Annotated in this window: 53 protein-coding genes (2 of these 53 only partly in view); 16 read left to right on the top strand and 37 right to left on the bottom strand. The window is 40.1% G+C overall.

Annotated features, from left to right (window positions below; translation table 11 throughout):
* The 9 genes from ABWV72_RS02870 to ABWV72_RS02830 all read right to left on the bottom strand — a co-directional run.
* Window positions 1-268, bottom strand: partial view of a gamma carbonic anhydrase family protein gene (locus ABWV72_RS02870; protein ID WP_216046576.1) — the 5' portion only. Its footprint begins 251 nt before the window's first position; only the first 268 of its 519 coding nucleotides appear in the window; the start codon lies at window positions 266-268; its stop codon lies beyond the left edge, outside the window.
* A 28-nt stretch (window positions 269-296) separates the two neighbouring features.
* Window positions 297-1157, bottom strand: coding sequence for an acyl-CoA thioesterase (locus ABWV72_RS02865; protein ID WP_303499912.1), 861 nt, complete (start codon window positions 1155-1157; stop codon window positions 297-299).
* Between the two features lie 20 nt (window positions 1158-1177).
* On the bottom strand, window positions 1178-3010 hold the full coding sequence (locus tag ABWV72_RS02860) for a protein kinase domain-containing protein (RefSeq protein WP_342808185.1): 1833 nt from the start codon (window positions 3008-3010) through the stop codon (window positions 1178-1180).
* A 15-nt stretch (window positions 3011-3025) separates the two neighbouring features.
* A complete protein-coding gene (locus tag ABWV72_RS02855) occupies window positions 3026-3892 on the bottom strand; it encodes a 23S rRNA (adenine(2030)-N(6))-methyltransferase RlmJ (protein WP_353368594.1) in 867 nt (288 codons plus the stop codon).
* A gap of 110 nt (window positions 3893-4002) precedes the next feature.
* The gene (locus ABWV72_RS02850) at window positions 4003-5592 is read right to left on the bottom strand and encodes a dihydrolipoyllysine-residue acetyltransferase (protein ID WP_353368592.1); all 1590 of its coding nucleotides are present in this window, start codon (window positions 5590-5592) and stop codon (window positions 4003-4005) included.
* Between the two features lie 13 nt (window positions 5593-5605).
* Window positions 5606-6583 carry an alpha-ketoacid dehydrogenase subunit beta gene (locus ABWV72_RS02845; RefSeq protein WP_216046571.1) on the bottom strand — a complete coding sequence of 326 codons (978 nt, stop codon included), beginning with the start codon at window positions 6581-6583 and terminating at the stop codon, window positions 5606-5608.
* On the bottom strand, window positions 6576-7769 hold the full coding sequence (locus ABWV72_RS02840) for a thiamine pyrophosphate-dependent dehydrogenase E1 component subunit alpha (protein ID WP_353368590.1): 1194 nt from the start codon (window positions 7767-7769) through the stop codon (window positions 6576-6578). Before ABWV72_RS02840 ends, ABWV72_RS02845 begins: the two co-directional genes overlap by 8 nt.
* Window positions 7770-8102: 333 nt before the next feature.
* Window positions 8103-8897, bottom strand: coding sequence for a DUF2189 domain-containing protein (locus tag ABWV72_RS02835; protein ID WP_342808179.1), 795 nt, complete (start codon window positions 8895-8897; stop codon window positions 8103-8105).
* A gap of 222 nt (window positions 8898-9119) precedes the next feature.
* Window positions 9120-9647 (bottom strand): C40 family peptidase, encoded by a 528-nt coding sequence (locus ABWV72_RS02830; RefSeq protein ID WP_216046568.1) that lies wholly within the window; start codon window positions 9645-9647, stop codon window positions 9120-9122.
* 188 nt (window positions 9648-9835) lie between these two features.
* On the opposite strand from ABWV72_RS02830, the gene ABWV72_RS02825 reads away from it, so the two are divergent.
* From ABWV72_RS02825 to ABWV72_RS02775, 11 genes are all read left to right on the top strand, one after another.
* A complete protein-coding gene (locus tag ABWV72_RS02825; RefSeq protein WP_216046567.1) occupies window positions 9836-11053 on the top strand; it encodes a pyridoxal phosphate-dependent aminotransferase in 1218 nt (405 codons plus the stop codon).
* 214 nt (window positions 11054-11267) lie between these two features.
* The gene (gene yfbR, locus ABWV72_RS02820; RefSeq protein ID WP_303499903.1) at window positions 11268-11870 is read left to right on the top strand and encodes a 5'-deoxynucleotidase; all 603 of its coding nucleotides are present in this window, start codon (window positions 11268-11270) and stop codon (window positions 11868-11870) included.
* Window positions 11871-12150: 280 nt separating this feature from the next.
* Window positions 12151-14316 (top strand): TonB-dependent receptor family protein, encoded by a 2166-nt coding sequence (locus ABWV72_RS02815; protein WP_353368587.1) that lies wholly within the window; start codon window positions 12151-12153, stop codon window positions 14314-14316.
* Between the two features lie 371 nt (window positions 14317-14687).
* Window positions 14688-15998 carry an ATP-binding protein gene (locus ABWV72_RS02810; protein WP_353368585.1) on the top strand — a complete coding sequence of 437 codons (1311 nt, stop codon included), beginning with the start codon at window positions 14688-14690 and terminating at the stop codon, window positions 15996-15998.
* Complete coding sequence (locus ABWV72_RS02805) at window positions 15998-16645, top strand: response regulator transcription factor (protein WP_216046563.1); 648 nt, start codon at window positions 15998-16000, stop codon at window positions 16643-16645. The genes ABWV72_RS02810 and ABWV72_RS02805 overlap by 1 nt, the downstream gene beginning before the upstream one ends.
* 366 nt (window positions 16646-17011) lie before the next feature.
* Window positions 17012-18331 (top strand): anti-phage deoxyguanosine triphosphatase, encoded by a 1320-nt coding sequence (locus tag ABWV72_RS02800; protein ID WP_303499899.1) that lies wholly within the window; start codon window positions 17012-17014, stop codon window positions 18329-18331.
* A gap of 95 nt (window positions 18332-18426) precedes the next feature.
* Window positions 18427-19428 (top strand): protein-methionine-sulfoxide reductase catalytic subunit MsrP, encoded by a 1002-nt coding sequence (gene msrP, locus ABWV72_RS02795; RefSeq protein ID WP_353368582.1) that lies wholly within the window; start codon window positions 18427-18429, stop codon window positions 19426-19428.
* Between the two features lie 11 nt (window positions 19429-19439).
* Window positions 19440-20063 carry a protein-methionine-sulfoxide reductase heme-binding subunit MsrQ gene (msrQ, locus tag ABWV72_RS02790; protein WP_353368580.1) on the top strand — a complete coding sequence of 208 codons (624 nt, stop codon included), beginning with the start codon at window positions 19440-19442 and terminating at the stop codon, window positions 20061-20063.
* A 62-nt stretch (window positions 20064-20125) separates the two neighbouring features.
* Window positions 20126-20506, top strand: coding sequence for a hypothetical protein (locus ABWV72_RS02785; protein ID WP_216046559.1), 381 nt, complete (start codon window positions 20126-20128; stop codon window positions 20504-20506).
* Between the two features lie 170 nt (window positions 20507-20676).
* A complete protein-coding gene (locus tag ABWV72_RS02780) occupies window positions 20677-21147 on the top strand; it encodes a YchJ family protein (RefSeq protein WP_353368578.1) in 471 nt (156 codons plus the stop codon).
* Window positions 21148-21580: 433 nt separating this feature from the next.
* Window positions 21581-24115, top strand: coding sequence for a TonB-dependent receptor plug domain-containing protein (locus ABWV72_RS02775; RefSeq protein ID WP_353368576.1), 2535 nt, complete (start codon window positions 21581-21583; stop codon window positions 24113-24115).
* Window positions 24116-24505: 390 nt separating this feature from the next.
* On the opposite strand, the gene ABWV72_RS02770 is transcribed toward ABWV72_RS02775, so the two are convergent.
* The 18 genes from ABWV72_RS02770 to yceD form a co-directional block, all read right to left on the bottom strand.
* Window positions 24506-26389, bottom strand: a complete 1884-nt coding sequence (locus ABWV72_RS02770; RefSeq protein WP_353368574.1) for a DUF885 domain-containing protein — start codon at window positions 26387-26389, stop codon at window positions 24506-24508.
* Between the two features lie 86 nt (window positions 26390-26475).
* Window positions 26476-27927: an amidohydrolase gene (locus ABWV72_RS02765; RefSeq protein WP_303499891.1), complete on the bottom strand. Its 1452-nt coding sequence runs from the start codon at window positions 27925-27927 to the stop codon at window positions 26476-26478.
* 2 nt (window positions 27928-27929) lie between these two features.
* The gene (locus ABWV72_RS02760) at window positions 27930-29102 is read right to left on the bottom strand and encodes a M14 family metallopeptidase (protein ID WP_216046555.1); all 1173 of its coding nucleotides are present in this window, start codon (window positions 29100-29102) and stop codon (window positions 27930-27932) included.
* 220 nt (window positions 29103-29322) lie between these two features.
* Window positions 29323-30168 carry an HAD family acid phosphatase gene (locus ABWV72_RS02755; protein ID WP_216046554.1) on the bottom strand — a complete coding sequence of 282 codons (846 nt, stop codon included), beginning with the start codon at window positions 30166-30168 and terminating at the stop codon, window positions 29323-29325.
* Between the two features lie 47 nt (window positions 30169-30215).
* A complete protein-coding gene (locus ABWV72_RS02750; protein ID WP_303499887.1) occupies window positions 30216-30989 on the bottom strand; it encodes a glycoside hydrolase family 75 protein in 774 nt (257 codons plus the stop codon).
* Window positions 30990-31062: 73 nt separating this feature from the next.
* A complete protein-coding gene (locus ABWV72_RS02745) occupies window positions 31063-31836 on the bottom strand; it encodes a TatD family hydrolase (protein ID WP_216046552.1) in 774 nt (257 codons plus the stop codon).
* A gap of 22 nt (window positions 31837-31858) precedes the next feature.
* Entirely contained in the window at window positions 31859-32746 is an 888-nt protein-coding gene (gene holB / locus ABWV72_RS02740) for a DNA polymerase III subunit delta' (RefSeq protein ID WP_216046551.1), read from the bottom strand.
* The gene (gene tmk, locus ABWV72_RS02735) at window positions 32731-33369 is read right to left on the bottom strand and encodes a dTMP kinase (protein WP_303499886.1); all 639 of its coding nucleotides are present in this window, start codon (window positions 33367-33369) and stop codon (window positions 32731-32733) included. Before tmk ends, holB begins: the two co-directional genes overlap by 16 nt.
* A gap of 20 nt (window positions 33370-33389) precedes the next feature.
* Complete coding sequence (mltG, locus tag ABWV72_RS02730) at window positions 33390-34388, bottom strand: endolytic transglycosylase MltG (RefSeq protein ID WP_216046549.1); 999 nt, start codon at window positions 34386-34388, stop codon at window positions 33390-33392.
* Window positions 34381-35214, bottom strand: a complete 834-nt coding sequence (pabC, locus tag ABWV72_RS02725) for an aminodeoxychorismate lyase (RefSeq protein ID WP_353368569.1) — start codon at window positions 35212-35214, stop codon at window positions 34381-34383. Before pabC ends, mltG begins: the two co-directional genes overlap by 8 nt.
* A gap of 86 nt (window positions 35215-35300) precedes the next feature.
* Window positions 35301-36539 (bottom strand): beta-ketoacyl-ACP synthase II, encoded by a 1239-nt coding sequence (fabF, locus tag ABWV72_RS02720; protein ID WP_216046547.1) that lies wholly within the window; start codon window positions 36537-36539, stop codon window positions 35301-35303.
* A 77-nt stretch (window positions 36540-36616) separates the two neighbouring features.
* Window positions 36617-36856: an acyl carrier protein gene (gene acpP, locus ABWV72_RS02715; protein ID WP_008844663.1), complete on the bottom strand. Its 240-nt coding sequence runs from the start codon at window positions 36854-36856 to the stop codon at window positions 36617-36619.
* Window positions 36857-37034: 178 nt separating this feature from the next.
* Entirely contained in the window at window positions 37035-37775 is a 741-nt protein-coding gene (gene fabG, locus ABWV72_RS02710; protein ID WP_353368566.1) for a 3-oxoacyl-ACP reductase FabG, read from the bottom strand.
* Between the two features lie 12 nt (window positions 37776-37787).
* Window positions 37788-38717 (bottom strand): ACP S-malonyltransferase, encoded by a 930-nt coding sequence (gene fabD, locus ABWV72_RS02705; protein WP_353368563.1) that lies wholly within the window; start codon window positions 38715-38717, stop codon window positions 37788-37790.
* Window positions 38718-38751: 34 nt separating this feature from the next.
* Window positions 38752-39711 (bottom strand): beta-ketoacyl-ACP synthase III, encoded by a 960-nt coding sequence (locus ABWV72_RS02700; RefSeq protein WP_303499883.1) that lies wholly within the window; start codon window positions 39709-39711, stop codon window positions 38752-38754.
* A gap of 3 nt (window positions 39712-39714) precedes the next feature.
* Window positions 39715-40746, bottom strand: coding sequence for a phosphate acyltransferase PlsX (plsX, locus tag ABWV72_RS02695; RefSeq protein WP_216046543.1), 1032 nt, complete (start codon window positions 40744-40746; stop codon window positions 39715-39717).
* A gap of 2 nt (window positions 40747-40748) precedes the next feature.
* Entirely contained in the window at window positions 40749-40919 is a 171-nt protein-coding gene (rpmF, locus tag ABWV72_RS02690; protein WP_216046542.1) for a 50S ribosomal protein L32, read from the bottom strand.
* A 10-nt stretch (window positions 40920-40929) separates the two neighbouring features.
* A complete protein-coding gene (yceD, locus tag ABWV72_RS02685) occupies window positions 40930-41463 on the bottom strand; it encodes a 23S rRNA accumulation protein YceD (RefSeq protein WP_216046541.1) in 534 nt (177 codons plus the stop codon).
* A 108-nt stretch (window positions 41464-41571) separates the two neighbouring features.
* On the opposite strand from yceD, the gene ABWV72_RS02680 reads away from it, so the two are divergent.
* Entirely contained in the window at window positions 41572-42165 is a 594-nt protein-coding gene (locus tag ABWV72_RS02680; protein ID WP_353368560.1) for a Maf family protein, read from the top strand.
* Window positions 42166-42188: 23 nt separating this feature from the next.
* On the opposite strand, the gene rluC is transcribed toward ABWV72_RS02680, so the two are convergent.
* Window positions 42189-43148 (bottom strand): 23S rRNA pseudouridine(955/2504/2580) synthase RluC, encoded by a 960-nt coding sequence (gene rluC / locus ABWV72_RS02675; protein WP_342808153.1) that lies wholly within the window; start codon window positions 43146-43148, stop codon window positions 42189-42191.
* Window positions 43149-43871: 723 nt separating this feature from the next.
* Here rluC and rne point away from each other — a divergent pair.
* Entirely contained in the window at window positions 43872-46853 is a 2982-nt protein-coding gene (rne, locus tag ABWV72_RS02670) for a ribonuclease E (protein ID WP_353368664.1), read from the top strand.
* 105 nt (window positions 46854-46958) lie between these two features.
* Here the strand turns inward: rne and ABWV72_RS02665 are convergent, their stop codons facing one another.
* From ABWV72_RS02665 to ABWV72_RS02625, 9 genes are read right to left on the bottom strand one after another with little or no spacing between them, the layout of a single operon-like run.
* Window positions 46959-47420, bottom strand: coding sequence for an acyl-CoA thioesterase (locus tag ABWV72_RS02665; RefSeq protein ID WP_353368558.1), 462 nt, complete (start codon window positions 47418-47420; stop codon window positions 46959-46961).
* The gene (locus tag ABWV72_RS02660; RefSeq protein ID WP_353368556.1) at window positions 47421-48167 is read right to left on the bottom strand and encodes a rhomboid family intramembrane serine protease; all 747 of its coding nucleotides are present in this window, start codon (window positions 48165-48167) and stop codon (window positions 47421-47423) included.
* Between the two features lie 58 nt (window positions 48168-48225).
* Complete coding sequence (locus ABWV72_RS02655) at window positions 48226-50469, bottom strand: xanthine dehydrogenase family protein molybdopterin-binding subunit (protein WP_353368554.1); 2244 nt, start codon at window positions 50467-50469, stop codon at window positions 48226-48228.
* Window positions 50466-50948 (bottom strand): (2Fe-2S)-binding protein, encoded by a 483-nt coding sequence (locus ABWV72_RS02650; RefSeq protein WP_216046536.1) that lies wholly within the window; start codon window positions 50946-50948, stop codon window positions 50466-50468. The genes ABWV72_RS02655 and ABWV72_RS02650 overlap by 4 nt, the downstream gene beginning before the upstream one ends.
* 15 nt (window positions 50949-50963) lie before the next feature.
* Window positions 50964-51575 carry a nucleotidyltransferase family protein gene (locus tag ABWV72_RS02645; RefSeq protein ID WP_216046535.1) on the bottom strand — a complete coding sequence of 204 codons (612 nt, stop codon included), beginning with the start codon at window positions 51573-51575 and terminating at the stop codon, window positions 50964-50966.
* Entirely contained in the window at window positions 51572-52582 is a 1011-nt protein-coding gene (locus ABWV72_RS02640; RefSeq protein ID WP_353368551.1) for an XdhC family protein, read from the bottom strand. The genes ABWV72_RS02645 and ABWV72_RS02640 overlap by 4 nt, the downstream gene beginning before the upstream one ends.
* A 9-nt stretch (window positions 52583-52591) precedes the next feature.
* A complete protein-coding gene (locus ABWV72_RS02635; protein ID WP_353368549.1) occupies window positions 52592-53680 on the bottom strand; it encodes an RDD family protein in 1089 nt (362 codons plus the stop codon).
* 4 nt (window positions 53681-53684) lie between these two features.
* Window positions 53685-54863 (bottom strand): vWA domain-containing protein, encoded by a 1179-nt coding sequence (locus ABWV72_RS02630; protein ID WP_216046532.1) that lies wholly within the window; start codon window positions 54861-54863, stop codon window positions 53685-53687.
* The gene (locus tag ABWV72_RS02625) at window positions 54863-55699 is read right to left on the bottom strand and encodes an AAA family ATPase (protein WP_216046531.1); all 837 of its coding nucleotides are present in this window, start codon (window positions 55697-55699) and stop codon (window positions 54863-54865) included. Before ABWV72_RS02625 ends, ABWV72_RS02630 begins: the two co-directional genes overlap by 1 nt.
* Window positions 55700-55945: 246 nt before the next feature.
* Here ABWV72_RS02625 and cysK point away from each other — a divergent pair, with 246 nt between their 5' ends.
* The 3 genes from cysK to ABWV72_RS02610 all read left to right on the top strand — a co-directional run.
* A complete protein-coding gene (cysK, locus tag ABWV72_RS02620) occupies window positions 55946-56914 on the top strand; it encodes a cysteine synthase A (protein WP_216046530.1) in 969 nt (322 codons plus the stop codon).
* Between the two features lie 213 nt (window positions 56915-57127).
* Window positions 57128-57490 carry a hypothetical protein gene (locus ABWV72_RS02615; RefSeq protein WP_252728701.1) on the top strand — a complete coding sequence of 121 codons (363 nt, stop codon included), beginning with the start codon at window positions 57128-57130 and terminating at the stop codon, window positions 57488-57490.
* Window positions 57491-57503: 13 nt separating this feature from the next.
* Window positions 57504-57671 carry the start of an NUDIX hydrolase gene (locus ABWV72_RS02610; protein ID WP_216046528.1) on the top strand. The gene runs 471 nt beyond the window's last position, so 168 of the gene's 639 nt are visible here — the first part of the coding sequence; it begins with the start codon at window positions 57504-57506; its stop codon lies beyond the right edge, outside the window.

The raw sequence follows: 57671 nt of genomic DNA, 5'->3' as shown, positions 1-57671 counted from the left end.
TTTCACACCCATGCAACATCACTTTGTGTCCTACCGTTACACCTTTGCCTAGAATTAAGGGGATATCGTAATCCGTGTGCAAAACAGAGCCGTCCTGAATATTCGTATCTGGCCCCACTGTTATCTCGTCACAATCACCACGAATAACAACATTAAACCAAACGCTGCTATTTTCTGCCAAATTAACCGAACCAATCACATGACTACCAGGCGCGATAAACGCGCTCTTTGCAACAACGGCTTTGCGTTTTCCGATTGAATAAATCACATTAACTCTCCTTTAGCCTTTAGTCGCTTCACTTTTTAACTTGTCGCATTAGCCCTTCTTGCATGGTTGAAGCCACAAGAACCCCTTTTTGATTAAAGAACTGACCGCGAACTAACCCTCGTACGCCACCAGTAAATGGACTTTCAGCGACATATAATAACCATTCGTCAAATTTGAATGGGTGATGAAACCACATTGCATGATCTATGGTTGCCATTCTAAGTTGTTTATTTCTAACCGAAATTCCATGGGGCTGCAAACAAGTACCCAGAAAATGGTAATCTGATGCATAGGCCAGCATGGCATGATTTAAGTTTAAATTATCCGCTATGATTTCTTGTGCGCGCATCCATATATAACGCTTCGGCTCCGATTTAACCGGTTCCAAGGGATCTATGGTTTGTACAGTCCTGCTATCGATTGGCTTATGATAACTAATTGCTTCTTGCATTCGCTCAGATATTTGATCCAATGTACTTTCAAAAAAAGTTAAATCAGATTTCACTTCCTGCGGTGGCGGAACATCTGGCATATCGGCAAACTGATGCTCTAAGCCTTTCTCGGGTGTTTGAAAAGACGCAGTCAAATAGAATATGTTTTTGCCATTTTGTATTGCTTTTACGCGACGGGTTGAAAAGCTTCTACCATCTCTGACATTTTCCACATCATATAACACTGGATGGTTTGCATCACCGGGTAATAAAAAGTAAGAATGAAAGGAATGAGAAACTCTACCTTCTGGCAAGGTGTTATGGGCTGCGGCTAACGCTTGTCCCATAACCTGTCCGCCAAATAGCGCGCGGAATCCCAGATCCCAGCTTTGTCCTCTGTAGAGCGAATCTTCGATTTTTTCTAACTGCAATAATGACTTTAATGTCACTTCTGCCATGTACTACTCCCCGTATATTTTTAGCGCTTATTTGTTTTTAATTTTTTTGGATGAAACTTCTCTGGTAAACCCGAAGCATGTTCAAAGTAACGAGTGTCTTTATACGGCAATTTCATAAATCCTGAAATCCCCAACCCTTTAATTTCTGAAACTAAGTCGATAATTTTATTTAATAATGCCTTAAATTCACTCTCCATACTGTGATCCAGTAATGTGTAATAACTATGAATTTTAAGATGTGTAGGTAAAGCTTCAAATATAATGCAACCGGTATGATGAATACTATTTAATTGCCGAATAATTACCATCATATTGTCAGGAAGGGCTAATAACTCATCAGGATCTTCGCCATCTTCAAAATAAGAATGGTTACGACTCTGATCTTCTGTAATGGATGTTTGGCTCAATTCGTAAGGTATTTGCATATGGATATTGGGTTGGTAGGGTAAGTTTTCGTCTTCCCGTTCAATGTGTAAGGTATCTCGCGCATTAAACATACAGCTTTTAAACACCCCTACTCTATGAATCGCTCTTGCTAAAGTAACGACATTGTTCACAGAAACATCAAATGAACGTTTTAATGTTGGATTAAAAAGATTCAAACTAGAATCAATATAAACCCCTTCTGGCAGCCACCTAACTACTAATCCGCCAACAACGGGATATTTACCTAATCTACCCACCGCAGATATAAATGCTTTTTCTGTCTCTCCCATACCTTGCATGTAGTTTTTATAATAACGTTCAAACTGAGCGTCATTTACATAATGTAGGTCGGAAGTAATGTCGCTATTTTCTAGTTTTAAGAATGAGCGTCTAGAACTGTAAACTACCGTATCAATTTCTTTTTTCTTGGCAAAACTCCAAGTAGGAATAAGTGCAACATGATCTTCGACGTCTGTTTCACAAAAGACAATATTTTTCATGAATTTCATGTTTTTAATAAAATAGTCGCCACCCAATTTACGTTGTTTAGGATCTTCACTTAACATTGCGCTAAGCACTTCAGATAATTCCTTGGGTAAGCCGAGGGAATTTGGTTTTATAATGTGTCTACCGAAGCGGCTTGACTGACCTGACGCTAATGCATATAAGGTACTTGCCAGCCCTTGTTCATCGAATCTGGGACTGGATAATTCACCATTTAATTGTTCATCTCCGATGAAATAAACGTCCCCAAGGCGTGCATTGGTTTGTTGCAAATCACTCGACATTAAATCCATAACATTGTTAGCGATATATTGGCCTTGGTGATCCATTTGCGCAAAAACACTGGATCCCCAATCGATTAAGCCAATTGATTCAGTTTGCTCGTCGAACACAATATTGGAAGGTTTAATATCGCCGTGCACAATAGGTTTAGTGATACCTTGCTCTTGGTGTTGTCGTAAAAAGATTAAGATGTCACAAAGTTGTGCTGCGATTTTTGTAATTAGCCTCGCCGATAAAGGTCCTTTTTGCAGTGAATATACTTCTAAATCAACGCCCTTGGCTCTTTCCATTACCAAAATGGCTTGTTTTTTAATCCGTTGAAATTCGATTAGTGATGGTACGTAGGGGTGCTCTACCTGACTTAACATATAGGCTTCATCTTCCAATTGCTCTTGCACATGTTGAGGAAGATTGATCCGAGAAAACTTAAACACTAATTGATTCTGACGTGGATCTTTGCCCGCAAAAGCAAAGCCAAAAGCACCTTTCCCAATTAGCTCTATTTCACTGTAGCCCAATAACTCGAGCTGTTCTTTACACAGTTTTATCCAATCTTTTAACTTTTGCGCATCTTTGTGAGACAAAAGATAAATAGATTGTTCATCAGGAATATAAAAATGTTTTAGATCAGCTACAGTCATTTTAGATGGCCTTAGTTAGTCAGGCTTTTTCAACCATTCTACGTAAGCTTTGCCATGTGCATCATCACCGCCAAGATGCGCGACTAATTCAGGTAAAACATTCTCTAGATCAGTATCCAGTTGCCATGGAGCATTAACGATAATTAAACCAGACCCATACATACCCGCATCACCTTCATTTTCAGTAACATGCATTGCTACATTGAGCACGCTTTTACAATCAAGGGCAGCGATTTCACTGATCATTTTTTCACTTAATCCCGCCTTTTGACCTGCACGACTAGATAAAAGTGGATACCAAATTGCAAAAATGCCAACCGACCATTTCTTAATGGCTTTAGCGAGTGTCATCACAACCTGTTGATATTCGTCAGCGACTTCGTACGATGGGTCTATTAGGACTAATCCCCTTGCAGGAATCGGTGGCAATATTGCTAATAGTCCTTCATAGCCATCTCTGTGATGTACACCAACCTTTGCTAAAGATCCAAAATCCACCAAATTATGGCGTAAATTGTCTATCTCCGTATTGTGCAACTCCATGCATACTATTCTATCCTGCTCACGAAGCATATTAGCAGCAATCAGGGGCGATCCTGGATACTGATTATTTTCAATAAAATCATGTGTAAGTTGTTGATATTCCGCTATATCTTGTTGTTCTGACTGGTATGCTTGCATAGCGGTTATGCCAGTTAAAAATTCTTTGGTTTTTTGCGCCTCTAGTCCTTGCAGTTCATACAAACCCGCACCACTGTGAGTATCAATGTAGACTGCGGGCTTAGCTTTGATTTTAAGCTTTTTGATGATCAACATCTGGGTAATATGCTTTAACACATCAGCATGATTACCTGCATGAAAACTATGACGATAACTTAACATTTGAATGGCTACTTATATAACTGAACATCAGCTAATGATACCCAAATAAGCCAGACTCACCAACGTTTAACCAAGAGGTGCCAGATAAAAATTATATGGCACCCTACAACCTAACTTAAGTCAGTCAGCATACTTATTGGGTTTTCGAGATAAGATTTCCACAAATTACTAAACTTAAGCATAGTTGCGCCGTCAATTATACGGTGATCTCCAGACCAACTTATATGCATTATATTGACCGGAATTACCTTATCATTTAGATCAAAACGAGGTAGTCGTTGAATCTTTCCGAGGGCAACAATTGCACTCTCAGGCTTATTAATTACTGGTGTCGCTGTAGTGCCACCAATCACACCCACATTGGAAATACTAATTGTACCGCCTTTTAAATCGTTACTAGAAAGTTTACCTTGCCTTGCAAGTCCTACTAATCGTTCGACTTCTTGCGCAATTTCAAACAATGAAAGGTTTTCAACTCCCTTGATATTGGGAACAAGCAAGCCTAATTTGGAATCAACAGCAATACCAATATTGTGTTGTTTGAAATAAGTAATTTCAGTGCATTGTTGGTTCACTTGGCTATTTATGATTGGGAACTGTTTTAAAGCCAAAGACAAAGATTTAATGAAAAATGGCATTAAACTTAACTTAGTGCCTTTATTCTCAAACTCCTGTTTAAGGTTGCTACGTACCTTCATTAAGTTATCCATTTCGATCTCGTCACTCACACTAAAGTGCGGAATACTGAACACAGAGTCTGTCATTTGTTTAGCCATTATCGCTTTAATTCCGCGAATGGTTTCAACCTTATTCTCGTGGCTGTCTTGTGATGCTGCATCCTCATTGGTAACAGCATTTTGTAAAGTTTGTGGTTGATTATTTTTGTTTAGATGGGCGGTTATATCATCTTTCAAAACGCGACCTTTTTTACCGCTTCCTAATACGCAGGTAATATCTAAACTATTTTCTCTAGCTAAACGCCTAACAGCGGGACTAGCTAAGGCTTTACGTTTTGCTGACGTGGTTTGGCCAACTTTAGGCGTAGTGCTTTGTGGTTCTGAAATTTTATTGCTATTTACCGATCTAGGCTGACTAGCTTGAGAACCTTCAGAAGTCACAAGAGAATACAATGGGCTATGGACTTTTGCTATCTCCCCTTGTTGATAATATAACTGACTTATGACACCGGAATATTTGGCGGGAATTTCCACAAGTGCCTTATCCGTCATCACTTCAACCACAGCTTGATCTTCTGCAACCGTATCACCTTCTTGAACAAGCCATTTTACGATTTCACATTCAACAATACCTTCACCTATGTCAGGTAAGATAAAATCAATCGCTTCAGTAGATTGTCTCTGGATCCCTTGCTCTTGTTCGCTTGAAGCATGTGCTGGTTGAATCAATTCCTCACTTTTGTGCTGTTGTTCACTGTCACTTTGTATTTTGCCTTGTCCACTCTCGGAACCGCCATCTAAAGCGAATAGTGGTTCATGGACTTTTGCTATGTCACCAGCTTTGTAATACAGCTTAGTGACTTTGCCAGAATGCATTGCTGGGATCTGCACGGTTGCCTTGTCAGTCATGACCTCAGCAACAGGCTGATCTTCCTCTATCAGATCACCTTCGTTTACCAACCATTCAAGAAGTTCACATTCTACAATTCCTTCGCCAATATCAGGCAATATAAAGTCATTCATGTTGTTCTCCTGATTAATAATTGACTGAGCGCTTAATGGCTTCGTAGGTTTTTAAATGATCTGGCATGTATTCCTTTTCGTGTGACAACGGATAAGGTGTATCTAAGCCACATACTCGAGCTATAGGTGATTCAAGATTTAAAAAACATTTATCTTGCACTGTGGCTGCAATTTCACTGGCAAAGCCGCCTGTTTGTGGAGCTTCATGGTTAATTAACAAACGTCCGGTTTTCACCACTGACTCGCACACGGTTTCTACATCCCAGGGCAATATGCTGCGTAGATCGATAATTTCACAGGAGATACCGTCATTTTCAGCCATCTCAGCTGATTTTTGCAGTATTTCCACTTGCGCGCCCCACGCAAGTAAGGTTATATCGGTGCCATTTTTGACAAGTTCTGCTTTGCCTAGCGTTAATTCGTAATCTTCCTCTGGTACCTCGCCCACAGACGCTCGATAAAGGCGTTTAGGCTCCATAAACAACACTGGATTGTCGTCTCTAATTGAGGCCAATAACAAGCCTTTAGCTTGATATGGATTGCGAGGAATCACTATTTTCATTCCAGGGATATGTGCGAAAAAAGCTTCTGGAGATTGTGAATGATAATGGCCACCAGCAATCCCACCACCGTATGGCGTTCTAATCGTTAAACTACCGCAGGTAAATTGACCGCCAGAACGATATCTAAACTTGGAGGTTTCATTTACGATTTGATCAAAAGCTGGAAAAATATAATCGGCAAATTGAATCTCTGCTATTGCAGTTGAACCTTGTGATGCTAAGCCGTTGGCGAACCCTATTATCCCTTGCTCGGTCAACGGTGTATTAAAACAGCGCTGCTTACCGAACTTTTCTTGTAAGTTGCTGGTTGCTCTAAAAACGCCTCCAAAATGACCGACGTCCTCGCCAAATACCATCGCCGTTTTATCTGCTTCCATTGCCGTTATTAATGCATTATTCACGGCTTGTAACATGTTCATTTTAGTCATTTTTCATTCTCCCTGAAGTCTTCGGATAGGCATCTGGGTACTGACGAATATGTTGTTTGAGTAGTTGCAGTTGTTCTTTTAAATGCCATGGTGGCGTGTCATAAACATCCTCAATAATATCCTCTATGCTATTAATCGGTTCTTTTTCTACTTGTTTTAAGGTTTGCAAAACTTCTTGACGAGACTCGCTAGCGAAGTCTTTGATTGCTTGTTCATCAAACCATCCTTTACTTTTCATCCACTTTTCAAACCGTAAAATAGGATCTTTTAGTTTCCATTTGGCTTCCTCTTCTTTGGAACGATATCCGGTAGGATCATCAGAAGTTGAATGGGCTGCTAGTCGATACGTCATGGCTTCAATTAATACCGGACATTTTTCTTTTAAAGCAACTTCTCTGGCTTTTTTTGTGGCGGCATAAACAGCTAAAACATCATTGCCGTCAACTCTAATCGTGCGAATACCGTAGCCTATTCCGCGAGAAGCAATACCATCTCCAGCAAATTGTTCTTCTGCTGGTGTAGAGATGGCGTAGCCATTATTCCGACATAAGAAAATAACCGGACAATTTAACACTGCGGCCATATTCAGACCTGCATGAAAATCTCCCTCAGAGGCGGCACCTTCACCAAAATAGCAAATAGTTAAGGCATCCAACCCAGCCATTTTTTGACCGTATGAATAGCCTGATGCTTGTGGAATTTGAGTTCCTAATGGAGATGATATAGTCATGAAATTTAATGTTTTATCCCCATAGTGAATAGGCATTTGACGACCTTTGTTTGGGTCTTTTTGATTACTAAACATTTGATCCATAAACTGCTTAGTCGTATATCCGCGATACGCTAATGAACCTTGTTCACGGTATTGAGACATGATCATATCTTGCGGCTCTAACGCTGCGGCACTGCCTATTGTGGCAGCTTCTTCACCTGTACAGGCCAAATAAAAGCTGATCCTGCCTTGTCGTTGTGCGGCAATCATGCGTTCATCTAGAATCCTAATATAGTGCATCGTTTTTAGGATTCTTTGTGACACTTCTTGGTTTAACTCCGCGCACTCCGCGTGGTTGTGAACCTTGCCTTCGGGCGATAATAACTGCAGCATGGGAATATCGACTAAACCGTTGGTGATCATTTCCACGTTATGGACCATCCCAATATCGGAAAGATGATTTCTGTCTTTCATCTAAAAACCTATTTTAAGAGTTAAATAAACTGTTATCAATATGTTAATTCTAGTTCACAAATTGCGGAGATGTGTTGCGAAAATGAATTGCAGAAATTGCACAAAGTACAGAAGTATTCTAATAAGCCCAATACAATTAGGATGTTTATCCTAATTGTGAATTTACCTAACCATATCTAGTTTATTTGCCTAACAAAGTAGGATTTAACCAATAAAAAGATGATTCAATCAGGGATATGACGATGCAGTTGTATGCTTGTTCAAAATTGCAGGAAGATTAAATAAAATCGGAAAAAAGGGTCTAAAAATTAGACCCTTTTAAAACTAGTGCAGTTACTCAAACTTACGCTCGCGTTTAGTTTGTATTGTTTCTATGTAGCCATGCCAAGTAGCATAACCAATTAGCGGCATTAACAATACGAATCCAACAAACCCTGTGAGAAAGCCGATTACCACCGCGACAAATATAATCATCGCCCAAACAAACATTGGACCTTTGTTTAACCAAACAGCATTTACAGTAGTTAATACCGCAGTAGCCAAATCTACTTTACGTTCCATCAATATAGGTTGTGTAAAAGCGCTGAGTAAAAATACGATGCCGGTGAAAACGGCTCCTACGCAGGTCCCCAATACTAAGAATGGTAATAACTCTTCTAAGTTATCTCCTAGGTATGAAGGGTACAGTGCGTGGATCATTGAGGCTACGCGTAACCAAAATATCATCAACACCATTAACAATATACCAAATCCCCATTCGTTAACTGCATTGCGTTTCACCGCTTTTATGGCGTGCCATAAAGTGGGCTTATGACCTTTACCAAATTCCCAACTGATATCATACAGGCCTGCTGCCAAAAAAGGCCCTATCAACATAAAACAAACCATCGCTGGCAAAATAACCAAGTGCCAACCTGTGAGTGCAACTAAATAAGTAATTAGCCAAGGAATTAGTGCAAAGAACACACCAAAGAAGACGGTTAAAATAGGTGCTCGTAACAGATCTCTAAATCCTAATGCAAGCCATTTAAATGGATCTGAAAACGCTAATTCATTACAAGGAATAACTCGTGCAATATTACTATCTGTTATTGCATTGTGAGGTTCTTCTTGGAAATGCTGTGACATACTTAACTCCAAAATTTTAAATCGATTCGGTTGGAAACACATCTATAATTCAAATTGGACATATCAATAAGTATAAGCAAGCAAGGGAAGTTTGCCATTTATCCGCTGAAATATTGTTCACCTAGATAATTTCCCAAGGTTTAAGATGTCCTCTATGAATATAGCTACAATTAACATATTTGTAACATTATTCAAATAATATTCGATTGGGAGTCGAAATGCTTAGCGATTAAAATCGGCAGGACGCCAACTCAGTGAGGAATTAAAATAACCAAAAAGTGCATTGTTGAGATCAGAAAAACTGGTGATTAATTCTTCTGAATTAGAAACACACCTCCAAACAAAACGATGGCAATTATTTTTGATCAAATCGTAGTCGCTATAATTGTACAATTTCGAAACGGCAGTTTTTGCGGCATGTGGTGAGATTAGCGCCTCTCCTAAATCGTTACAAACCACATAAATACATTCACCACTTCTTTTAGTTAAGAAACGTTGCGGTGAGATACCGCGTATTAAGCCATTCCCTTTTAATTCAATAATATTGCCATCAACCCAAATTCCGGTATGTTCAAACACACCAAATATCCCACAACACACAATAGCGCCGTCTTGAAGGTGAACGAAGGATTGCTCTTCTCCAGGGTAATGTTTCACGTACTGGCGTTTAATTTTATTTGCTCGATGAACTTTGTCACCAGCGTACAGAGCTGCTATTCCAGCCCCTAACCAAATTAATGGAACAGGCATAATGGTGTATTCCTATAATGAACTGCAATTTCAGAGTGCTAGATCTTAAAAAATAAGACAACAATTAGTTTGTAAACAGATGTTATGCAAAAAACATGAGTCTTATATAAAAAAAATTATTAAATCCCTCTTAACACCAACCCCCAGGCTGTATTATTCTGTGTTATCAAATCAAGGTATGGGCATTCATGAAAATAATTAATAAATCCAACAAATTAGAGGGTGTGTGTTACGACATTCGAGGACCGATCCTGGATGCCGCTAAAAAAATGGAAGACGAGGGGCATAGGATCCTCAAACTTAATATAGGTAACCCTGCCCCATTTGGATTTGCAGCCCCAGAAGATATTCTAAAAGACGTTATTCATAATTTGCCTACCGCGCAAGGGTATTCTGACGCCAGTGGCATATACGCAGCTCGTGTAGCCGTGATGCAGTATTACCAGCAAAAGAACATTAAAAATATCTCGGTTGATGACGTCTTCATTGGAAATGGCGTCAGCGAATTAATCGTAATGGCAATGCAAGCTTTGTTGAACAATGGTGATGAAGTGCTGATTCCAAGCCCAGATTATCCATTGTGGACCGCGGCTGTTAGTTTATCCTCTGGTACCCCAGTACATTATAAATGTGATGAACAAGCCGGTTGGTTTCCAGATATTGACGATATTCGCAGTAAGGTCACCGCCAATACCAAAGCAATTGTGCTTATTAATCCAAATAACCCTACAGGTGCGGTATATAGCAAGGCGGTATTGCAGGACATCATTGAATTGGCAAGAGAATTTAATTTGGTTGTTTTCAGTGATGAGATATATGACAAAATCTTATACGACGACGCCGAACATAATTGTATTGCTGCAATGGCTGACGATTTGTTTTTTATTACGTTAAGTGGTCTTTCGAAAAATTATCGAATTGCTGGTTTTAGAGCCGGTTGGTTGCTGGTTAGCGGAAATAAATTGATCGCTAAAAACTATATTGATGGAATTAACATGCTCGCTTCAATGCGAATGTGTGCCAATGTCCCCTGTCAGTATGCGATTCAAACTGCACTTGGTGGATACCAAAGTATTAATGATTTAATTGTTGATGGCGGTCGCTTAAAAATACAGCGAGATATTGCCACTAAAATGTTAAATGACATTGATGGTATCAGTTGCGTAGTACCAAAAGGTGCAATGTACTGTTTCGCCAAAGTTGATGCCGAAAAATTTAATATTACCAACGATGAACAAATGATCTTGGATCTATTAACCAAAGAAAAGATCCTGTTAGTACACGGAAAAGCATTCAACTTTAAAGATGGTTGCTACTTTAGGTTGGTTTTTCTACCCCATAAAGATGAACTGGAAACGGCCATTAATCGTATTGGTAATTTCTTCTCTTACTACAAGCAAGTGTAATTATGCACAACTTCAAATGAGAGTGTAATTATCTACACTCTCATTTTTAAACACTTACATTAATAATGTAGTTTGCAATACAAATAGCAGAAAAGTTCAACACTTCGATGTATCATTTACCCTAACTGCTAATTGTTTTCGTAAATAGGTGGTTCTAAGCCTATTCCTTCATCAAAAACTCATTTATTACTTGGTAAAATCAAAGGTCGTTATTATGAACCAAAGTACATTTATGGCATGGATAATTAGAATGCCATTACTAGAGCGTTGGGCGTTAATGCATTGCTTTCAATCAGAAAATGTATCTGAGCACTGTCATCAAGTGGCCGTGATTGCGCATTTGTTAACAGTAATTAAAAATAAGCGCTTTAATGGCAAGTTAAATCCAGAAAGAGCCGCTACTTTAGCCTTGTATCACGAAGTTTCAGAAACCAAGCTGCAAGATATCAACACCAATACAAAGTACCATAACCCTGAATTCACTAAAGCATTTAAAATGCTCGAAGACCTAGCTGAAAAAGAATGTTTGTCAACGCTACCTGAAGATTTACGCAGCGAAATGGAACCTTTGTTAGTGCAGTCTGAAGTTGATCCTGAATATAAAGCCATTGTAAAAGCGGCTGATATTTTACAAGCCTATGTGAAAACTATGAATGAGCTACGTTTTCATAACGATGAATTTTTACACGTTAAAGACAAACTAGATAAAACCATACAAGAACTTATCGTTACCATGCCTGAAGTTGAATGTTTTGTAGAAATTTTTTTGGACAGTTGCACTACAACCCTAGATAAGTTGTCTGAAACCCAGCTATAAACAACGCTTCGCTCACAAAATTTAATCTTTAAGTGGCTTAATTCACAGTTTATTGAGTCACTCAAAAGATACGTTCTCCCCATCCGTTGCGCTTAGCTCAAAGAAATAACGTCTTTGACTATTATTTTGTTAGCCTACTTCTGAGCCCTAACTACACCTTAGCTAATGTCAAAAAGAGTCAATTTTTGCGTTGTACTGTGGAACAGGAATTTTTCCTATATGAAGTTCATTTAGCGATGTATAGCATATGTTTTTTGTTAAATAAAAGTGAATAAAAAGCATGACTCTGAAACCAACGCTAATCAGTACGGCGATACTGTCATCGTTATTACTGGCCTCATACCCCACTCAAGCTGTAGATAACATTGCGGACATTGAAAAGCTAACGGTTAATGGTATTTTGCCATCAAGGCTTGAAGCTGTTGCCGGCTCTTTTGATATTCTTGGAGAGGACTATTTACAGGCTCGTCGTCCAATTTCGGTAAATGAGCAGTTAAGAGCACTGCCAGGCATAATGGTTGTCGCAGATGGCAGTATGAGTTTTGATTTAAATATCGGTATCCGAGGACAAAACCCACGGCGCAGTGCGAAAGCGATGGTGATGGAAGATGGTATGCCTCTTCAGTTAGCTCCCTACACGGATCCGGTGAATCACTATGCTACGCCTTCAACATCGGTTACTCGAGTAGAAGTTGTAAAAGGTGCTGGTCAGATTTTATATGGACCTCAAACATTAGCCGGAGCAGTCAATTTTGTGACCAAAGCGGTGCCAAGAAATGGTGAAATTCAAGGTAGCTTTACATCTCGTTTCGGTAATCAAAATTTCCAAGGTTTACATGGAAGTGTTGGTTATGGAAACGACAAAGGTGGCCTTATGTTTGAACTGGCACAAACTAAAGGTGATGGTATTTTTTACAACAGTGACTACGACATCAAAGACTATCGATTTAAGGGCGAATACAACATTACCGATAAGCAAAAAATAGGGCTCAAGGTAGTTCACACAAAAGATCGTCGGAATCAAACGGAAAACTATCTCACTCGCGATGAATATGCAAACGACCCTTACGATCACCCTACGGCGGAGCTAGACAAATGGCAACAAGACCGTGACATTGTACAACTCACCCATACATTTGAGGTTAATAACAAGCTCACCTTGAGCTCTCAGGCTTACTACAGCGATATTTTTCGTAATGGTCTACGGGGTTCGAATAGCGGCAGAGAGGTTGACGGAGTTTGGGAGTCTCGGCTACGTAATTGTGATGCTATAGGTGATACCAACGGCGACGGTAATATAACGGTTTCCGATATTACTAACTCTGATATTAATTTATGCGGCGGTCGTCATGCTCCCCGTCAGTATTTTACTTGGGGCGCAGAAAGTCGCGCTGACTTTGCACATAACCTATTCAACCTTGAAAATGATGTGATTGTTGGGGTACGTTTTCATAAGGAAGAAATACATCGTCAACAAGTATATGCAACCACAACTGCACAGCGCTTGGATTACCAATTAGCCTTAGTCGAAGGCGACGATCTCGAAGGGGAGCGTTTCGACGGATACGCAGTGTCTTATTATGCGCAAAATACCACCTATATCGATAATTGGTCTGTTACAGCTGGTTTTCGCTTTGAAGATGTAAGAACCAGAGACAGTGACGATTTCTCCACTAATAGCGTATCTGACGATTATACTAAGTTCCTGCCAAGCTTAAGTATCGCTTGGAATGGCATAAATAACACAACCGTTTTTGCAGGCGTTCACAAAGGCATATCACCAGCTCGAGCAGATCGCGATCTTGATGCTTCTGGAGCACGCGCCGTACCAGAAGAAAGTACCTTATATGAAGTCGGTATGAGGTCGAATTACGCAAAAGGGGTGATGTTTTCTGGCGCAATCTTCCATAACGATATTGAAAATACTATCGTTGATAATGGCGCAACATTTGATAACAGTGGCGAAAGCGAACAGCAAGGTATTGAACTAGCTGGTCGGATTAACTTTGCTGACATTTATGGGCAAACAAATAATGTCTATTTGTCTGGCGCTTATACTAATTTATGGACAGCTAAATACATCAAGGCTTCTGACCCAGATAATGATGGCAATCGAATGCAGTATGCTCCTAAGCAATTGATCAATCTTGATTTTGGTTATGAACATGCCAGTGGCATTGATGCAAGGATTGGCGTTCAGTATGTGGGAGAGCAATTTGTAGATGATGAAAACACCCAAGAAGAAAGTGCCAATGGCATTGAGGGGACAATATCAAGCTACACAATTTGGAATGCAACCGTGAACTACTATATTCCAGATACCCAAGTAACGTTATTTGCTAGCATCGAAAATGTGTTTGATAAAACTTATTTAGTCAGCCGAAATGAGGGCAAGTTAGCAGGTCGTGAACGTTTGTTCTTTGGAGGTATTACCTTTAATTTTTAAGCGGTTTAATTGCTACTCGAAGCAAACTCAAAAGGATGAACAAGTGCGGTTTACCACTCAGTACTTGTTCATCTTTAAATTTTTTAAAAAGAAGCACAAACATCCAATAATCAGCACACCGATAAATCCCTAAGACTCCTACACTTTATTGGCTACCTATAAACCTCATACTGGCCTCGATTATAAGAAAGCTAAGTATTGCAATAGCTAAAATAAATCTCCCTTTAACAACTCAAAACCAATCTTACCCCACTTTTCCCCCTTAGTTCCAAAGTATGAGAAATTTGAACCCAAGGAACAATGCCTATGGTGCCTGAGATGAGTATGATCAAAAGTACAGAATCAAGAAACGGATATTGGAATTCTACAAAATGAGCATGCGCGCTCTTATCAACTTTAGAATTATTGCCTCAGTCATAGTGATTTTAATTTTCAGTATTATTATTGCGGTATGGCAAGCTAGAGTCTCTGTTGAAAAAGAAGTTCGCTCATCCATTAACCTAGCCGTCCAAATGATTGAATTTGGGTTTGACCATCTGTCTACCGGAAGCGAACAAAAGCATGCTTGGTTTGAGAAAATTGCCACTATGCAGCCAGCCAGGCACCTGAATATATCCATTGAAAACACCAAACGCTCAACCGTCAAGGGTGAAAGCCATTATCAAAATCCAGAAGAAAATGCGGCTCCACGCTGGTTTATTAAGTCTGTAATGGCGGATTTTCTAACTCATAATTACGATATGGAAATTGCAGATGGATCAGTAGAAACGATTTTCATTACCGCTGATCCTATGGATGAAATTAACGAAGCCTGGGGAGAAACGAAAGTATTTTTCGGCTCAATAGCACTGATGCTATCGGTAATATTCTTCACCGTAAACCTCGTTTTTAACTCAATGCTAAAAGCCGTTAAAGCGATTCTATCTGGCTTACGTCAAGTTGAAACTGGCCATTTTGATTTGCAATTACCGCATTTTAAAATTAGTGAATTTAATACCATTGCAATGGAAATTAACGGTATGAGTCGGGCGTTAAAAAACGCACAAACAAATAATCAAGCGTTAGCCCTGCACAGCATGAAGATTCAGGAAACTGAACGACAAAATATGTCTCGCGAATTACATGATGAAATGGGCCAATCTTTAACAGCAATCAAAGCGATGGCCGTAACATGCCAACAACCGAAAACCGATGTAAAGGCGATTACCGATTCTATTATTAAAATTTGTGACCATTTATCTGTTGTTGTTCGCTCAATGATGAAAACGCTTCACCCTCTTAGTTTGTCAGAGCTTGGTTTAGGCGCAACCTTGTCGGAATTGGTCACCGAATGGCAGCGACGAAATGAAACATTATGCTTTGATCTTGAATACGACCCGTCATTGGAAAGCTTAAGTGATGAAATTGCGATCCATGTTTATCGAATAGTCCAAGAATGTCTAACTAACGTTGTGCGTCATGCAAACGCGTCAAAAGTAGAGGTTCTTATCAACAAAGACGCTGATCAGGTAAAAATTACAGTAACGGATGATGGTCAAGGTAAACAATTCAATCCAGCCGGGTTTGGTTTATTAGGTATGCGCGAACGGGCTGAAAACCTAGGTGGCCAATTCCATATTGAGTCCATCGAAAACTATGGTGTAAAAGTCACAGTGGAACTGCCTTATTGGGAAGACAAGTAATGCAAACAAATAAATTGAAGGTCTTGTTAGTAGATGATCATATGGTCGTGAGGGCTGGATTTAGAATGTTACTCGCCTCGCAAGATTTTATCGGTGATATTGTTGATATTGAACGTGGTGAATTAGCAACCAAAGAATATCGGCGTTTTAAACCTGATGTGGTTGTTATGGATTTATCGATGCCTGGAATTGGTGGTCTTGAAACCATACGTCGGTTATGCAAATGTTATCACGGTGCGCTCATTTTAGTGTACAGCATTCATGATGAGAAGATTTATGTAGAGCGCGCATTAGATGCAGGAGCAAAAGGTTACGTCACTAAAAACAGTGCTGCAGAAGTCTTAGCTGAAGCGGTTGCGGTTATTGCAAGTGGTAAGGAATATATAGAAAAAGGCTTGTTACCCAACAATACTGAAATACGCTTCAATGGACCGAAAAAGACCAAACATAAACTTAATCTCCTTTCGCCAAGAGAATTTGATGTTTTCAGGCTGTTATCTAAAGGTTTAAACGCTCACAACGTTGCCAATGAGCTTAGTCTGAGTTACAAAACAATTTGTAACTACAATACACAAATTAAAAACAAACTGAATGCTAGCACATCAGCAGAACTGGCGAATATCGCCATGGTTCATAATATTATTTAAATCCAACGAAATGAGAAAATGAGCTTAAATACTTCGCTATCAATATGCTGGTTAACGACTAGGTATTAAGCAATCGCCAAGTTGAAATGCAACTATGTTAAAAATAAACAGCTTATACGGTTGTTTTTCATCCGTTTTATATCCATAACAACCTCTGTAAATACAGAATAATTCTGCCCTGCCCTATAACTAACAGGCAAGTGACTTTGTAGTATAAATAGGTTAATTTAATCTTATAACCTGTGTACAAAAGGCTGAAGGGTTGCGGATGACATTCAACAGGGTAAATCAATAAAACCATGAGTTTGAGTAACAAAAATGAAAACTCGATGTATCAAAACGGATTAAATAAGTAGGATATTTTAGATGTGGACCCAAAGAAGAGAATCAAATCAATCTATTCGCACAGGCGATCATCGAAATCCCTATCAACGAGACAAAGCGAGAATATTACATTCTGCTGCATTTAGACGTTTACAGGCTAAAACCCAAGTTTTAGGTGTGGGCATGAGTGATTTTTATCGAACGCGATTAACTCACTCGCTAGAAGCATCACAAATTGGTCAGGGCATAACAGCACAACTCCGCAATAAATACCCAGAACTTACCCAGCAACTTGATGTAAATGAACAGCTAATCGAAGCACTCTGTTTGGCCCATGACATTGGACACCCACCCTTTGGGCATGGTGGCGAAGTGGCGTTACATTATAAAATGTACAAACATGGTGGTTTTGAAGGCAATGGGCAAACCTTTAGAATTGTCGGAAAATTAGAACCATACACATTAGAACATGGCATGAATCTGAGTCGTCGCACTATGTTAGGTTTAGTTAAGTATCCCAACTTTATCGATAATCTTACCAATCAGCGGATCGAAACAGATCAAGTGCCTCATCGCCAAGTTAAAGCCGATCTATGGCATCCACCCAAGGGTTTATACACTTGTGATACGGAAATGTTTAATTGGCTGTTAGAGCCATTGTCTGAGAACGATAAAAATAAATTTGTAGCCTTTAATCAGTTTGACGATAAACACAGTAAAACACGCTTCAAAACATTTGATTGTTCCATAATGGAATTGGCTGATGATATCGCCTACGGTATTCACGATCTTGAAGATGCTATTGTCATGGGAATCATTCACCGTGAGCAATTCCAACAAGAAGTTACTGCAAAAATTAAAGATTTAACGGATTTCGTTTTATCTGAAAATATAGATTCAATCACTAACAAACTATTTAGTGAATATCACCATCAACGTAAAGACGCCATTGGTGCGTTAGTAAACGCGTTTATCACCTCCATCGAGATCGTTCCCAAAACAGAACACTTTGATGAACCCCTATTAGCGTATGACGCGGCGTTCCCTATCTCTTGTCATAAGGCGTTAGGATTGTTCAAGACATTTGTATTTAACCGCGTTATTCGTAAGCCGGATATTCAATTAATTGAATATAAAGGACAACAGATTGTGATGGAACTGTTTGAGGCCATTCAGTCCGATCCAGCTCGGCTATTACCAGAGAACACAAGAGTTCGATGGCGAGCAGCAGAGTTAGAAAATAATGGAAACCGGGTTATTGCAGATTACATATCTGGCATGACCGATGGTTTTGCATCTAAACTCTACAGCACTTTGTTTTTACCCAAGTCTGGCAGCATTAACGATCAATTTAGCGGTTAAACAATTGTCTTTTTATTAAAAACATTGCAACTTTTTATCCAATTCTTCTTTCTATACGTATAAGCGAAGCGTAGTTTGAATATATTGGATGGTTAATGTTAATAAAAATTCCCAAAAATAGTGATGAATCTGAAAGTCAGGTAACACCCAAAGCAATTTATCAGCAGCGCAGAAGCATGTTGAAGGCAATGGGATTTTTAGGCACAAGTGCCCTACTTGCTAGCCAACCCGCCCGCGCATTAGGTTGGTTTTCTAATGATCAAGAAGGATTCGAAACCAAGCCCTTGTCATTTACTAAATCGACTCAGTTTAGTACTTCAGAAACACTGACACCATTGGACAAAGTTACCTCTCATAATAATTTTTATGAATTTGGAACCGCTAAATCGGATCCAAAAGAAAATGCCCAAAAATTCAAAGTTGAACCTTGGACGTTAAGCGTAGATGGCTTGGTCGAAAAGCCAATCACCCTAGATTACGATGCTCTGACTAAACTATTTCCACTGGAAGAGCGAATTTACCGCCTTAGGTGCGTTGAAGCTTGGTCAATGGTCATACCGTGGATAGGTTTTCCTTTAGCTAGTTTGATCAAGCTTGCTAATCCCCTTAGTTCTGCTAAATATGTCGCCTTTGAAACCTTAGATGATCCTAAACAAATGCCTGGTCAAAAAAGTCGCTTTATTGGCGGCGGAATTGATTATCCTTATGTTGAAGGTTTACGAATGGACGAAGCATTACATCCATTAGCGTTATTATCGGTTGGGCTATACGGTGAAACCTTACCACCACAAAATGGTGCACCAATTAGACTCGTAGTGCCATGGAAATACGGCTTTAAAAGTATCAAATCTATCGTACGAATCAAGTTGACCGACAAGCAACCGCCAACCACATGGCAAAAGCTAGCGGCCAACGAATACGGGTTTTATGCGAATGTGAATCCAGCCGTTTCTCATCCCCGTTGGAGTCAGGCAAGTGAGCGAAGAATTACTAGTGGTGGTTTATTTAATCAAACCCGTACGCCAACTTTACCATTCAATGGCTATGACGAAGTTAGCCACCTGTATAAAGGTATGGATCTAAGACAGTTCTTTTAAGTGATGTTTAAGTGAAATTAAAATTAACCAATAGACGTATATTTTGGCTAAAAGTGGTAATTCACCTGGCTGCATTAGTGCCTTTAATTTGGGTCTTTTATCAAGGCTTTATTGATCAGCTTGGCGGAGATCCAGTTAAAGAGCTTCTGCATTTTACCGGTATTAGCGCCTTTAATTTGCTGCTGATTTCACTTCTTGTGTCACCCTTAGCAAAACGATTCAGGATAGCTGCATTAATTAGAGTGCGCAGGTTGATCGGGCTTTATGCATTTGTGTATGCCTTAACGCATTTCCTGAGTTATATACTTTTTGAACTACAACTAGCTTGGCAACTTGTTATTTCGGAAATTATAAAACGCCCCTACATAACAGTTGGGTTTATTGCTTTTGTTATTTTGTTATTACTCACAATGACCTCCACTACATGGGCCCAGCGTAAGTTAGGTAAAACATGGCAAACCCTTCACAATTTTGTGTATATCGCAGCAATTTTAATCGCATTCCATTACATTTGGTCGGTCAAGTCAGACATCCTTCAGCCTTTAATTTACTGGGCTTTATTGTTGCTTCTGTTGTTTTTCCGGAAACAAAAATTTATTCAATTGATTAAAAAATGTAAAAAAACACTTGCATGAACATATATACAGTACTACTGTATATAAAACCACTGTAAATTAATACACTATTGAGGTAGTTCATGGCACAGGTAGATTTAACACAACAACAATGTTTACCCAGCAATAATCAATTGCATTATCAAAACTATATGGCTCATTATGGTCTTAACGAGCTATCTGATGCTAAGTGGATGTATTTAATTTCTGACCGCGTTAGCTTTTCAGGTAAATTTGATAAGGCCATTCGATTAAACAAACCAGCACAAGATACTTTGTTCAATTGGCTAGAGAAAATTGTACTTGCTGGTCAATGTTCAGTTTTATTTGTAGAAAATCTGCCAGTTGATGATATTCGTACAGCTAAAATTAAATCCCTTTGCGAGCAAAACTTTATAACCTTGATTAATTTAACCTTAGACTCCAAGCTACCAGATAATTTAATAATTGGTCCTTGGCATTAATGTTTGTGGCGCACTGAGCTTGCGTCAAGCATTAAAAGTTGAGGGATAATACTAAGAGACTCATTTGCTTACCCAAATACTCACAGTGTTGTTTTTCGTAAGCTATTGTTTGTTACTCAATACTAGATTAGATTTAAGATGTACCTGAATATCATAGAGTTGTTTAAGCTGTGCTGAATAGTAATCATGAATGTCCCTGTTGTAGTGGCGAGTGTTTTGAAAATTGTTGTAGACCTTTTATTTCAAAAACAAAATACCCTGATACTGCTGAACAATTAATGCGTTCACGGTATAGCGCATATGCCAAAAAGAATTACCAATATATTTTAGATACATACGCTAAAGCCTCCCGCCAAAACCTATCTATTAAAGATCTCCAGCAAAGTGACAATGAGACACAGTGGCTGTCCCTTAAGATTGTTAATTGCCCAAGTGAAAACATTGTAGAATTTAAAGCTTATTCTCGTTCGGACAAGACATTTTTTTTACTTCATGAAGTATCTAACTTTATGTTAGAAAATGAACACTGGGTCTATGTTGACGGAGAAATAAAAGACGACACAGGTCAAGTCCAGCTAAATCGAAATGATCAGTGTCTATGTGGAAGCGGAAAAAAGTATAAAAAATGTTGCATGGGGTAACCCAGTGAATTACTCGCTAACATCATTTAGTCATTAGAATCATTGTCTAACAGTTTCAATTTGAGACTAACTAACAGACAGCCATTAAAGTAATTCTAAAGTCACGCTAAAAATTTCTTTATTTTTATAAAAAATTGCATCTATCGATGCTCAAAATTGCAATGCCACTTTAGTTCTCGTTACATTTACTCTTGTATTATTCCTTTGATTTTATTGATCAAAAATCAAGATTTGTCAAATTTTGAGAAAAATACAGATAAAAATCGCTCTGATTTGACGTTTAGTGCAATAAGTATTTGCAGTTAGATTTTAACAGTCTAAGATCATAAGCGACCACTGCCACAATAATAATAATTTGAGCCTCAAAATAGAGAATAGATATCAAAAATACAGCGCAGGGTTATTTCATATTAAACATCAGGACATAACATACATGAAAAAAACACCTATATTCAAAGCCAAAGAACATTGGTTAAAAGTCGCGTTAATGATGAGTGCTTCAACAGCAATTTTTACAGCCTCACCCACTTTTGCTCAGCAACAGTCAGATCAATCAGCAAATAATTCGGTAGAAAAGATCAGTGTCATAGGTTCTCGTCGTCTAGGACGAACAGTGGAAGATAGTCCAGTTCCTATCGATATTATTGGTGGCGATGCCCTCAACACAACCGGTCAAACAGAAACAAATATGATCTTAGGCAGTTTGCTGCCAAGTTTTAACTTTCCTCAGCCTTCATTAACAGATGGCACAGATCACGTTCGCCCTGCACAACTGCGTGGTCTAGCACCTGACCACACGTTGGTTTTGGTTAACGGTAAGCGTCGCCATTCTAACGCTTTGCTTAATTTAAATGGCTCTACAGGACGTGGTTCCTCAGCTGTTGATTTAAATGCAATACCAGCTAATGCGATTGAACGTATTGAAGTATTAAGAGACGGCGCAGCTGCGCAGTACGGCTCCGATGCTATTGCCGGTGTCATCAATATTGTTTTAAAAAGTGCGAGCAGCGGTGGTTCAGCATCAGTGACCTATGGCGCAAACGTAACCACTATGGACGGCGTTCCTGATTTAAACGATGTAGGCATTGGTGAAGACGGTAATTTAAGCTTTACTGAAGGTGGCGATCGCGAATTAACTGATGGGCAAACTACGACGCTAAGAGGTAATATTGGTTTAGAGCTTGGAGATGACGGCTTTATTAATATTTCAGCTGAATTTCGGGACCGCAGTGCAAGTAATCGTTCTGACTACGATACTCGCGAAAACTACGGGCGCTTGGAAGACGGTTCACTCGACCCTCGCGAACTGACCTGGGATCGCTACAATCATAATTTTGGTAATGGTGACGTAGAAGATATGGCCGTATTTGTGAATGCCGGCCTAACATTGAATGCAGAAGCTGAATTATATGCCTTTGGCTCATACAGTACCCGAGAAGGTGAAGGCGGTGGATTTTATCGTAGAGCACAAGATAGCCGCAATATTGAATCTATTTACCCAGATGGATTTTTACCTATTATCACTTCAGATATAAATGATTATTCATTGGCCACTGGTATAAAAGGTGATTTGAGCGATTGGAATTATGATGTATCAGCAGTTTACGGTGAAGATGAATTTAAATTTGGGGTAATCAATAGCTTAAATACATCTCTTGGGCCAACTAGCCAGACAGAATTTGATGCAGGAACTCTAATTTACGACCAGTTCACTTTAAATATCGACCTAAGTCGAGAAGTTGACGTAGATGGATTAGCCAGTGGGGTTAACGTAGCGTTAGGCGCAGAGTATCGCCACGAAGGTTACGAAATTAAAGCCGGTGAAGAAGCATCCTATATCCAAGGTGAATTCGATGGTGCAGCAGGCTCGCAAGTATTCCCAGGGTTTACTCCTGAATCAGCTGGTGACAACAGCCGCCACAACATCAGTTTGTATGTGGATTTAGAGGCCTATGTAACCGATGACCTGAACGTGACTGTAGCTGCACGTTATGAGGATTATTCTGATTTCGGTTCAACAGTGAATGGTAAAATCGCTACCCGTTATACGCTTACCGAAGACATCGCACTTCGCGCATCTGTATCAACGGGGTTTAGAGCGCCATCTCTACAACAACAGTATTTCACCTCAATCGCGACAGTCTTTGTTGACGGTGAACCAACCGAAACCGGTACTTTCTCACCTAGCAGTGATGTCGCAATAGCCCTTGGTTCGCCGGGTCTAGATGCTGAAGAATCAGTAAACTACGGAGCAGGTATCACCTGGTCTCCTGATTCTAACGTGAGTGTGTCTGTTGATTATTACAACATTAAAATTGATGATCGTATCGTGTTATCTAACAACCTATCAGGTGCGGAAATTGAAGCCTTGTTAGCAGGTACAGGCGCTAACCGTGCACGCTTCTTTTTAAACGCTATTGATAGTGAAACTTCAGGTGTGGATGTAGTGGTTTCATATAACACTGACATTCAAAACTGGGGAGATATCGCCTTTAATGCGGGCTTTAACTACAATAAAAACGAAGTTACCGACATCATAGATCCGCCAGATGTGTTAGCCGGTGCAGGCTTTGATCAAGACAACTTATTTTCAGATGTAGAGTTACGTCGTTTTGAAGTTGGCTCGCCTAAAACCAAACTTAACCTAAGTGCAGTTTGGAGTATGGATGAATGGCATGCCACATTGCGAACCACTCGTTATGGGGAAACTCAAGAGCCATCAACAGATCCGGCAACAAATGAAGTATTACCTAACAAATGGGTGACAGACTTGGATGTCAGTTATGACGTATCCGACAATCTAACCCTTACCTTAGGGGCAAATAACTTGTTTGATGTATACCCTGATACTACCCGTGAATTAGTCGATGAAGTAAGCACCTTTTCACGATTGTTCCCATACTCTGGCTTTTCACCGTTTGGTTTCTCAGGCCGTTTTGTCTACGGTAAAGTTTCAGTTACTTTCTAATTTTTTCAATGAGTGACTTTTGCTGAACAGCAAAATGAGATTGAAACGCGAGAATATAAGTGGATACAGTGAATGCTGTATCCACTTTTTTATGGTTTTTCTGTTTAATCCATTGTGTTTCTGGGCAGACAAAATCATACCGACTTTAATTGACCGAGCTAATCACCCAGTATAGAGGTAAGCAATTTTTCGCCCACACATATCCCGTCAAATCTGAAACTGATTTTCTAAGGGGGCTTTTCTATAAAAGTAACCTTTCTTATTGTTTCGCTTTCGATGGTGTGTGAACAAAGGTGTTTATTTAGAATACCATTGATCATTTCAAGCAAACTGAAATGATCAATGTTCTTCGAGTAGCAATACAAGATTTTAATTCTTGCATATACAAATTTAGATTTTTGAATCTATCCATGCATGTATATTATCTGTCAATACAGTTAAGTTAACCGCGCCATGGATAAGTATTTGATCGTTAAATTCTGGCAAAGAAAATTTATCTCCCAATTTTTCTTTAGCCAATTTACGTAATTCAAGAATACGAATTTGCCCCAATTTATAAGAGGTCGCTTGTCCTGGCATGACAGCATAGCGCTCTACTTCTCTGGTTATGGATGCGACACTTTGCCCAGTATTTTTGTACATCCAGTCAATTGCCTGTTCTCTACTCCACTTCTTGTAATGGATTCCCGTGTCTACCACGAGTCGAGCGGACCTAAAAAGATCTGATTGCAATCGACCAATATCACCTAGAGGATCGTCATCGTATAAGCCCAGTTCTTTAGCAAGTAATTCTGCATAGAGCGCCCAACCTTCACCATATGCGCTAAACCACAGCATATTCCGAATCATAGGCATATCGTCAATTTCCTGAGCGATACTCACTTGTAGGTGGTGACCAGGGCTGGCTTCATGATAAACCAAAGTCGGTAACGAAAGGATTGGCCAGTCAGCCGTGTCCTTTAAGTTGATCCAAAAAATACCTGGGCGAGAACCGTCTAGGTTTGGTGAGGTATAATAACCACCAGGAGAGTTGTCTTGTTCATAAATTGATATACGACGAACTTCAACTTCGGCCTTTGGAATGGTGTTAAGAATATTAGGCAGTAATAATTCTACTTCTCGCATTTGTAAGTTGAGATCGTTCAACAACGTATTTCGCCCTTCATCGGTATTTTGATATAAATTGGCAGGATCTTCTGACAAGCTAATGACTCTTTCGATAACATCGCCTTGCGAGTAACCGACAGACTTTAGGAGTAAATCTAGTTCAGCCTTAATGCGTGCAACTTCGTTTAACCCTAGTTGATGAATTTGTTCGGCGTTCAAATCGCCAGCACCAAAGTTTTGCAGCGCTAAATCATAGCGTTTTTCACCATCGGGCAGCGCCCAAATACCTGGTTCACTTTGTGCTGAGGCTAAAGTGGCAGTAAGTGCTTGGTGAAGTCTGGCATAACCTGGATAGACTTTTTCCAATGTGATTTTTTGAGCACGTTTAACATACTCTGCGCGCTCTGCATCACTAATACCTTCCACCGATTTTAAACGGTTATCTAACACCACTACTAGTGGGTTTTCAGCGGGAATGGAACTCGTCATGCCATTGATCACATTTAACGCACCTTCAATGGCAAATTTAGGTGGGATTACACCGTGTTTGGCATCTAAGCCCACAACATCAGCCATATCTGTAAATGCTTCTTCTAACAAACTCAATCTCGTCAGATAGTTTTCTACATCCGCTTTATTATTTAGTGGCTGTTCAGTTTGAAGGGATCTTGGTAAGTCTATGTGTATACCCGTTAACTGAGTTATTGAATAGGGGGTATAAATTGAAAGTGGATCAAATGCGCCGAATACATAGGATTCAAATCGTTTTGTCATTGCAATGGCATTAGCTAAAACATCATAAGTCGTTGCCGCAGTTCCAACTAATAGTGAACGGTCAATTTTCAATAATTCAGCTTCCATTGAATCTCGTAAAACTTTTGAATTGGCAATATTTTCAACGGAATAGTCTGCAAGTTTGTGGTTAAAGCCCCCCCCGAAATATTCTTCCGAAACACCTAAGGTTGTCGCCAGTGTTGGTGTGCGCTGCAATAACGCTTTAGTTTGTTTGTCCATCAAGGCTAAAAATGCAGCCGTTTCGTCTTGATTAGTTTGTTGTTGAACTACTAATTTAACGTCTTGCTTACTCTCTGGCATTTGAGGATTACTAAAACAAGCCACTAAGTTAAGTGTCATTGCTGTTGTGATGCATATTTTGAATAATTTCATATTTTCTTCCCTTGCTTTGGGTTTACTTTTGAGAAGTATTTACTTTTCTCTATCCTAAAAAATTAGCTTAATACAGCTATTAGCACTTATTTTTTTCTATATTCGAGAGCTGGAGCACGATCACCAATCATAGACTTATATTTCAACGAGTCTTTTCTTTCAAGGTATTCTTTTTTCGCTGCTTTAAGATTATCAGGATCCGCGAACAAACTGATTGCGGTTTTCGTTAATACATCACTGGCTAAATACATGCCCTTATATCCGATACCTGTACCACTCATTGCTGAAGCTTGCCAAGTATGGGGGGGTGTTCCTCTTACCCAGGTAGCACTTGAGATTCCTACGGTAGGCACCTGCCAACTAACATCACCCACATCGGTAGAAGCTGACCATACAGTAATTTTTTCACTAAATGGAAGCGCCGTGCTGTGCTCATCATCACTAAAAGAATGGTTTAAGGTTTGACTGATTTTTTTAGCAAATTGTTGTTCATCTTTGGATAATTCAATAGGTTTGGCAGCTAAGATAGCTTGGTCGGCTAACCTAGATAAGGCAACGTTAGGAAGCACACTCCATACACCACCGGTAACTTCGACCTCTACTTTGGTTTGGGTACCAAGTGCAGCACCATTTGCCGCATTAGTGACTCTATCCCACAGAGATAATACCACCGCAGGTTCTGGAGAGCGGACGTAGTAATATACTTCGGCAAACTCAGGAACAATATTTGGCGCTGTGCCACCATGGGTAATAACATAGTGAATACGAGTGCCGTCTGGAACATGCTCCCGCATTAAATTTACCATCATGTTCATAGCTTCCACTCCATCTAACGCAGAACGCCCTTTATCAGGTGCCGCGGCAGCATGTGCCGCTACGCCATAGAAACGAAACTTACCGCTTTTGTTGGCCAGTGAAGTATACGGAGCTGCTGTTGTGCTATCCGATGGATGCCAATGTAAGGCAACGTCCACCTCATTGAACAAACCTTCCCTCACCATATACACTTTACCAGAACCGCCCTCCTCAGCTGGCGTGCCAAACACTTTTATCCGACCTTGTTTGGGGTGTTCATCTAAATAATCAGCTAGCGCCAACGCAGATCCAATTACGCCACCTGCAAACAAGTTGTGGCCACAAGCATGTCCATCATGTACATGATCATTACTTACAATCGGCTGTTTATCAGGTGTATTATTGACTCCCATTCCTGGAAGCGCATCCATTTCAGCGAGTAAACCAATTACTGGTCCACTTTCACCGTATTGTGCAACAAAAGCAGTTGGCATTCCTGCGATCCCTGCTTTTACGGTGAATCCGCGTTCAGTCAGTACTTTTTGCATCAGCGCACTACTATTATGCTCAAGAAAGCCTAATTCAGGTGACTCCCACATGGTCTTAGCAATTTGTTTCATTACCGGTTGGTATTTGTTAGTGGACGTTACATCTTCTTGGTTTTGTGCCAGTGCAACATTTGCAAAACTAGTTATTACACACAATAAACTTGCTGCTATTCCCTGGTTAACTATTTTTTTCATGATTATTTCTCGCAGTTAGTTTGTTTGCAGTTATCGATATAAAAAGATTCTGGTGCCGTGGCAATAAGAGTACTGATCAACGTATTGGCAGCATGCCTAGCAACATAGCGGGTTTTTTCATCCGGTTCATTGTCACCCACTTCGTATGTCACACCGTGTACTTTATAAGTGTCGGCAATAAATTGTTTAAAAACCCCTTTTCCAGGAGATGTGCCGGGTTTATCAACCACTTTAAATACACCTTTGGTTTTTTCTTGCAGTGCGGCTAACCAATCTATTACCAAAGATGTAGGAGCAATATTTTCTTCCATCGGAATGCTGTAAAAAACATTGTTATAAGTTGAGTGGAAGTCCATTCCCATCACTATTTTACCGCCGCCTTGGGTGATCTTATCTAAATATGTTTTCACCGCTTTGGTTTCAGGTTGCGAGAAGGTATTCCAATCCCGATTAAGATCTTTATGACCAAGATTATGTCGCCAATGCCCATTCGCAACACCATCAGGATTTAAATTAGGCACAACCAACACATTAAAACGAGATAGAAATGCTTTTTGGCTAGCTGTAGTGGTTAGGAATTCATCTAAAAAAGAAAACATTGCCACCGCCCCAGTTACTTCAGGTGGATGTTGACGGCCAATAAAAACAACCCATTCGGTATTATCTTTATTTTCCAATACGAAAGCTGAAATAGCACGACCTTCAGAAGAGTTGCCTAAACTAAAGGCTTGTATGTTAAATTTATTACCCGCTGATTTGAGCCAAGTTGTGTAAGCATCATTGGGAACGGGTCGTTGAGCTGCAACATAGGTTGGTGTTGAACTAACATCAAGTTCAACTAACATACCCTGCTCATTTGTATCAAATGCTAAACCATTCCAGTTAACTTGATCTTTGCTGACTTTAGGAAGGTACCTGGGTGTATATCCTTCAAAGGTTAATAATATATTTACGGTTTTAGGCACCTTTGTTTGAACACTAAAATAATACCAAGGACTGGGGTTGACGGTCTTATCTTCAGGCATAAAAGTTAGCACGTATTGCCCGCTTTGATTTAATTCGCAATTATCTAAACGTCCTGATTCAAAATTAGCTGAAAAAGACAGCTCCTCAAATTCGCAACCGTTGGCGATAACGGGAGCAAAAGCCAATATAACTAGTAGTATTCGAAACATGAATTCTCCATAAGGTAAACGCAGGTAGGATAATCTAAGCATGGTTATTTTATATTTAGTATTAAAGGTTAAAATTTAATGGCTAATATGGCTCTGTAACGAAAGTGTACAAAAGCCATAATTAGGAAATTTATGGTCAACGATGGTTAATTTAGAGCTTAGGCACATTCGTGCGTAAATTTAAAATGAATACCACATCGATTTTGTGACTAACTAACAATCAAAGTCCCTTGAGGTTTTGAAGTGTTGGTTTGTCTAAAACCTGTATCCATGAACCATAAGTAGGATTGCCTAAAACAAACCATTTCACTCCCCAATTATCTTGGTATTGAGTGACTAATTCTTTTCGCGTAGTTGATGAAATAGCAGATTTCACATTCGGTAAAAAGTCGCCTAGATCATCACCGATCAACATGATGATACGATAGGACTGTGCAACCAATTCACGTCTTGATTGTTTTTCAGAACTCCAAGTTGATTTTTCTTTTTTTAGAAATAATTGCTTAGCATTAACCTGTTTTATGCCTACATTCTTTAGGTTATTTATGGTTTCCTGCTTTTGTGGACAGCTATCTGAAACACTTTTTCTGGCCTTACATTCTCGGTTGGTAATATAAATAATCTCTATACCCATTTGTTGAGCATGGTTGATAAATGCCACTGCTCCTGGAATCTCTGGTGCGGCTTGCATCGCCACCCATTGATCCCATTTTTTTGAGTCATAGGTGTGATTATGCAAAATCATATCAGCTTGAAACTGTGAGTTATCGAGCACTGTTTCATCTATATCTAATACAATAGCTGGTGGTAAATTAGCATAATTATTTTGTTGTTCTACGGCTGAAGTCCAACTTGTATCATTTAACGCATTGGTTAATTGCAGCTCTGCCGCTTTATAGGTTTGTAGCGCGTTTGCTTGGTATTCTGCAGAGGTTTGCATCCACAAAGTACTATTCAAATTGGTTAACTCATTAGTGGTATCGACTGATGATTCCTTATGGATCACCACACAACCGCTAAGACTCACAACCACGGCAAGACTAAAAAGACCTACTAAAAATCGCATCTACAAAAACTCCTAACTATCTTCTATTTACCATCGTAATGGCACCTTTACATTGATGCTGAACAAGCCAAAAGACTTTCGGCACCACCAACCGATTCTACTAACTCTTTGCCAACACTATGTATTTCTTCAATATCTAATGGCCAAGGATATTTTTTCGACGAATATGGGAATAATACGTAAAGAATATTTCCTTTTGGTTTGCCAGCCCCATTTCGTGGATTTACATTCGTTCCACCAAGATTTTCGGCTAAAGCCATAGATATCTCTCCCAAACTGGCGTTCGAAGGACCCACATCTGCCACTACAAAGGCACTACTTTCACCGGATTTGAGGTTAAAAGCCATGCCAATATCACCTAGTCGGCCTGTCCCTTTTTTACTGTAAAATTTACCGGGAAAAACTAAATACGGAATTTTGGTTGCATCAACATATCGAGACACGTCCAACATATCTTTATTTTTATCAAACAAAGACGTTTTGGATATAAAATAGCCCGCAAACTCACCATCTTCTTGAATATAGGGCTTTGTTGGATCATTTGGATCTTGAACTAAAACAGAATTCCACCAACTATGGTTTGGATAGCCTGCATTTAAATAATTATCTAACCCCGTATTATCGGGGTGATAAGCGTTTGGCGCACCGTCAGCGTCTATCGCTTTATGTTCAGTTTGAAAAATAAAGGCTGACTTAGATGAATTAAGTAACAACCTTTCTTGTTGGTAATTTTGCCAAGAATCAAAGTCACACTCTACTGCATGAACTAAAAAAAATGGTATTGATAAACAGACTAGGAACGTTTTTAAACGATTTTTCAACTGAAACGACTCCTAACGCTAAATAATTTAAGTACAAACTATAGTCTAAACTAGCCTTATCAGAGATTATTGTTTATCTACGGGTTATTCCATCAAACAAATCGTAAAAGTTTTGAGTTGTCACCGCTGCTAGTTCTTCAACACTCACGCCTTTAAGTTGAGCGATAAATTCGGCCACTTCGACCACATAACCAGGTTGATTTTGTTTGCCACGATAAGGTATTGGAGCCAACCATGGTGAATCAGTTTCAATTAACAACTTGTTTAATGGCAATGCTTTCACTACTGCTTGCAGCTCTTGAGCAGATTTAAACGTAACTATTCCTGAAATCGAAATATAAAAGCCCATTTCAATAGCAGCTTCCGCCATTTCTAAAGATTCAGTAAAACAGTGCAGAACGCCTTTAGTATGTTCAGCTTTGTGTTCTCGTAACAACGCTAAAGTATCTTCACGGGCATCACGAGTATGAATAATCAGTGGTTTCGATAACTCGTTGGCAACTTTTATATGATCAACAAAAGATACCAGCTGTACCTCTTTGGTGTCGCTACTGTAGAAGTAGTCTAAACCAGTTTCACCCACAGCCACCACCTCGGGTCTTGACGCCATGGCTAATAAGTCAGCATAACTGCATGCATCTTCTTGATGCAGTGGATGAACTCCGCAGGATACAGAAACGTCATCAAGTTCAGTGACTTTAGATAACATTTGTGGGAAGTCTTTTACCGACACAGCCACACATAGAAAGTGTTCAACTCCGCGCTGTTTAGCAAAGTGAATAACCTCTTTAAGTTCTGCGCTTGTTTTGTCTAATTTGTCTAAATGACAATGGGAATCAACAAACAAAAATAACTCCTCTTATAATTTTTTATTGGCTAATTAACCGACGATAATCCGTCAACATATCAGATAATATCAACAAACGATTCACGCCGGGATTTTGCAAAGCAATTGAGGCTTTTATTAATTTATCTTCTAGCTTCCATAACAAGCTATTATGCAGTCCCGTCATAGCTAGTTGTGACAAATCATATTGCAGCCATAAAACCACTTGTTCTGCTTCTTTTTGCCACTTTTCTGCGAGTGCTAAAGTGCTGGTTTGTGCTTTTTTTAACTCATCTAAAGACTGCGTGAAATCAGTAAAAGTAAAACCTTCTTTATTGGCCAGCTGAGAAATGATTTTTAATGGGCATTGACCATAAATACGAATTATATCGTCGTTAACACCTGCAACATTTTGGGAGGCTAACCACTGTTTACACTGCTGAAAACTCGGCGCGTGTAAATTGACTTTTTCGCAACGACTGATAATAGTAGGCAATAAGCGTTCAGGATAAGCGGAAACTAAAAATAAAAATGTATTTTCCGTGGGCTCTTCTAAGGTTTTTAAAAGTGCATTTGCAGCAGACTCAGTCATGCTTTCTGCCTGCTCTATAATTAACGTCTTATTACCCGATAGATGGGCTGTGCTAGTCAGCTTTTGAATCGCAACACGAATCAGATCCACACCAATTTGTTTCTCAGATACAACGCGATGCAAATCAGGGTGCGATTGTGCATCGAAAAGTGTACAAGATTGACAACTCCCACAAGGCTTGTTTGAGAGACTTTTACATAAAATGGATTTAGCTAATTGATTACAGAAATCGGTTTTGCCAATTCCCACCGGTCCCTTAACTAAAAGAGCATGATGCAAACTACTATTTTGCGCACGTTGACTAAGTTGTCGATAGGTTTCATCTAACCAAGGGTACACGATTGATCCTTTAAAAAGGTCGTTAAAGCCGTCTTAATATCTCGATGTACCAATTCGATTTTCTGCATTGTATTGATTGTGAAAATGCTGTCATCTTGCTCACACAATTGTAGATATCGATTTCTGGTCCGCTCAAAAAAAGAAATGTCTTCCAACTCTATTCTATCAAGCTCTCCCCTGCCTCTAGCTCGTTTCAAGCCTTCAGTTGGCTCAACATCCAAATACAACGTAAAGTCAGGTTTAAAGCCATTCAATGATAATTGACTTAAGGTAGTCATCTTTTGGCTTGAAATACCTCGTCCGCCACCTTGATAGGCTTGAGAAGATAAATCGTGACGATCACCAATCACCCAACGCCCTTGGGCTAAATTTGGTTTGATGACATTTTCAAGCAATTGCACACGAGCGGCATACATTAATAACAATTCGGCTTCAATTGTCACTTTTTCCTGCCAAGCATGTTTTACACATTCACGAATAGATTCAGCCATAGGCGTACCACCAGGTTCACGGGTACAAACCACCTCTAATCCCGATAGTTCGAGCTGTTCTTTGACCGTGGCGATTGCGCTGCTTTTACCCGCACCTTCTAGGCCTTCAATAACAATAAATTTACCAGACATTCAATTAGTTACTTTTACTTCTATTTAAGTTGATATTGCCTTACGGCTCGGTTGTGTTCTTTTAAGGTTTCTGAGAAATAATGGGTGCCATCACCTTTGGACACAAAATAGTATTCTTCTGTATACAATGGGTGCAATACGGCATCGATACTTAGTTTGCTTGGCATTGCTATGGGCGTTGGAGGTAATCGCTTAATAACATACGTATTATAAGGAGTAGCTTGTCTCAGATCTTTGCGTCTAATATTACCATCAAATGCATCGCCCATTCCATAGATTACAGTAGGGTCTGTTTGTAAACGCATTCCACGATTGAGCCGATTAACAAAGACCGCAGCGATTCTTGGACGTTCAATTGGCACCCCTGTTTCCTTTTCCACAATCGAAGCCATAATTAATGCCTCGTAAGGATTATTGTAGGGTAAATCCATTTGTCTGGTTTGCCATGCACTGGTTAAGTAGTTTTTTAATGCTACATGGGCCGTTTTTACAATGTCTTCTACTTTGGTGCCATTGGTAAAGTGATATGTATCTGCCAATAGCCATCCTTCTATAGACTGACCCGGTAAATCAGGGGACAACATCTCCAGCCATTGCTCGTCAGTTTTTGTTGATTTGATTAAATGCGGGTGATTGTTTAATTGCACTAACCAATCTTGCCAACGTAGGCCTTCAATTAAGCTTATTTGATAGGTTTTTTCCAATCCTCTGGATAATTTATCAAACATATTGCGCGCGCTCATTCCTAAACTCAACTCATAGGTTCCGGCTTTGATTTGACTTAGTTCTGGTTCGAGTTTTAATGCAGCTTTAATAAGCACCGGATGCTTTAGTATTGAGCGTTCATATAACTTATTTATTACGGAGTGGGCGTATTGTCCTTTTTCGACCACCAAAATTTGACTACCCACTATATTCAACGGGTTGTTAAACGCGGTGTTTATCTGATACACCAATACAATCATGACAGCAAAACTTAACACTATGGTCGCTAATAAAAACTTTAACCACCTACTCATTTAAAACTACCTCGTGTTGATTGGTACTGAACCAATCAGAAAAGACACTTTGAGTGCTATCTAACATTAATTTTTGTCCGTCAATAACGAAGGTTTTGACTTTGATAATTTTCATAAGGCTATTGGATATAAATGCTTCATCGCAATCGAGTAACGACTGCAAAGGATGATTTGATATGGCCAAAGGCACCTTAGATTTCCCCATTACATTAACAATATGGTTACGCATAACGCCGGAAACACCGCAATTATCTAAGTTTGGTGTAAACCACTGTGTTCCTTTGCGCCAAAACAGATTCGCTGCGCTACACTCAATAACATGCGAATCTGTGTCACACACAATAACATCATCAACCTGCATGTTTCGCATTTCGTGTTTAATTAATACTTGTTCTAATCGATTTAAATGTTTAATACCGGCTAATAAAGGTTGTTTAGCCAGTTGGATAGTGCTTAACCCTAGCGTCAAACCTTGTCGACTTAATTCTGCGTAGTGTTTAGGCATGTCAGAAACACTCAAATAGCAGTGTGGCGACGTGACTCCAGCGGTATCATAACCTCGGCCTCCATACCCTCTGGAAATGACTGCCTTTACAACCTGGTTTTCATGAATTAACCCAAACTGTTCAAGCTTACCTTGCAAACTATGCCAATTTGTAAAATCGATATTTAATCGAGCACACCCCTCTTTTAATCTCGCTATATGTGCATTTAACAGTTCAATTTTATTATTTGTTACACACATGGTCGTAAAACAACCGTCACCATAGGTTGCAATCCTATCGCTGCTTGATATACGGTCATTAGAGGAAAGTTCGATTATCATTTTTTACCAACAAAAAAGCCCAGTAAGAACTGGGCTTAATCTTAAACTATTGAATGTGCTAAGCAATAATTCAATTTAAAATGATACTACATTCTTTTAAATAACAAAGAACCGTTAGTACCACCGAAACCAAACGAATTACACAGTGCATATTCCATACTAACTTTTCTTGCCGTATTAGCAACAAAGTCTAAGTCACAACCTTCACCTGGATTATCCAAGTTGATTGTGGGAGGCGCAATCTGATCACGCAAGGCTAACAGCGTAAAGATTCCCTCTACTGAACCGGCCGCACCAAGTAAATGACCTGTCATTGACTTAGTTGAACTGACCAGAACTTTATCTGCAGCAGCACCGAAAATACGTTTTACCGCAGCGACTTCAGCCTTATCACCTGCAGGTGTAGAAGTACCATGAGCATTAATATAACCGATTTCAGTAGCCGGTAGATTGGCATCGTTTAATGCATTTTCCATCGCAGCTGCTGCACCTTCACCATCAGGTGGAGGAGAAGTCATGTGGTAGGCATCACCGCTCATACCAAAACCAACTAACTCGGCATAAATGGTTGCACCTCTAGCCACAGCTTGTTCGTACTCTTCAAGCATAACAACCCCTGCACCCTCACCCATAACAAAACCATCTCGGTCTTTGTCCCAAGGGCGGCTAGCTTTAGTCGGGTCATCGTTGCGTGTTGATAATGCTCTCGCTGCTGCAAATCCACCTAATCCCAAAGGTGAAATTGAAGACTCGGCACCGCCTGCTAACATTGCATCGGCATCACCATAAGCGATAGTGCGAGCAGCTATACCAATATTGTGTACGCCGGTAGTACAAGCGGTAACAATATTTAAATTTGGGCCTTTCAGTCCTTCAAAAATAGATAAGAAGCCTGAAATCATATTAGTAATAGTGGCAGGAACAAAAAAAGGAGTTAGTTTTCGTGGACCACCGGCTAACATTTTCTTATGGTTTTCTTCGATAAGGCCTAAACCACCGATACCGGAACCAATTGCGACACCTACTCTTTTCGCATTTTCAGCTGTTATTTCTAACTTCGAGTCGGCTAAGGCTTGTTTTCCCGCGGCTATTCCTAATTGAATAAAGCGGTCCATCTTTTTTGTTTCTTTCTTGGGGATATAACTTTCCACATCAAAATCTTGGATCTCACCGGCAAACCGAGTGCTAAAATCAGATGTATCAAATGATGTGATGGGACCTATTCCACTTTTACCTTGTAAAATGCCTTCCCATGTAGTGTTGGTGTCTCCACCTAATGGTGTCAGCATGCCAAGACCAGTTACTACTACGCGACGTTTAGACACATAGGCCTCCGCATAAAATTCATTATTTTAAGTATAAAGAAGAAAACGGCCCAGATTGAGCCGTTTATAGGAGTATCTTACGCGTCTTTATTAGCGTTAACGTAGTCGATTGCAGATTGAACTGTAGTAATTTTCTCAGCTTCTTCATCTGGAATCTCAGTATCAAACTCTTCTTCCAAAGCCATTACCAATTCAACAGTGTCTAATGAATCTGCACCCAAATCATCCACAAATGACGCTTCAGCTTTTACTTCTTCTTCTTTAACGCCCAATTGCTCGACGATGATTTTTTTAACGCGCTCTTCGATGTTACTCATGATTCTAGTTTTCCCTATAAGTAGCTAGAGTTTAAATTTCCGGTAGTTTATTCAGCTAGCCTCTGTCTTGCAAGCAAGACAATTAACTTTTTATCTGGTCAAACCACCGAATCAAATTAGTCTAATAAACAATATATTATCAATCAACCTTAAAAAGCATGACTGTTTAATATGTCTATTAGCCCATATACATACCGCCGTTTACATGGATAGTTTCACCCGTAATGTAAGCAGCATTATCACTTACTAAAAAGCTAACAGCCGCGGCAATCTCTTTTGGCGAACCTAATCTGTTAGCTGGAATATCTTTAAAAATGGCTTCTTTTTGCTCGTCAGTCAATGACTTTGTCATATCTGTATCAATAAAACCTGGCGCGACAACATTTACTGTGATGCCTCGTGAAGCAACTTCACGTGCTGTAGATTTACTAAAACCTATCACACCCGCTTTAGCTGCAGCGTAGTTTGCTTGCCCTGCGTTACCAGTGGTTCCAACAACTGAACCAATATTGACGATTCTACCATTGCGTTTTTTCATCATGCCACGTAAAACCGCTTTAGTCAGTTTAAAAATTGGAGTTAGGTTAGTATTTATAATATCTTCCCATTCCTGATCTTTCATTCGCATCAGCAAATTATCACGTGTCACACCTGCATTATTCACTAAAATATCGATTTCGCCATGATTTTCTTTAATTTTAGCTAATACTTCATCAAGAGATGCCTGATCAGTTACGTTTAACGTTAGACCTTGACCACCGAATTTAGACAGGTATTCAGTAATTGAGTCAGCACCTTTATCAGATGTGGCTGTGCCAATTACCACAGCTCCTTGTTCTGCAAGTGACTCTGCGATAGCACGTCCAATACCTCGACTTGCCCCAGTTACCAGAGCAACTTTTCCGTTTAAATCCTTCATTTTAATACCCTATTACAGTAGATTTTGGACTGATTCGACCGTGTTCAAAGCGTCTGTTTCTATGGATTTATTGATACGTTTTATAAGACCAATAAGTACTTTTCCCGGCCCGACTTCGTATATTTTTTCAACATTTTGACTAGCTAAAGACTCAATAGTCTCTGTCCATCTGACCGGACAATAAAGCTGTCTTACAAGTGCGTCTTTAATGCTATTTGCGTCTTTAGGTGAATTTACATCGACATTATTAATGACCGCAACACTCGGTTCTGCAAATGCAATTGACTCAATTAACCCAGCTAACTTTTCAGCTGCCGGCTTCATTAATGCGCAGTGCGAAGGCACACTAACCGATAATGGTAAGGCTCTTTTTGCACCCGCTTCTTTACACAAATTTGCTGCGACTTCTGCAGCTGAGGTAGTTCCGGCGATAACCACTTGTCCAGGTGAATTAAAATTCACCGCTGAAACAACTTCACCAGTTTGTTGTTGCGCCTTTTCACAAGCTTCTAGAATTAAATCATCTGCCAAGCCTATGATGGCATACATAGCCCCTTCACCTGCTGGGACAGCTTGTTGCATGAATTGTCCTCTAGCTTCGACTAATTTGACGGCTTCTTTTAAGCCAATCACATCGGCACACACTAGCGCAGAATATTCACCTAAACTGTGCCCAGCCATATAGTCTGGGTTGGCGTAACCTAAATCCATGAGTAATCTGTAGATTGCGACGCTCGCTGTAAGGAGCGCAGGCTGAGTTATATGGGTTTGATTCAGCTGCTGATTTTCATCATGTTGCACTAAATCCCATAAATCATAACCTAAGGCTTCAGAAGCTTCACTAAAAGTCGTTTGAATTTGTGGATACTTCGCAGCCAGATCGGCTAACATTCCAACTGTTTGAGATCCCTGACCGGGAAACACAAAAGCTTGTTTAGTCATAAATCATACCTTGGGTGTATTTAAACAAAAGTAATTAATATTTTACGAGCGCTGCTGCCCAGGCGAATCCACCACCAAATGCTTCTAACAATAGATTTTGGCCACGTTGTATACGCCCATCTCGTATTGCTTTATCTAGTGCTGTTGGCACTGTTGCAGCAGATGTATTACCGTAATTTTCTAAGGTTAGAACAACTTGGTCCAAAGACATTTCTAACTTTTTGGCCGTTGCTTTAATAATCCGGAAGTTTGCTTGGTGAGGAACCAACCAATCTAAATCCGATTTTTCCATATTATTTGCTTTTAAAGTCAGCTCGACGACTTCACTAAGTTTAGTGACAGCGACTCTAAAGACTTCATTTCCTTTCATGCTACCCCAGTTTTCATGCACAGATTGTTCATTGCCATGTTCAACATGTCCAATTTGTAACAAATCTCCGTAGGAGCCAGCAGCATTAATATGAGTTGACAGAATACCAGGCTCTTCACTGGCTTCAAGCAGTGTTGCGCCAGCAGCATCGCCAAACAAAATCAGCATTGATCGATCTTCGGGATTGATCATTCGAGACAAACAATCCGTCCCAATAACTAAAACCCGTTTAACCATGCCTGTTTTAATGTATTGATCTGCAACACTCAGGGCATAACAATAGCCAGCGCATGCAGCAGCGATATCAAACGCAGGGATGCCGTCAATATCTAATGCTTTTTGTATTTCACAGGCGGTGCTAGGAAGAGCGTATCGTCCGCTTGTCGTGGCACACACAATCATATCTATAGAGCGTTTATCAATACCTGCAGCTTCAATGGCTTTAAGCGATGCCTCATATCCCATTGTTGCAGCAGTTTCATCCGCTCCTATAATTCTTCTTTCTTTTATTCCCGTTCGATCGGTTATCCACTCATCAGTCGTATCTACCATCATCTCGAGATCTGCGTTGGTACGAACTTCTGCAGGGTAATAACTTCCAGTACCTATTATTCTTGAGTACATATTTTAAGAGCGCTCCATTAAAACGGATTCAATTTTATCTTTTATTTTTTTCGGAACTTGCCGTTGTACTTCTTGTTCAGCTTCCTTAATCGCAAACAAGAAAGCATCCGAAGAAGCATTACCATGGCTCTTGACCACAATTCCGCGCAATCCTATCAGACTAGCGCCGTTGTACTGGTCGGGGTTCACCCTTCGATAGATTTTTCTTAACAGTGGAAGGGCTATTTTGGCTAATAATTTTGTCCACCAGTTTTCATTGGATACGCGCTTAGCTTCTTCTAAAACAAGGGTCGCTAAACCTTCACAAGCTTTCAAAGCGATATTGCCAACAAAGCCATCAGTTACCACAACGTCAGCACAATTAGTAAAGATATCATTACCTTCGACAAAACCAGTATAATTTATTCCTGGAGCTTGTTGTAACAACTGGGCAGTAAATTTTACTTGGTCATTGCCTTTAATTTGTTCTTCACCAACATTTAGCAAAGCCACTCTTGGATTATCAACTCCAGCGACTTCCTGTGCTAAAACCGATCCCATAACCGCATATTGAAATAAGGTTTCTGAATCACAATTAACATTAGCCCCTAAATCCAATAGAAACAACTTATGATGATCATCAGTGGGTAATGCAGATACTAAGGCTGGCCGGTCAATACCTGGTAAGGTTTTTAACACATGATAAGCAATAGCCAATAGCGCACCAGTATTACCGGCACTAACGCATGCATCAGCATCACCGCACTCTACTCTTTCCAAAGCACGGCGCATGGACGAATCTTTTTTATTTCGCAGGGCTGAACTTGGTCTTTCATCCATAGCAACATGTTCTGAGCAATGCTGAATTTCAACACGTTCTTGGATTGATCTATTTTGGGTGCTAATAACTTTGGAAATGATTTGTTCATCACCACAAAGTATAAAATGCAAATGGGGAATTTCGTGCAGTGCTTTTAAAGCAGCAGGAAGAGTTACATGGGGGCCGTTGTCGCCCCCCATAATATCTAACGCAATGGTTAGACGGCTAAAAGTCATTGCTAGTCAGCGATAACTTTTTTGCCTTTGTAGTAACCGTCAACAGTCACGTGATGACGAAGATGCGTCTCACCTGAAGTTGAATCTACAGACAAAGTCGCTCCAGTCAAAGAATCGTGTGCACGACGCATACCACGCTTTGAACGAGTTTTCTTGTTCTTTTGTACAGCCATTACATTACTCCTAGTCTCGCTTAAGTTCTTTCAAAACCGCGAAAGGGTTTGGACGTTCATCGGCCGGTTCAATCTTACCAAACTGCATCTCATCCCGCTTTATTTTGCAATCCTCCTCTGCATGAAGGGCGACAATAGGCAAAGACAATATTAGTTCATCCTCGAACAACTGCAGTAGATTGATTTCTCCATGGTCATTGACCTCTACCGGTTCGTAAATGTCCGGCAATTCAACTGCATCATCTGTTTCAACTGCTTTCCGTCTAATCGGACTAAAACAAAATGATGTGTGAATTGAATGAGCAAATTGCTCATTACATCTCTGACAGACAAGCTCCACTGATGTTGATAGTTGTCCTTGAAAAAAATTCAGACCCTGCTCGTCTTTATCGAATCTTACTTCAGCTTCAACAGTATCAGCAGCGGTGGCCACTGCGCTAAGAAAACGCGCCATGTCAGAAGTCATCATCACACCCTGATAATCAGAGCGTTTTGTAGCACTTTTGACTGGTTCGATAAACTTGGGCAATTTCACTTTCTGCATAGGGCGCGCATAATATAGATTGTAAAGCCGTTAGTCAAAGGAAAATATAGCTAAAAGTACCCTATTCCCTATAATAATTAAGACTTTTTATTAACAGAACGGAAAATTGTGAAAATTGTACTCGCTTCCACTTCGATATATCGTAAAGCGCTCCTTGATAAACTGCAACTCGATTTCACTTGCCACAAACCAAATGTTGTTGAAAGCCGTAAACCTAAAGAATCAGCGAAACAGATGTCGTTACGATTAGCGCAAGCAAAAGCTGAAGAAGTGGCTGAGCATTATAATAGCGGACTAATAATAGGTTCGGATCAAACCGCAAGTTTGGATAATGAGATATTAGGAAAACCAGGGAATGCTAAAAACGCTAAAGCACAATTGCAACAATGCCGCGGTAAAGACGTCACATTTTACACCGGTTTAAGTGTTATTGAGGCGGCCAGCAAAAAACAAATATCTATAGTAGAAGAATTCAAAGTAAGTTTTAGAGACTTAACTGACAAGCAAATTGATAGTTACATTGCCAAAGAAGCCCCATTTGACTGTGCCGGTAGTTTTAAATGCGAAGGTTTAGGCATTAGTCTGTTTACCCAATTACAGGGGCGAGATCCGAATTGCTTAGTTGGCCTGCCACTGATTGCCCTATGCGATGTATTAGCTGAATTTAAAATCGATGTGCTTACATTAAACTCGCAAGTTTAGATTATTTCACAACGCAGTGAAATTTAGGCTTCTCGTTTTCTTAATTCTTTGAGCACATTGCTTAATGAACTATCCAGATTAGCCGTGTGACTCATTTGCTTTCCGCTAACTGGGTGCACGTATAATATTCGATGCGCATGTAAAAATAATCTATTCAGACCTAGTTTTGTCATGTAATGATTAAACTCTTCGTCCTTATACTTGCTGTCACAGGCAATTGGATGGCCAGCGTGTTGACAGTGCACGCGTATTTGATGAGTCCGTCCAGTAATCGGTGATGCTTCAACTAATGTGGCTTGGGCAAACGATTCTAAAATACGAAATCGAGTTTCAGACTCTTTGCCTTCTGTAGAGACAGATACTATACGTTCGCCAGATTTTACAATATTTTTAAGTAATGGCGCTTTTACTTTAAAGCGATTTTCAGGCCAGTGCCCTTGAACCAATGCTTGGTATCGCTTATCCACCGTTTTTTCACGTAGTTGTTCGTGTAAGTGTTTTAGCGCAGAACGTTTTTTAGCTATTAATAGACAACCTGATGTATCTCTATCTAGGCGATGCACTAACTCAAGGAACTTAGCCGTAGGACGTAACGCACGTAATGCCTCTATCACTCCAAAACTTAAACCACTGCCACCATGCACTGCCATTCCGGATGGTTTGTTAACTACTATTAACACTTCATCTTCAAATAAAATGTGTGATTCTAAAGTTGCTACTTTATCAAGCTTAGTAGAAGGAGCTTGGTTATTGGATTCAGACACTCTGATGGGAGGTAACCGAATCTCATCTGCGTCAACTAATTTATATTCAGGTTTGACACGTTTTTTATTCACGCGTACTTCGCCTTTACGCAAAATTCGGTAAATCATACTTTTTGGAACGCCTTTTAACAAAGTACGTAAAAAGTTATCAATTCTCTGCCCCTCGTGCTCAGCGTCGATTGCTAAAAATTGTACTTTATCAAAGTTTGAATCCGTCATTTAAGGGCCCGTAGAATTTTGCTATATGAGTTTCGATTTAGCCTAACGCAGTTTGATTGCGACGCTGATTTGACAGCCCAGTGGTCAAACGCTAGCTTTTAGCAATATAGTCCATCAGGCTCAGCGCCTATTCTAACTTAAATATTTAAATTAGGTTTAAAATTTTAATTGCTTGCCAGAGTGTTAGGTTTAATGTGATAATCCGACCGTTTAGCTGGCTTTGCAGTTGCATAGCAGTAAACAATGCGATGAAAATTAGAATTTGTATGGCATCAACGAAATAAAATTCGTAACACATAATGATGCATTGCTGCTGTCGAAGTGAGTATTTTTTCGATTGGTTGAGCAAGCAAATTCACATCTCATCATGCGATATACAATAAAAAAGTACCAATCGCAGAATAGTAAGAATTGAATTTGGCAACAAACTGATGTGTTTTGTTTAACATCACGTCAGTTTGGAAAGATAGACAAAAAATTTATTGGGGTGAGGCGTTTCACCCAAGGGTCTGAAGTTAAAATTACAACTCGTAAAACTTTAGTTTCCCTAATGAAATCATATGCTTAAGGTAACACCTTGGCACATCCAAACGCGCACAAGATCTGTTTTTACAGTCGTGAGACTGAAAGTGATTTCAGCTTGATGCAGCTTGCAAGCCACGTTTTTCAGTTCTAAATTATTCCGCATTCGGTACTAAAACCGAGTCTTATACAATGAAAAGAATGTTAATAAACGCTACTCAACAAGAAGAGTTGCGTGTTGCATTGGTCGATGGACAAAAGCTTTATGATCTTGATATCGAAAGCCCTGGACACGAGCAAAAAAAAGCCAATATCTATAAAGGAACTATCACCCGCGTTGAACCCAGTTTAGAAGCTGCATTTGTTGATTACGGTGCAGATCGACACGGTTTCCTCCCTCTAAAAGAAATAGCAAAAACTTACTTTCCACAAGGTTATAAGTTTGACGGTCGCCCAAGCATCAAAGATGTGATTAAGGAAGGCCAAGAAGTTATCATCCAAATAGATAAAGAAGAGCGCGGACAAAAAGGTGCCGCACTGACAACCTTTATTAGTTTGGCTGGTAGCTATTTAGTATTAATGCCTAATAATCCTCGTGCAGGCGGTATTTCCCGTCGTATCGAAGGTGATGAGCGAACCGATTTAAAACAATCGTTGAATAAGCTTGAATTACCTGATGGCATGGGCTTAATCGTTAGAACCGCAGGCGTAGGTAAATCCTTTGAAGAACTCGAGCATGATTTAAATGTGCTAATTCGTCATTGGAATGCCATTTCAGAAGCGTCTGAAACCAAACCTGCCCCTTTCCTTATTCACCAAGAAAGTAACGTTATTGTACGAGCTATTCGTGACTATTTGCGTCGTGATGTAGGTGAAATCTTAATTGATAGCCAAGAAGTGTTTGAAAAAGCACTACAGCACATTCAACTCGTTCGACCCGACTTTGCCAGTCGTGTTAAGCAATATAAAGGTGATGTACCACTTTTTAGTCATTATCAGATAGAAACCCAAATCGAATCAGCTTTCCAACGTGAAGTGCGCTTACCATCAGGTGGCTCAATTGTAATTGACCCAACTGAAGCAATGATTTCAATTGATATCAACTCTGCACGGGCAACAAAAGGCGGCGATATCGAAGAGACAGCGTTCAATACTAACCTTGAAGCTGCTGATGAAATTGCCCGTCAATTACGATTACGTGATGCCGGTGGCCTTGTGGTTATCGACTTTATCGATATGACACCAGTTCGTCACCAAAGAGAAGTAGAAAATCGTCTTAAAGATGCCGTCAGACATGACCGAGCAAGAATTCAATTGGGCCGAATTTCACGTTTCGGTTTATTAGAAATGTCTCGTCAAAGGTTACGTCCGTCCCTCGGTGAGTCAGCACATATAGTGTGTCCTCGTTGTAGTGGTCACGGTAATATCCGTGGTACTGAATCATTAGCGCTTTCTGTTCTTCGCATCATGGAAGAAGAGAGTATTAAAGACAACACTGGACAAATAGAAGCACAATTGCCCGTCAATGTAGCTACCTACTTGTTAAATGAAAAAAGACGTTCAATTCAATCTATTGAAAAGCGTCATGGTGTAAACTTACTTATTATTCCAAATCCTAATTTGCAAACGCCGCATTATCATGTAGCCCGCAGACGTCCAGACGATACAGTTACTGAGGCGAGTTATAATATTGAGTTAATGGAAACTCAATCTTCAGAGGTTGATAACCCTACACAGGAAATTAAACCTAAAGAGCAACCAGTATTACAAGGTTTAGCCGCGCCTCAACAAGCGCCTGTTACAGCCAAAGCTGAAGAGCCAACATTGATTGCTAAGGTTTCTAAATGGTTGTCAGGTCTATTTGAAAGTGAACCTGAAACAACTACCAAAAAACCAAGTACAAATACGCAAAACAAACGTCCACAGCGCAATAGCCGTAGTCGTAATGAGCGCTCTGGTAACCGCAAACCTAAAGCTTCTGATCGCAAAGACAAGTCAGATCGTAATGACAAACCTCAAGCTGAAAAGCGTGATCAAAAGCCAAAACAACGTCGCGACAATCGTAATAAATCTCAAGAAGCAAAAACAAATGATGCAGCTAAAGAGAACGTAACCAGTCAAAATCAACCGGAACGTAAAAACGAAAAAGTTGCTGAACGTAGAAAAAGACGCGATACCCGTCGAAATGTCCGTGGTGAGAAAACTGAAAATGAAAAAGCAGTAGCTCAGCCGCAAGCAGAAACAGCTAAAAACACGCAGCCTAAAGTAAAAGTTGAAGACGTTAAGAATGATGAACTAATCAATTCAACCCAAGCTGAAGCAAACAATTCTGTTGTCGATGAATCTGTCAATACAGAGACTAAAGACGAAGGGCAAACAGAGCGCAGTAGAAGTAGACGCTCTCCTCGACACATTCGAGCTGCGGGTCAAAAACGCAGAAAAGAAGGTGCAGGAGTTGAAGAAACAAATGAAACTGATAACGCCGAAAAGCCTGTTGTTGATGTAGCTCAAGACGAACTTAAGTTTGAGTCCCATGATACACCGTCTGAGCAACCAAACGATGCATCAGAAACAACTAAAGCGGAAAAACCTAAAGCTAAACCTCGTACCAGAAGACGTCCGAAGAAAGTCGAAGAGAGTAACGCTGAGTCAACTGCTCCTGAGCAAAATAAAGATGAGACTTCAAACCAGGATGTTGCTGAAGCGAAAGCTGAAACTGCTACTGAACAAGCAAAAGAACCGGTTAAAGCCGCTAAGCCTGTGAAGGAAAAAGCAGCTCAACCCGAGCAAGTGGAAATTCAGTTGGACGCAGATAATTCTGATGCGCCAGTTCAGCAGGCTAAGGAAAAAGTTGAAGAAGCGGCTCCCGCCCCTACCGAAACTATAGCGCCGATTAAAGTTGACGCTGAACAGCAACAAGAGACGCCAAAACCGACTAAAGTTGAAGAAGTAGCAAGCAAACCAAAGCCTGCGAAAAAACCTAAAGTAACGGTGACTAAAGCTCCTGTTTCACATCCAATGGCGAAGCCTAAAGCGATTGACACTGATTTCAATGAAATTGAAATTAAAGCATTAGCTGCAGATAAACGAGCGGGCCTGAAAGTATCAGGAAAAACCGCATCAATGGCTAATACTGCAAACAGCTCTGCTGCTGCAGCAACCAAGCCAGGATCTGTCGCCTAAATAGACACAAGCGTTAAACCTTAAAACGCCGGTGAATTTTCATTCACCGGCGTTTTTTTATGTGTACTAGTTGTCTTATTTCTAAATTCAGCATTTGCTTAATATTTAACTATCAATAGAGCCGGCCAAGTTTACGCAAACTCCAGCAGAACCGTGAAGCAAGGTCTGTTTTAAATTTTGTTTAATTTCTGTCTTTTTATAAGTGCTAGCATCTACCATCACATAAATCACCTCAGCAAGGCATATAGGTTGCCTGCTATCCTGCTGACACATTTCAACATGTAATGTGAAAGAAGTATTCCCCACTTTTGAGACCCAAACACTCATTTCGATCACATCATCAAATTTTGCAGGGCTTTGCCAGCTTAAATTTAAATTAACAACTTGGTTATCTAAACCTTGTTCTAGCAGTTTATTAAAGCCACCAATTGCTGCCCGCATAAACTCGGTAGCAGCTAAATCGGCATATTCCGCATATCGACTATTAAACACAACTTGTTGAGCGTCACATTCAGCGTAACGAACTCTTATCAACACTTTCATCGGTATATTGGCAGAATTGGGCATTTAGTCATCCTCTGTTCGTATAGGGTTTGTTTTCTCTTTTCCGGAATCCCTTACATCAGTTGTTAATTCAATTAAATCTTTTTCATCGTCGACGATAGGGTCGGATTGTCGAGCGCTTAACCACTGCTCACCGATTATTGGATCATCGGCATTTTCAGGATCTTCCCATTCGTATCTTTTAATTATCGGTTTAGGGTCAAGTTTTCGCCAAAGTAACGCACTAACTATTCCAGCAACAGCGCCAAATAAATGATATTCAAAAGAGATATTTTCTTGCCGTGGGAAAATGGTCATGGTCATTCCACCGTACATAAAAAATGCAGCCATAATAATGGCGATTGAGCTCTTATCTCGTCTAAATAAGCTAACAACAAATAAGTAGAAAAACACACCGTGGGTTAATCCACTGGCTCCAAGATGATAAGCATTTCTGGCGAAAAGCCATACGCATACGCCAGAAAATAACCAAACAAATAGGATGACTCGCCAGCGTGAACGGGGATATCCGTATATTAGGAATACTCCTAGAATCAGCAAAGACAAGGTATTATTAAATAGATGTTCTACTGATCCATGTACCAAAGGTGCGGTAATTATTCCCAATAAACCTTTTGAAGAATATGGGTAAACACCTAACCAACTAAGGTCGACATGAAATAATATTTCAAAGGATTTAATGCACCATAAAAAGCCAATAAAAAAGCTGATTGTAATGATACTTGTTTTAAAAGATGGCTTTGTTTTCATTGTTTAATGATATGGGCATTTTGCTTAAACAAAAGATGCCCATACAAATCCATGATTTTTATACAGACATATAGTTTTTAATTGGTAAGTCTCGAATACGCTTACCACAAGCATGAAATATGGCGTTGGCTACACTTGCGGCTACTGGTGGAGTGCCCGGCTCACCAACCCCGCCAGGAGGCGCATCTGACTCGATTATATAGGTTTCTATTTTGGGACATTGATGCATGCGCAATACCTGATAATCATGGTAGTTAGATTGCTCAACCGCACCATCCTTAGTTGAAATTTCTCCCAACAGCGCCAAAGACAAACCAAAAATCATTGATCCTTCTTGTTGTGCCCGAACACGATCTGGGTTAACCACAGTGCCAGCATCTATACTCGAATGCATCTCTAGTACTGTCACTTTGTTATCCACGACCTTCACTTTTGTTGCAACAGCACAATAACTGACAAAACTACGATGAACACAAATGCCCCACCCTTCGTTTTCCTGTGTCGGCTGATCTGCACCAGACTTTGCGATTACAACGTCAAGTGCGTGTTTTATGCGCTTAATATCGACAGGGAATACATCTTGCGGCTCACCATAGTTTTGATAATCAAAATCATCCGTTTTGGGGTCCACTAAACGGTTTTCGCCGAGTAATTGATGCCACATTTTATAGGTCGATATACCGGCTTTTGATGCTAACTCATCGACAAAAGAACCCTGCGCAAAAGAATGTTGAATATTACACACAGAGCGCATCCAACCAATCCTAATATGACCAGTAGCCTTATGGGTTTCGCACGATAAATTGTCTACCGCGAATGGCAAATCACCAAACCCTAAAGACAATTCATTCATTTGCGGCTCATCAACTGTGCCGGTAAACGTCCACATAATACTTGGGAACGCAGTCCGCTGTAGCCACGATGTTATTTGCTTTTTGGTATCCATCGCTGCGGCCATATGTAGCACACTTACCGCATGGTAAAAGCCTTGTTGAATATCATCTTCACGACTCCAAACCACTTTCACCGGACGATTTAGTTGTTTGGCCAATAATGCTGCTTCTATGGAGTAATCTGGTTTAGCTTTTCTTCCAAATGCACCACCTAAAAAGGTGACATTTATAATCACTTTATCAGATTCAATACCTAGCGCTTGAGCCACGTTTTGCTGGGTTACTTGAGGAGATTGTGTACACGCCCAAATTTCACAAATACCGTTTTTAAATACCGCTGTTGCTGCAGGTGGTTCCATTGGTGCTTGTGAAAGGTAAGGGACACTATAAGTAGCACTGTGTGTATCTGTTGCTTGTTCAATATCTGCATAAACGTCGCCTTCTACACGAATCGGTTTGCCTTTACTGACGATACGACTTTTTAGCTCGGCAATATAATCAGCAGAAGTGTGTGCAGCATTTTCACCTAGCTCCCAATCAATATTCAACGCTTTACGACCTTGCAATGCCGCCCAAGTGCTATCGGCAATAACAGCAACCCCATTCATTGGATGAAACATAACCGGTAAAGGTTGCTCAGGCATTTGAATGGTATCGATAACCCCTTTGACTGACTTAGCTGCGTCAGCGTCAAACGACTTCACAGTCGCTCTCAACACTTTTGATCGTTCGATACTGGCATAAACCATCGACTCTAATCTAACATCCTGACCAAATTCAGCTTGACCAGTCACGATTTCAGCAGAATCGATACCAGTAACGGGCTTGCCAATCAGCTTGAAATCTTTTTTCGACTTGTAGGTTAAGGTTTCAGCTTTAGGAGGAGATAACTTACCGGCAGCTTCAGCAATGTATCCAAAACTCACTTTACGCTTTGAATCTTTATGATGTACATAACTATCTTCAGCATAAACACTGTTTACATCTACTTTCCACAAGTCTGCTGCTGCTTGTTCAAGCATCGTCCTAGCAGAAGCCCCCATACGTCTTAAGATCGTATAGAAATTACGAATTGAACGTGAGCCATCGGTGTTTTGACTACCATATTCTTTATTCGCCAATCCTTGTACCACAGATACTAAATCCCAATCTGCACATAGCTCTTCTGCAACTACCTGCGGTATAGAGGTACGAATCCCCTGACCCATTTCACTGCGGTGACATATTATGTTGACGCGATTATCGGATTGAATGCTGACAAACAGGTTAAGCTCGACATCAGCTTGGCTTGTTTGCGCCCATACAGGCTTGTAACCAGCTAGACTACTAGCGAGTACAAAACTACTAGCACCAATTCCTGAAACTTTTAAAAACTGTCGGCGACTGACATTTTCAATTTTATGGTTCATGCGTCATCTCCCACGTTTTTTGCCAGATCGGCTCCTTTAGCCACACTTTTTATTGCTGCTTTGATTCGAGGGTAAGTACCACATCGACAGATATTACCTTGCATGTAATTATCGATATCCTCATCACTGGGTGAAGCATTTTGTGATAATAAAGCCACAGCACTCATAATTTGTCCTGACTGACAATAACCGCACTGGGGAACGTTGTGCTCGATCCACGCTTTTTGGACAGGATGCTCGCCAGATTTAGATAATCCTTCAATAGTCGTTACCTGCTTTCCCGCTACAGCTGAAATCGGCATAACACAGGCTCTGACTGGTTGCCCGTCAATGTGCACAGTGCAAGCGCCACATTGCGCCATACCGCACCCAAACTTGCTGCCAGTTAAACCCAAAGCGTCTCTAAGCACCCATAAAAGCGGCATAGTCGGTTCAACATCCACCTGTTGCTGTTTACCATTTACACTGAAATTAATCACATTATTGCTCCTAAATTAGCGGGAGGACAGATTGCACCAACGACGCATATCCTCTGAAGTATCTATATCAAATTGTGCTTCGGGCACCTTAACCCTAATTAAATCTTGCTTATGAGCCTGCAAGATTGATTTAGCACCTTTATGTAAATCTGTATTCGAACTGCCTATATTTAACAAATCAGAGAATCGTTTGGCTGGGAAACAAGCTGGCACACCCACATTTCCCCCATACTCTGATGTAACGATTGAATCTATGTTGTTTAGCGCTTTGCTACATAGTTTAGCAATTTGTGCTGATTGCACAGCAATTTGGTCTGCTAAACCAATGAAAATATGGCTGGCTTGTGGATACCGCTGATTAACGATAAAGTCGACACCAGTGCGAATACTTTCACTCATACCTAACTGCCAATTTTGTGCTACAACGACCTCAACCGATAGATCAATTTGCTGTTTGATCAGATTTGCGTTCGCGCCTAGAACAACAACGATATTATCTAACCCTGCGAGCCTATGTTGTGCAATAACCTTATTCAACATCGGTTGTCCTTGAACAACCGCTAATTGTTTTATGCTCCCAAAGCGTTTTGCTTCGCCGGCGGCGAGTATCAAGCTAATAATGCTCACACAACACCGCTTATTGACTTAGCGTCTTTTTGCGCTAGAAAACTGTGTACTTCAGCAATCATTGACAGTGCTATCGACTCTGGCAATTCGCCACCTAATCGCAATCCGATGGGGTTAGCAAAAGGAATAGCGAATTCTTCTCTAACTAATCCAGCCTGTTCAAACACGCGTTCTGTGCGGTGCAAAGGCCCTAGCATCCCAACGTATTTTGCTGAACTTTTTGATGCCAGTATTAAAGCTTGAGCATCAATAGTGATGTTATGGCTCATAATAATCATTGCATCAGTTTGCGCCAGCCAATTTGATTGTGCAGCTTTTTCGATTGTTGTTGTCATTGGTTGTTTAATTATCGCAAACGCACCCGGGAAATAGCTACTTCTTCCGTGGCTAGTTCGCGGGTCGAGCAACGTAACTCGCCAACCTAATTTAGCCGCAATGTCGACAACAGGACGAGCATCCACTCCCGCACCTACAATACACAAGTTGATCGGCGGACTAAGGATTTGTTTCAGAAAAACCCGTCCATTTCGTTCGTCTCTTTGCACACTCGCTTGTGCAGTTCGAGGTAACTCTGAGAATTCGACATTGGCAACACCACTGGCTATTTCCTGAGAATATAAACAATAGCCATTGTCTGCCAAACGACGGTAAACGTTGTCTAGTTGTAAGTAAAGATTATCACTGCTGATAGGCTGCAGTAATATCCTTACTAAACCACCACAACCTATACCGAGCTGCCAAGCAAGATCCTGCTCTTCAGTCATATCGTATTCAACAATTCGGCCTTGGCCATTGTCCCAACATCTGCGAGCTTGGAGCATAATATCTGACTCCAAACAGCCACCACTTAAAAGCCCATAGTACTGACCTAAATCATTAATTAACATGTGCGCGCCGGACTTACGATACGACGAGCCCTGGGTCTTAAAAATAGTGGCTAAGACCCACTTACATTCGTCTTTCTTCGGATACCAAATATCTAGAATGCTAGAAAATGAATTTGCCATTCAAATCGCTTATTGTTTTGCTTTTAATCTAATCACTAAAGTTTCAGAAATCTTGTCTTGAATAGCTTGACGATTTGGATCCCAGTAAACTTGTAAAAAACCAAGCAAACCTGTGGCTAAACCGGCACCATAGCCCCCGTATCGCCCAAAACTTTCCCAAACATTCAAACTACTGCCATCGAGTTTAATCACTTTAATGCCAAATAGCTTTTTGCCAATAGTCTGGCCTTTTAATAACACCATTAATCCAGTGAAATAAACCGCTGCCCAACCAAAGCCTATGCCTAAATCTGAGGCGATACCTTTGAACCATTTTACGATACTGTAATCTTGAATCGATTTAGTCTTTGGTTTTACATCGACTATTGCCTGTTCTTCCTTGGCAACCTTATCGGCTTCTGCCTGCAATGTTTCAAACTGGGCTAATAATTTTGTTTCTAAACTTTGATATTGAACGTCACTTAACTCAGTACGACTTTTTTCAAAAAACTCATCCAACATTTCACTTTTTGCGGATTTGGGTACTGCCAATTCAACCAAGTCTTCAACAAATTCATCACCAATATTTGACCAACAAGTTTCTGCATCTGGACAATCGCCTTGTGCTACTTGTTTTTGAATTAAACTGGTTAACGCTGCGTATGTTCCAGTAAACACCACCACGTCAACGGCTTCTGCAGCATTAACTTCATGCTCATTACTGGACTGTGAATTAGACCAAATCGCGGTATCATTTCGGAATAGACCCAAAATCCCAGCGGCAATTAACAATGTGGCCAAAATCCGCACTAGCAAAATTGCTGATGGTAAACGATTTTCACGTTTTAAACGGCGACTCGTTACCCACAATAAAATCGCAACAAGTATTGCCAATGCGTTACCAGTAACACCAGACAGTATTGCAACCAAGATTAAATCGACAGACAGCGCTAGAGCGCGACGAGTGGGTGTAGCCAGAGGTGTACCAAATAATTCGGGGGACACTTCAAAGGCATAAGGTGTAATGACATCTCGTGTTTCTTGGCGTTGCTGGTGTTTAGAGGTGTGCGCTTGCGTTTCAACGTTTGCTTGTTGTGTTAATGTTTCCTTGGCATCCATATGTTTACCTTTTTGTGAGCGCTTTAATGCCCTCGCTTAGTCCTTCAATCGTTAATGCATACATCTTACCCTGCATTAAATCTTTTAATATTTGTATGGATGCATAGTATTGCCAATGTTTTTCCATTTGCGGATTTAACCAAATAGCGTGAGGAAAGTGATCTGTAAGTCTTTTTAACCAAACAGAACCGGGTTCTTCATTCCAATACTCAACGCTGCCACCGGGATAGGTAATTTCATAAGGTCCCATAGTCGCATCACCGACAAACACTAATTTATAATCGCTGCCATATTTATGAATGATATCAAAAATTGATATGACTTCATTACTACGTCGTTTATTGTCTTTCCAAACACCTTCATACACGCAATTATGGAAATAGAAATACTCTAAGTGTTTAAACTCAGAATGTACTGCGGAAAACAATTCTTCACAAGACCTAATGTGATCATCCATAGAGCCACCGACATCAAAAAACATCAATACTTTTATAGCATTACGACGTTCTGGTACCATATGAATATCTAGCCAACCAGCATTTTTTGCAGTTTTTCCGATTGTGGTCGGTAAATCTAACTCTTCGCTTGCACCAGTGCGCGCAAATTGACGTAATTTTCGTAACGCTACTTTAATATTACGAGTGCCAAGTTCGACATCACTGGCTAAGTTTTTATATTCTCTTTTTTCCCAGACTTTAACCGCTGAAGATTGACCTTTGCCTTTATTGCCAATGCTGATCCCTTCAGGATTATAGCCATGGGATCCAAATGGTGAGGTGCCTCCGGTACCAACCCATTTATTCCCTCCTTGGTGGCGTTTCTGTTGTTCTTCTAAACGCTTTTTGAGGGTTTCCATTAGCTTATCCAAACCGCCCATGGCTTCTATTTCTGCTTTTTCAGCATCACTAAAATGTCTTTCTAATTGTTTTTTCAACCATTCTTCAGGAATGTCTTTGCCAAACAGATCAATAGTTTGAACACCTTCAAAATAATCAGCAAAGGCCCGATCGAACTTATCAAAATGGCTTTCATCCTTTACCAGACACAGTCTAGACAAATAATAAAAGCCTTCGGTATCAGCAAAAACAACTTGCTGTTCCAACGCATTTAAAAGATCTAATAATTCTCTTACCGTCGCCGGAACTTGGTATTCTCTAACTTTAAAGAAAAAATCAACTAACATTAGCGTCTAGCCATAAATGCCAATTTTTCGAACAAATGAATGTCTTGTTCGTTTTTAATTAGCGCACCATACAGTGGAGGAATGCTGTTTTTGCCATCTTTGTTCTGCAACGCTTCTGGCGGAATATCTTCTGCAACCAAGAGTTTTAACCAATCGATCAATTCGCTAGTAGATGGCTTTTTCTTTAAGCCAGGCATTTCTCTTAAATCGAAGAAGGATTCGAGTGCTTGCGCAAGGAGATCTTTTTTCAAGGTAGGAAAATGTACATTAACGATTTCTTGCATCTGTTCTTTGTCTGGAAACTGTATGTAATGGAAAAAACAACGACGCAGAAACGCATCAGGCAATTCTTTCTCATTATTGGATGTAATAATTACGATAGGACGTTTGGCGGCTTTTATGGTCTGTTTAGTTTCATAAACAAAAAACTCCATTTTATCCAATTCTAAAAGTAGATCATTTGGAAACTCAATATCTGCTTTATCTATTTCATCAATTAATAAAACCGGGGGCTTTTCGGCATCAAATGCTTGCCATAGTTTTCCTTTGATAATGTAATTGCTGATGTCTTTGACCTTTTCGTCACCAAGCTGAGAGTCACGCAAACGAGATACCGCATCATATTCGTACAACCCCTGTTGAGCTTTAGTTGTTGACTTTATATGCCACTGAATTAATTCAGTTCCTAAACTACTAGCCAATTCTTCTGCCAGCATGGTCTTGCCGGTACCTGGCTCGCCCTTGATCAACAGCGGTCTTTGCAGTGTAATGGCAGCATTAACGGCGAGTTGCAGTTCTTTGCTAGCAATATAATTTCCGGTACTACTAAATGGCATCAATCACCTCAATAATTAAAAAATGTAAATATAAAACTAAGATATAGCAAAAAGCACTTTGAAAATTACTCGTTGAGCACAATCATAACAAGGTACAAAGTTAAGCAAACTTATTGAATTTTGCTATTTTCATGAAAACGAGTGCTTGTTAAGTACAACATTAACAGCCTAAAATAGTTATTCAAATAACAAAAACACATCAAAGGGTATCACTGAAAGTTACCTAAACCTATGCAAGGATATAGTATGCAAGTTTATGATGATAATTCGCTCGCTATTGGCAACACGCCTTTAGTTAAATTAAATCGTGTAGTTTCTACTGGCAACGTTTACGCCAAAATGGAATCACGTAACCCCAGTTTTAGTGTTAAATGCCGTATTGGCGCTAACATGATTTGGGATGCTGAAAAACGCGGTATCCTAACCAAAGACAAAGAATTAGTTGAGCCGACCAGCGGTAATACTGGTATCGCATTAGCATTCGTAGCCGCTTCTAGAGGTTACAAATTAACCTTAACAATGCCAAGTAGTATGAGCTTGGAGCGTCGTAAATTGCTTAAAGCTCTTGGTGCTAATGTGGTGCTTACTGAAGCGCCTAAAGGTATGAAAGGCGCTGTTGCCAAAGCACAGGAAATTGTTGCATCAGATCCTGGCAAATATATCTTACTTCAACAATTTGATAATCCTGCTAACCCTGAAATTCATGAAAAAACCACAGGCCCTGAAATCTGGAAAGATACAGACGGTAAAGTGGATATTTTTGTTGCAGGTGTAGGCACAGGTGGAACTATTACTGGTGTGAGCCGATACCTGAAAAACACCAAAGGTAAAAAAATCCTGACTGTTGCGGTAGAACCAACTGATTCTCCGGTTATCACTCAAGCTAAAGCGGGTGAAGAACTTACTCCTGGTCCACATAAAATCCAAGGTATAGGTGCAGGTTTTATTCCCGGCAACTTAGATTTAGATATTGTTGACCAAGTAGAACAGGTGTCGAATGATGAATCTATAGAAATGGCGCATCGTCTGTTAAAAGAGGAAGGCATATTAGCTGGAATTTCAACAGGTGCAGCTATGGTTGCGGCAAAACGCCTTGCAGAAAAACCAGAAAATGCAGACAAAATGATCGTGGTTATTTTCCCAAGTTCAACTGAACGTTACTTGAGTAGCGCTATGTTTGCTGGCGAATTTACAGACCATGAAGAAGTGCAATAGCACAAACTGCGTTTAGTAGAATAAAAAGAGCAGGCTTTAGGCCTGCTCTTTACTTTTAAACATAGAAAACGCAGACTGTACCTGTGTTCAATTTAACTCTATTTATTCATCATGATTAATCACCAGTATTTACGTTTTTTAACAATAAGTGTTTTGCTTTTATTCCTTCAAGCTTGTGATACGCAAAGCAAAAAAGGAGCCGGTAAATATGGCATGATGGATACCAACACTCCGGATTACGCTGCTGTAGAGTTTTTCCAACATGTGTATAACGATAAAAACCTGAATAAAGCCATTGCCATGAGTTCTAAACGTATGGCGAAATTGCTTAAGTCTTATCGCACCAACCGCAATGTTCAAAGACACGTATTCGACCTTGTTTATGATGAAGTGGATATACAACCTGATACTGGTAACAGTATTGGACGTAACGAATTTGCAGAGTCAGCGGTTGTCACTCTATTTTTCACTGGTACCTTGTACGATGAACGAGTTGAAGATATTCGTGTTGTTGAAATGTTGCGGGTAGACGGCAAATGGTTGGTCGATAAGATTCAACCAGATAAGTACCTATAACAGTTTCATGGAAATGTCTGATAAAGACCACGCTTCCATTTGGCTTTCTCACGTTAAGCGACTCCACGCGATTGCCGAATCAGGTTTAGCATTTTCTCCTGAAGAATTTGACCGCGAAAGATTTACAGAGATTTCTCATATTGCACAACAAATGATGAGTGATTTGGCGTCTGTACCCGTT

This window comes from Aliiglaciecola sp. NS0011-25, assembly GCF_040370605.1.
GTDB lineage: Bacteria > Pseudomonadota > Gammaproteobacteria > Enterobacterales > Alteromonadaceae > Aliiglaciecola > Aliiglaciecola lipolytica_A.
The sequence above is the reverse complement of the archived record's forward strand: the minus strand, read 5'-3'. Positions and strand labels throughout refer to the sequence as shown.

Coding starts and splice junctions, on each gene's coding strand:
- yfbR (WP_303499903.1), top strand. CDS start 11,268: ATGAACCAAAGTACATTTATGGCATGGATAATTAGAATGCCATTACTA.
- ABWV72_RS02850 (WP_353368592.1), bottom strand. CDS start 5,592: ATGAATGACTTTATATTGCCTGATATTGGCGAAGGAATTGTAGAATGT.
- cysK (WP_216046530.1), top strand. CDS start 55,946: ATGCAAGTTTATGATGATAATTCGCTCGCTATTGGCAACACGCCTTTA.
- mltG (WP_216046549.1), bottom strand. CDS start 34,388: ATGAGTAGGTGGTTAAAGTTTTTATTAGCGACCATAGTGTTAAGTTTT.
- ABWV72_RS02630 (WP_216046532.1), bottom strand. CDS start 54,863: ATGTTAGTTGATTTTTTCTTTAAAGTTAGAGAATACCAAGTTCCGGCG.
- ABWV72_RS02765 (WP_303499891.1), bottom strand. CDS start 27,927: ATGAAAAAAATAGTTAACCAGGGAATAGCAGCAAGTTTATTGTGTGTA.
- ABWV72_RS02785 (WP_216046559.1), top strand. CDS start 20,126: ATGGCACAGGTAGATTTAACACAACAACAATGTTTACCCAGCAATAAT.
- ABWV72_RS02755 (WP_216046554.1), bottom strand. CDS start 30,168: ATGCGATTTTTAGTAGGTCTTTTTAGTCTTGCCGTGGTTGTGAGTCTT.
- yceD (WP_216046541.1), bottom strand. CDS start 41,463: ATGCAGAAAGTGAAATTGCCCAAGTTTATCGAACCAGTCAAAAGTGCT.
- ABWV72_RS02855 (WP_353368594.1), bottom strand. CDS start 3,892: ATGTTAAGTTATCGTCATAGTTTTCATGCAGGTAATCATGCTGATGTG.
- ABWV72_RS02625 (WP_216046531.1), bottom strand. CDS start 55,699: ATGCCATTTAGTAGTACCGGAAATTATATTGCTAGCAAAGAACTGCAA.
- ABWV72_RS02860 (WP_342808185.1), bottom strand. CDS start 3,010: ATGACTGTAGCTGATCTAAAACATTTTTATATTCCTGATGAACAATCT.
- ABWV72_RS02825 (WP_216046567.1), top strand. CDS start 9,836: ATGAAAATAATTAATAAATCCAACAAATTAGAGGGTGTGTGTTACGAC.
- ABWV72_RS02665 (WP_353368558.1), bottom strand. CDS start 47,420: ATGCCCAATTCTGCCAATATACCGATGAAAGTGTTGATAAGAGTTCGT.
- ABWV72_RS02835 (WP_342808179.1), bottom strand. CDS start 8,897: ATGTCACAGCATTTCCAAGAAGAACCTCACAATGCAATAACAGATAGT.
- ABWV72_RS02635 (WP_353368549.1), bottom strand. CDS start 53,680: ATGGATGCCAAGGAAACATTAACACAACAAGCAAACGTTGAAACGCAA.
- ABWV72_RS02660 (WP_353368556.1), bottom strand. CDS start 48,167: ATGAAAACAAAGCCATCTTTTAAAACAAGTATCATTACAATCAGCTTT.
- ABWV72_RS02760 (WP_216046555.1), bottom strand. CDS start 29,102: ATGTTTCGAATACTACTAGTTATATTGGCTTTTGCTCCCGTTATCGCC.
- msrP (WP_353368582.1), top strand. CDS start 18,427: ATGTTAATAAAAATTCCCAAAAATAGTGATGAATCTGAAAGTCAGGTA.
- tmk (WP_303499886.1), bottom strand. CDS start 33,369: ATGTCTGGTAAATTTATTGTTATTGAAGGCCTAGAAGGTGCGGGTAAA.
- ABWV72_RS02865 (WP_303499912.1), bottom strand. CDS start 1,157: ATGGCAGAAGTGACATTAAAGTCATTATTGCAGTTAGAAAAAATCGAA.
- acpP (WP_008844663.1), bottom strand. CDS start 36,856: ATGAGTAACATCGAAGAGCGCGTTAAAAAAATCATCGTCGAGCAATTG.
- ABWV72_RS02655 (WP_353368554.1), bottom strand. CDS start 50,469: ATGAACCATAAAATTGAAAATGTCAGTCGCCGACAGTTTTTAAAAGTT.
- ABWV72_RS02775 (WP_353368576.1), top strand. CDS start 21,581: ATGAAAAAAACACCTATATTCAAAGCCAAAGAACATTGGTTAAAAGTC.
- rne (WP_353368664.1), top strand. CDS start 43,872: ATGTTAATAAACGCTACTCAACAAGAAGAGTTGCGTGTTGCATTGGTC.
- fabG (WP_353368566.1), bottom strand. CDS start 37,775: ATGAAGGATTTAAACGGAAAAGTTGCTCTGGTAACTGGGGCAAGTCGA.
- rluC (WP_342808153.1), bottom strand. CDS start 43,148: ATGACGGATTCAAACTTTGATAAAGTACAATTTTTAGCAATCGACGCT.
- ABWV72_RS02810 (WP_353368585.1), top strand. CDS start 14,688: ATGAGCATGCGCGCTCTTATCAACTTTAGAATTATTGCCTCAGTCATA.
- ABWV72_RS02800 (WP_303499899.1), top strand. CDS start 17,012: ATGTGGACCCAAAGAAGAGAATCAAATCAATCTATTCGCACAGGCGAT.
- pabC (WP_353368569.1), bottom strand. CDS start 35,214: ATGATAATCGAACTTTCCTCTAATGACCGTATATCAAGCAGCGATAGG.
- fabD (WP_353368563.1), bottom strand. CDS start 38,717: ATGACTAAACAAGCTTTTGTGTTTCCCGGTCAGGGATCTCAAACAGTT.
- rpmF (WP_216046542.1), bottom strand. CDS start 40,919: ATGGCTGTACAAAAGAACAAGAAAACTCGTTCAAAGCGTGGTATGCGT.
- ABWV72_RS02840 (WP_353368590.1), bottom strand. CDS start 7,769: ATGAAAGACAGAAATCATCTTTCCGATATTGGGATGGTCCATAACGTG.
- ABWV72_RS02805 (WP_216046563.1), top strand. CDS start 15,998: ATGCAAACAAATAAATTGAAGGTCTTGTTAGTAGATGATCATATGGTC.
- ABWV72_RS02615 (WP_252728701.1), top strand. CDS start 57,128: ATGATGGATACCAACACTCCGGATTACGCTGCTGTAGAGTTTTTCCAA.
- ABWV72_RS02700 (WP_303499883.1), bottom strand. CDS start 39,711: ATGTACTCAAGAATAATAGGTACTGGAAGTTATTACCCTGCAGAAGTT.
- ABWV72_RS02815 (WP_353368587.1), top strand. CDS start 12,151: ATGACTCTGAAACCAACGCTAATCAGTACGGCGATACTGTCATCGTTA.
- plsX (WP_216046543.1), bottom strand. CDS start 40,746: ATGACTTTTAGCCGTCTAACCATTGCGTTAGATATTATGGGGGGCGAC.
- ABWV72_RS02845 (WP_216046571.1), bottom strand. CDS start 6,583: ATGACTAAAATGAACATGTTACAAGCCGTGAATAATGCATTAATAACG.
- ABWV72_RS02770 (WP_353368574.1), bottom strand. CDS start 26,389: ATGAAATTATTCAAAATATGCATCACAACAGCAATGACACTTAACTTA.
- ABWV72_RS02640 (WP_353368551.1), bottom strand. CDS start 52,582: ATGGCAAATTCATTTTCTAGCATTCTAGATATTTGGTATCCGAAGAAA.
- ABWV72_RS02830 (WP_216046568.1), bottom strand. CDS start 9,647: ATGCCTGTTCCATTAATTTGGTTAGGGGCTGGAATAGCAGCTCTGTAC.